Source organism: Pseudoalteromonas piscicida (assembly GCF_000238315.3).
Lineage (GTDB): Bacteria > Pseudomonadota > Gammaproteobacteria > Enterobacterales > Alteromonadaceae > Pseudoalteromonas > Pseudoalteromonas piscicida.
The window spans coordinates 1-57671 of record NZ_CP011924.1 but is presented as its reverse complement, the minus strand read 5'-3'; the positions used below and the strand labels follow the sequence as shown (position 1 = coordinate 57671).

The 57671-nt window shown below is 44.3% G+C and carries 44 protein-coding genes and 43 tRNA genes (1 of these 87 running past the window's edge); 61 read left to right on the top strand and 26 right to left on the bottom strand.

The genetic code is table 11. The annotated features are described in order from the left end of the window. A protein-coding gene (locus PPIS_RS00390; protein ID WP_010370559.1) for an RNA methyltransferase crosses the window boundary here: on the top strand, positions 1 to 58 show its final stretch. The gene continues 446 nt to the left of window position 1, outside the view; 58 of the gene's 504 nt are visible here — the last part of the coding sequence; its start codon lies beyond the left edge, outside the window; it ends in the stop codon at positions 56 to 58. A 27-nt stretch (positions 59 to 85) separates the two neighbouring features. Here PPIS_RS00390 and PPIS_RS00385 read toward each other — a convergent pair whose 3' ends face one another. After that, positions 86 to 1087: a fatty acid desaturase gene (locus PPIS_RS00385; RefSeq protein ID WP_010370557.1), complete on the bottom strand. Its 1002-nt coding sequence runs from the start codon at positions 1085 to 1087 to the stop codon at positions 86 to 88. Positions 1088 to 1493: 406 nt separating this feature from the next. Then, positions 1494 to 1931, bottom strand: a complete 438-nt coding sequence (locus PPIS_RS00380; RefSeq protein ID WP_010370554.1) for an acyl-CoA thioesterase — start codon at positions 1929 to 1931, stop codon at positions 1494 to 1496. A 551-nt stretch (positions 1932 to 2482) separates the two neighbouring features. On the opposite strand from PPIS_RS00380, the gene PPIS_RS00370 reads away from it, so the two are divergent. The 3 genes from PPIS_RS00370 (at position 2483) to PPIS_RS00360 (ending at position 4002) form a co-directional block, all read left to right on the top strand. Next, the gene (locus PPIS_RS00370) at positions 2483 to 2797 is read left to right on the top strand and encodes a hypothetical protein (protein ID WP_010370552.1); all 315 of its coding nucleotides are present in this window, start codon (positions 2483 to 2485) and stop codon (positions 2795 to 2797) included. Positions 2798 to 2971: 174 nt separating this feature from the next. After that, positions 2972 to 3286 (top strand): IS110 family transposase, encoded by a 315-nt coding sequence (locus tag PPIS_RS00365; RefSeq protein ID WP_010370549.1) that lies wholly within the window; start codon positions 2972 to 2974, stop codon positions 3284 to 3286. Then, positions 3283 to 4002 (top strand): IS110 family RNA-guided transposase, encoded by a 720-nt coding sequence (locus PPIS_RS00360; protein WP_010370547.1) that lies wholly within the window; start codon positions 3283 to 3285, stop codon positions 4000 to 4002. Before PPIS_RS00365 ends, PPIS_RS00360 begins: the two co-directional genes overlap by 4 nt. Positions 4003 to 4650: 648 nt before the next feature. Here the strand turns inward: PPIS_RS00360 and gcvP are convergent. The 4 genes from gcvP to PPIS_RS00335 all read right to left on the bottom strand — a co-directional run bounded on the left by gcvP (position 4651) and on the right by PPIS_RS00335 (position 9943). Further along, positions 4651 to 7551 (bottom strand): aminomethyl-transferring glycine dehydrogenase, encoded by a 2901-nt coding sequence (gene gcvP, locus PPIS_RS00350; RefSeq protein WP_010370544.1) that lies wholly within the window; start codon positions 7549 to 7551, stop codon positions 4651 to 4653. 182 nt (positions 7552 to 7733) lie between these two features. Next, complete coding sequence (gcvH, locus tag PPIS_RS00345) at positions 7734 to 8123, bottom strand: glycine cleavage system protein GcvH (protein WP_010370541.1); 390 nt, start codon at positions 8121 to 8123, stop codon at positions 7734 to 7736. 76 nt (positions 8124 to 8199) lie between these two features. Further along, positions 8200 to 9282: a glycine cleavage system aminomethyltransferase GcvT gene (gene gcvT / locus PPIS_RS00340; protein WP_010370538.1), complete on the bottom strand. Its 1083-nt coding sequence runs from the start codon at positions 9280 to 9282 to the stop codon at positions 8200 to 8202. 85 nt (positions 9283 to 9367) lie between these two features. After that, entirely contained in the window at positions 9368 to 9943 is a 576-nt protein-coding gene (locus tag PPIS_RS00335) for a hypothetical protein (RefSeq protein ID WP_010370535.1), read from the bottom strand. 129 nt (positions 9944 to 10072) lie between these two features. Between PPIS_RS00335 and PPIS_RS00330 the strand changes: the two genes are divergently transcribed. Continuing rightward, positions 10073 to 10918: a LysR family transcriptional regulator gene (locus PPIS_RS00330; protein WP_010370532.1), complete on the top strand. Its 846-nt coding sequence runs from the start codon at positions 10073 to 10075 to the stop codon at positions 10916 to 10918. Positions 10919 to 10991: 73 nt separating this feature from the next. Here PPIS_RS00330 and PPIS_RS00325 read toward each other — a convergent pair whose 3' ends face one another. The 6 genes from PPIS_RS00325 to radA all read right to left on the bottom strand — a co-directional run bounded on the left by PPIS_RS00325 (position 10992) and on the right by radA (position 17739). Continuing rightward, positions 10992 to 12161 (bottom strand): FAD-dependent monooxygenase, encoded by a 1170-nt coding sequence (locus PPIS_RS00325; protein WP_010370529.1) that lies wholly within the window; start codon positions 12159 to 12161, stop codon positions 10992 to 10994. Between the two features lie 10 nt (positions 12162 to 12171). Further along, positions 12172 to 13344, bottom strand: a complete 1173-nt coding sequence (gene ubiH / locus PPIS_RS00320; RefSeq protein ID WP_010370526.1) for a 2-octaprenyl-6-methoxyphenyl hydroxylase — start codon at positions 13342 to 13344, stop codon at positions 12172 to 12174. Positions 13345 to 13356: 12 nt separating this feature from the next. After that, positions 13357 to 14667, bottom strand: coding sequence for a Xaa-Pro aminopeptidase (pepP, locus tag PPIS_RS00315; RefSeq protein ID WP_010370523.1), 1311 nt, complete (start codon positions 14665 to 14667; stop codon positions 13357 to 13359). 2 nt (positions 14668 to 14669) lie between these two features. After that, a complete protein-coding gene (locus tag PPIS_RS00310; protein ID WP_010370521.1) occupies positions 14670 to 15233 on the bottom strand; it encodes a UPF0149 family protein in 564 nt (187 codons plus the stop codon). 196 nt (positions 15234 to 15429) lie between these two features. Next, complete coding sequence (locus tag PPIS_RS00305) at positions 15430 to 16353, bottom strand: DUF945 family protein (protein WP_010370519.1); 924 nt, start codon at positions 16351 to 16353, stop codon at positions 15430 to 15432. Positions 16354 to 16368: 15 nt separating this feature from the next. Beyond that, entirely contained in the window at positions 16369 to 17739 is a 1371-nt protein-coding gene (gene radA / locus PPIS_RS00300; RefSeq protein WP_010370516.1) for a DNA repair protein RadA, read from the bottom strand. A 128-nt stretch (positions 17740 to 17867) separates the two neighbouring features. Between radA and PPIS_RS00295 the strand changes: the two genes are divergently transcribed. Further along, positions 17868 to 20369, top strand: a complete 2502-nt coding sequence (locus PPIS_RS00295; protein ID WP_010370515.1) for a PilZ domain-containing protein — start codon at positions 17868 to 17870, stop codon at positions 20367 to 20369. A gap of 72 nt (positions 20370 to 20441) precedes the next feature. Here the strand turns inward: PPIS_RS00295 and ampE are convergent, their stop codons facing one another. Continuing rightward, a complete protein-coding gene (ampE, locus tag PPIS_RS00290; RefSeq protein WP_010370512.1) occupies positions 20442 to 21293 on the bottom strand; it encodes a beta-lactamase regulator AmpE in 852 nt (283 codons plus the stop codon). 6 nt (positions 21294 to 21299) lie between these two features. After that, positions 21300 to 21842, bottom strand: a complete 543-nt coding sequence (gene ampD, locus PPIS_RS00285; RefSeq protein ID WP_010370509.1) for a 1,6-anhydro-N-acetylmuramyl-L-alanine amidase AmpD — start codon at positions 21840 to 21842, stop codon at positions 21300 to 21302. Positions 21843 to 23953: 2111 nt separating this feature from the next. Here ampD and nadC point away from each other — a divergent pair. From nadC to pilB, 6 genes are all read left to right on the top strand, one after another. Beyond that, positions 23954 to 24796 (top strand): carboxylating nicotinate-nucleotide diphosphorylase, encoded by an 843-nt coding sequence (gene nadC, locus PPIS_RS00280; RefSeq protein WP_010370506.1) that lies wholly within the window; start codon positions 23954 to 23956, stop codon positions 24794 to 24796. A gap of 642 nt (positions 24797 to 25438) precedes the next feature. Next, complete coding sequence (locus PPIS_RS00275) at positions 25439 to 25879, top strand: pilin (RefSeq protein ID WP_010370503.1); 441 nt, start codon at positions 25439 to 25441, stop codon at positions 25877 to 25879. Positions 25880 to 25927: 48 nt separating this feature from the next. Then, a complete protein-coding gene (locus PPIS_RS00270; protein ID WP_010370499.1) occupies positions 25928 to 27145 on the top strand; it encodes a type II secretion system F family protein in 1218 nt (405 codons plus the stop codon). Positions 27146 to 27278: 133 nt separating this feature from the next. After that, positions 27279 to 28157 (top strand): prepilin peptidase, encoded by an 879-nt coding sequence (locus PPIS_RS00265; RefSeq protein WP_010370497.1) that lies wholly within the window; start codon positions 27279 to 27281, stop codon positions 28155 to 28157. A 9-nt stretch (positions 28158 to 28166) separates the two neighbouring features. After that, complete coding sequence (coaE, locus tag PPIS_RS00260) at positions 28167 to 28796, top strand: dephospho-CoA kinase (RefSeq protein ID WP_010370494.1); 630 nt, start codon at positions 28167 to 28169, stop codon at positions 28794 to 28796. Positions 28797 to 28905: 109 nt separating this feature from the next. Further along, complete coding sequence (gene pilB / locus PPIS_RS00255; RefSeq protein ID WP_010370491.1) at positions 28906 to 30582, top strand: type IV-A pilus assembly ATPase PilB; 1677 nt, start codon at positions 28906 to 28908, stop codon at positions 30580 to 30582. A 208-nt stretch (positions 30583 to 30790) separates the two neighbouring features. On the opposite strand, the gene rlmM is transcribed toward pilB, so the two are convergent. The 12 genes from rlmM to hemA all read right to left on the bottom strand — a co-directional run bounded on the left by rlmM (position 30791) and on the right by hemA (position 42211). Then, positions 30791 to 31876 carry a 23S rRNA (cytidine(2498)-2'-O)-methyltransferase RlmM gene (rlmM, locus tag PPIS_RS00250; RefSeq protein ID WP_010370488.1) on the bottom strand — a complete coding sequence of 362 codons (1086 nt, stop codon included), beginning with the start codon at positions 31874 to 31876 and terminating at the stop codon, positions 30791 to 30793. A 13-nt stretch (positions 31877 to 31889) separates the two neighbouring features. Then, a complete protein-coding gene (locus PPIS_RS00245; RefSeq protein WP_010370484.1) occupies positions 31890 to 32258 on the bottom strand; it encodes a DUF423 domain-containing protein in 369 nt (122 codons plus the stop codon). Continuing rightward, positions 32251 to 32889, bottom strand: coding sequence for an alpha/beta family hydrolase (locus tag PPIS_RS00240; protein ID WP_010370481.1), 639 nt, complete (start codon positions 32887 to 32889; stop codon positions 32251 to 32253). The genes PPIS_RS00245 and PPIS_RS00240 overlap by 8 nt, the downstream gene beginning before the upstream one ends. Next, entirely contained in the window at positions 32886 to 33791 is a 906-nt protein-coding gene (locus PPIS_RS00235) for a transcriptional regulator GcvA (protein WP_010370478.1), read from the bottom strand. Before PPIS_RS00235 ends, PPIS_RS00240 begins: the two co-directional genes overlap by 4 nt. An 85-nt stretch (positions 33792 to 33876) precedes the next feature. Then, a complete protein-coding gene (gene kdsA, locus PPIS_RS00230) occupies positions 33877 to 34731 on the bottom strand; it encodes a 3-deoxy-8-phosphooctulonate synthase (RefSeq protein ID WP_010370475.1) in 855 nt (284 codons plus the stop codon). A 10-nt stretch (positions 34732 to 34741) separates the two neighbouring features. Then, on the bottom strand, positions 34742 to 35992 hold the full coding sequence (locus PPIS_RS00225) for a DUF819 family protein (RefSeq protein ID WP_010370472.1): 1251 nt from the start codon (positions 35990 to 35992) through the stop codon (positions 34742 to 34744). Positions 35993 to 36028: 36 nt separating this feature from the next. Continuing rightward, a complete protein-coding gene (locus PPIS_RS00220) occupies positions 36029 to 36895 on the bottom strand; it encodes a tetratricopeptide repeat protein (RefSeq protein ID WP_010370469.1) in 867 nt (288 codons plus the stop codon). 149 nt (positions 36896 to 37044) lie between these two features. After that, positions 37045 to 37419 (bottom strand): SirB2 family protein, encoded by a 375-nt coding sequence (locus PPIS_RS00215; RefSeq protein WP_010370466.1) that lies wholly within the window; start codon positions 37417 to 37419, stop codon positions 37045 to 37047. Between the two features lie 8 nt (positions 37420 to 37427). Next, a complete protein-coding gene (locus tag PPIS_RS00210) occupies positions 37428 to 38969 on the bottom strand; it encodes a response regulator (RefSeq protein WP_010370463.1) in 1542 nt (513 codons plus the stop codon). A gap of 47 nt (positions 38970 to 39016) precedes the next feature. Further along, complete coding sequence (prmC, locus tag PPIS_RS00205) at positions 39017 to 39859, bottom strand: peptide chain release factor N(5)-glutamine methyltransferase (RefSeq protein ID WP_010370459.1); 843 nt, start codon at positions 39857 to 39859, stop codon at positions 39017 to 39019. Then, a complete protein-coding gene (gene prfA, locus PPIS_RS00200; protein ID WP_010370456.1) occupies positions 39859 to 40947 on the bottom strand; it encodes a peptide chain release factor 1 in 1089 nt (362 codons plus the stop codon). Before prfA ends, prmC begins: the two co-directional genes overlap by 1 nt. A gap of 7 nt (positions 40948 to 40954) precedes the next feature. Next, the gene (gene hemA / locus PPIS_RS00195) at positions 40955 to 42211 is read right to left on the bottom strand and encodes a glutamyl-tRNA reductase (RefSeq protein ID WP_010370453.1); all 1257 of its coding nucleotides are present in this window, start codon (positions 42209 to 42211) and stop codon (positions 40955 to 40957) included. An 83-nt stretch (positions 42212 to 42294) separates the two neighbouring features. Here hemA and lolB point away from each other — a divergent pair, with 83 nt between their 5' ends. The 49 genes from lolB (at position 42295) to PPIS_RS00005 (ending at position 57631) form a co-directional block, all read left to right on the top strand. Further along, positions 42295 to 42879, top strand: coding sequence for a lipoprotein insertase outer membrane protein LolB (gene lolB / locus PPIS_RS00190; protein WP_157234650.1), 585 nt, complete (start codon positions 42295 to 42297; stop codon positions 42877 to 42879). Then, positions 42876 to 43724, top strand: coding sequence for a 4-(cytidine 5'-diphospho)-2-C-methyl-D-erythritol kinase (gene ispE, locus PPIS_RS00185; protein WP_010370447.1), 849 nt, complete (start codon positions 42876 to 42878; stop codon positions 43722 to 43724). Before lolB ends, ispE begins: the two co-directional genes overlap by 4 nt. A gap of 92 nt (positions 43725 to 43816) precedes the next feature. Beyond that, positions 43817 to 44764 (top strand): ribose-phosphate pyrophosphokinase, encoded by a 948-nt coding sequence (locus PPIS_RS00180; protein ID WP_010370444.1) that lies wholly within the window; start codon positions 43817 to 43819, stop codon positions 44762 to 44764. Positions 44765 to 44925: 161 nt separating this feature from the next. Then, positions 44926 to 45534: a 50S ribosomal protein L25/general stress protein Ctc gene (locus PPIS_RS00175; RefSeq protein WP_010370441.1), complete on the top strand. Its 609-nt coding sequence runs from the start codon at positions 44926 to 44928 to the stop codon at positions 45532 to 45534. Between the two features lie 19 nt (positions 45535 to 45553). Then, complete coding sequence (gene pth, locus PPIS_RS00170; protein ID WP_010370439.1) at positions 45554 to 46138, top strand: aminoacyl-tRNA hydrolase; 585 nt, start codon at positions 45554 to 45556, stop codon at positions 46136 to 46138. A 96-nt stretch (positions 46139 to 46234) separates the two neighbouring features. Continuing rightward, positions 46235 to 47326: a redox-regulated ATPase YchF gene (ychF, locus tag PPIS_RS00165; protein WP_010370435.1), complete on the top strand. Its 1092-nt coding sequence runs from the start codon at positions 46235 to 46237 to the stop codon at positions 47324 to 47326. Between the two features lie 310 nt (positions 47327 to 47636). Next, a tRNA-Met gene (locus PPIS_RS00160) sits at positions 47637 to 47713 on the top strand. A 732-nt stretch (positions 47714 to 48445) separates the two neighbouring features. Beyond that, positions 48446 to 48530, top strand: a tRNA-Leu gene (locus tag PPIS_RS25095). A 150-nt stretch (positions 48531 to 48680) separates the two neighbouring features. After that, positions 48681 to 48755, top strand: a tRNA-Gln gene (locus tag PPIS_RS00150). Positions 48756 to 48909: 154 nt separating this feature from the next. Beyond that, positions 48910 to 48994, top strand: a tRNA-Leu gene (locus tag PPIS_RS24780). Positions 48995 to 49030: 36 nt separating this feature from the next. Beyond that, positions 49031 to 49105: transfer RNA gene (locus PPIS_RS24775), tRNA-Gln, on the top strand. A gap of 154 nt (positions 49106 to 49259) precedes the next feature. Then, positions 49260 to 49344, top strand: a tRNA-Leu gene (locus PPIS_RS24770). A 924-nt stretch (positions 49345 to 50268) separates the two neighbouring features. Beyond that, a tRNA-Gln gene (locus PPIS_RS25090) sits at positions 50269 to 50343 on the top strand. A gap of 155 nt (positions 50344 to 50498) precedes the next feature. Beyond that, a tRNA-Leu gene (locus tag PPIS_RS25085) sits at positions 50499 to 50583 on the top strand. 36 nt (positions 50584 to 50619) lie between these two features. After that, positions 50620 to 50694: transfer RNA gene (locus tag PPIS_RS25080), tRNA-Gln, on the top strand. A gap of 2 nt (positions 50695 to 50696) precedes the next feature. Next, positions 50697 to 50773: transfer RNA gene (locus tag PPIS_RS00130), tRNA-Met, on the top strand. 808 nt (positions 50774 to 51581) lie between these two features. Then, positions 51582 to 51666: transfer RNA gene (locus PPIS_RS00125), tRNA-Leu, on the top strand. Positions 51667 to 51797: 131 nt separating this feature from the next. Further along, positions 51798 to 51872: transfer RNA gene (locus tag PPIS_RS24760), tRNA-Gln, on the top strand. A gap of 2 nt (positions 51873 to 51874) precedes the next feature. Further along, positions 51875 to 51951: transfer RNA gene (locus PPIS_RS00120), tRNA-Met, on the top strand. Between the two features lie 160 nt (positions 51952 to 52111). After that, a tRNA-Leu gene (locus PPIS_RS25075) sits at positions 52112 to 52196 on the top strand. 36 nt (positions 52197 to 52232) lie between these two features. Next, positions 52233 to 52307 (top strand) — tRNA-Gln (locus PPIS_RS25070). Between the two features lie 2 nt (positions 52308 to 52309). Next, positions 52310 to 52386, top strand: a tRNA-Met gene (locus PPIS_RS00105). A 160-nt stretch (positions 52387 to 52546) separates the two neighbouring features. Beyond that, positions 52547 to 52631, top strand: a tRNA-Leu gene (locus PPIS_RS00100). A 36-nt stretch (positions 52632 to 52667) separates the two neighbouring features. Beyond that, positions 52668 to 52742 (top strand) — tRNA-Gln (locus tag PPIS_RS25065). A 154-nt stretch (positions 52743 to 52896) separates the two neighbouring features. Then, positions 52897 to 52981 (top strand) — tRNA-Leu (locus tag PPIS_RS24755). A gap of 36 nt (positions 52982 to 53017) precedes the next feature. Beyond that, positions 53018 to 53092 (top strand) — tRNA-Gln (locus tag PPIS_RS24750). Positions 53093 to 53246: 154 nt separating this feature from the next. Next, a tRNA-Leu gene (locus PPIS_RS00095) sits at positions 53247 to 53331 on the top strand. A gap of 36 nt (positions 53332 to 53367) precedes the next feature. Next, positions 53368 to 53442 (top strand) — tRNA-Gln (locus PPIS_RS00090). 154 nt (positions 53443 to 53596) lie between these two features. Then, positions 53597 to 53681 (top strand) — tRNA-Leu (locus tag PPIS_RS00085). 36 nt (positions 53682 to 53717) lie between these two features. Continuing rightward, positions 53718 to 53792, top strand: a tRNA-Gln gene (locus PPIS_RS25060). A gap of 2 nt (positions 53793 to 53794) precedes the next feature. Next, a tRNA-Met gene (locus tag PPIS_RS00075) sits at positions 53795 to 53871 on the top strand. Between the two features lie 160 nt (positions 53872 to 54031). Next, positions 54032 to 54116: transfer RNA gene (locus PPIS_RS25055), tRNA-Leu, on the top strand. A 36-nt stretch (positions 54117 to 54152) separates the two neighbouring features. Continuing rightward, positions 54153 to 54227, top strand: a tRNA-Gln gene (locus tag PPIS_RS25050). Positions 54228 to 54229: 2 nt separating this feature from the next. Further along, positions 54230 to 54306, top strand: a tRNA-Met gene (locus tag PPIS_RS00060). A 160-nt stretch (positions 54307 to 54466) separates the two neighbouring features. Then, positions 54467 to 54551, top strand: a tRNA-Leu gene (locus PPIS_RS24745). A 36-nt stretch (positions 54552 to 54587) separates the two neighbouring features. After that, positions 54588 to 54662, top strand: a tRNA-Gln gene (locus PPIS_RS24740). A gap of 154 nt (positions 54663 to 54816) precedes the next feature. Continuing rightward, positions 54817 to 54901 (top strand) — tRNA-Leu (locus tag PPIS_RS24735). A 36-nt stretch (positions 54902 to 54937) separates the two neighbouring features. Continuing rightward, positions 54938 to 55012, top strand: a tRNA-Gln gene (locus tag PPIS_RS24730). Positions 55013 to 55166: 154 nt separating this feature from the next. Further along, positions 55167 to 55251, top strand: a tRNA-Leu gene (locus PPIS_RS25045). 36 nt (positions 55252 to 55287) lie between these two features. Beyond that, positions 55288 to 55362 (top strand) — tRNA-Gln (locus PPIS_RS00050). Between the two features lie 2 nt (positions 55363 to 55364). After that, positions 55365 to 55441 (top strand) — tRNA-Met (locus tag PPIS_RS00045). A gap of 160 nt (positions 55442 to 55601) precedes the next feature. Continuing rightward, positions 55602 to 55686: transfer RNA gene (locus PPIS_RS00040), tRNA-Leu, on the top strand. 131 nt (positions 55687 to 55817) lie between these two features. Beyond that, positions 55818 to 55892: transfer RNA gene (locus PPIS_RS25040), tRNA-Gln, on the top strand. Between the two features lie 914 nt (positions 55893 to 56806). Further along, positions 56807 to 56891, top strand: a tRNA-Leu gene (locus tag PPIS_RS25035). A 131-nt stretch (positions 56892 to 57022) separates the two neighbouring features. Continuing rightward, positions 57023 to 57097 (top strand) — tRNA-Gln (locus PPIS_RS00025). A gap of 2 nt (positions 57098 to 57099) precedes the next feature. Beyond that, a tRNA-Met gene (locus PPIS_RS00020) sits at positions 57100 to 57176 on the top strand. Between the two features lie 85 nt (positions 57177 to 57261). After that, a tRNA-Leu gene (locus PPIS_RS00015) sits at positions 57262 to 57346 on the top strand. Positions 57347 to 57477: 131 nt separating this feature from the next. Then, positions 57478 to 57552 (top strand) — tRNA-Gln (locus PPIS_RS00010). 2 nt (positions 57553 to 57554) lie between these two features. Continuing rightward, positions 57555 to 57631 (top strand) — tRNA-Met (locus PPIS_RS00005). Positions 57632 to 57671: the final 40 nt, after the last annotated feature.

Genomic DNA, 57671 nt, shown 5'->3' with positions numbered 1-57671 from the left:
TGATGCCTCTCAAATACTCACCAGTCGCGATATCAATAACCGCCTAACAGTTGGATAAGTTTTTGCTGTGAACATCTTTTTATTTTTAACTAACCCGCTCTTTGACCGGGTAGTGATTTGCATTTTTTAGGCTTTGTAAGTCATCAAAACGTACTCCGTGCTGAGCCATAACTGGGCGTACTTTTTTACTTATCAATTGCCGAATATAAAACGGTTGATTTGGTACAAAGTGATGGATAGTGTGTGTACGGCCAAAATCAAAACAAAATAACTGAAACGGCAAAAACCAGCGGCTGGTGATCACATGAGTCTGCTCTAACACGTTATTCACGCCACCATAATAATGCATTGAAGATGTGACAAGATTTAAAGACGCTGAGCGGATCATATTAGGCACAATCAGCACCACCATAAAGAACTCAGCAAGCGCTAGTAATTCAGCTCCCCATTTGGGTAGTTCAAATGGCTGAACAAATTGCAGCATGTAATAAGCAATCACACCATATAAAGTCACAAAATAAGCCGTGGCAAGCGGAAAGCCAGCATTAAAGACCTGCAAAAACTTAAAACCCTTGATTTCTCGACTAAACCGCTTGGCATTAAATAATAAACCTAGCAATCCATCTGTAACCACCACAGCTCGCAACCAAGGAGATTGGATACCATTACCCACCAAGCGCTCTTCTAAGTCTTGTTCAGTACCAGACACTTTATGATGATGTAAATGAATTTGCCTTCGATACCAAGGATTCACCGTATTTGGCCGCATTAGCCACACCGTCAACATCATAAAATGATATACAAATGGACGGTCACTAAAATACTGCTTGTGGATCAAATCGTGCTCAAGTTCATGAGAAATAGAGGTAATAAAAGCGGCCAACAGAATGCACAGCCACGAGGGAATAACGGCAAAATAATAAAGCGAGGCAACACCAATTAGCGTACTTAACGACAACAGCAAAATCACCATAGCAATGCTGTTTTGCCAGTTTAAAATAGGATAACGCGATCGAAGCGACTGCTCTTCCGCTTTAATCGTCAAAACAATCGCTTTAATGTTTTGTTTCGCCGTTAATGTTGGCATAGAAAACTTAATTCACCTTTTGATATCAAAATCATAGCGCAATCTCGCATTACGGTATTGCCGTAGCAGCGACTTTATGTCGCGACAACTTTAAAACAGCAACGCAACGAAACACCCAAACTCCGAGCTTCTATTGATTATCGTCCATCTCACATTGTCGTAGCAGCGGCTTTACGCCGCGACAACTCTAAAACAGCGACGCAACGAAACACCCAAACTCCGCGCTTCTATTGATTATCGTCCATCTCATATTGTCGTAACAGCGGCTTTATGCCGCGACAACTTTAAAACAGCAACGCGACACCTAAACTCCGAGTTTCTATTGATTATCGTCCATCTCATATTGTCGTAGCAGCGGCTTTACGCCGCGACTACTTTAAAACAGCAACGCCTAAATTCCGAGTTTCTATTGATTTTCGTCCATCTCATATTGCTTCAATATCGCCAGCATGCTCTCTGGAATTGGCGATTTTTTCCCTGTCTTCATATTAAACATCACCACATTCGCATACCCCGTTGTGCATACTGCTTGTTGCGATTCACTAAACGCCTCATAGCGCATGGTAAAACGGTCTTCTTTGATATCGGTGATATATGAACCAATATGCAAGGTATCGGGAAAAGTAACTGGTCGTTTATATTGCGCGTACGTATCACGTAAAATCGGACTATGGGTGGGTTCTGATAATACAGAAAGTAAGCCCGTTTGAGTCAAAAAATCGATTCGCGCGGTTTCAAAATAGCGAAAATACGACACGTTATTCACATGCCCCAACGCATCCATTTCTCCCCATACCACATTCACTTTGGTGGTGATTGCAAACTTTTCTAAAAATTCCTGCATGATGTTGCCTTTAATTTTGTTTATTGAACTCGAGAGTAACAACTCATCGTACCAGCAACAAGGTTAACGAGATAGTTTAAGGCAACTTGTCAAAACAAAGAAAGCAAAGCCAGCATTTCGCAGTGCAACCTTACGCCCCCCGTAGGTCGCCATTTATGGCGAAAAATAATGCCTCAGCTCCCTTTGATTTCAGCACAGCCTAAGTTACAAGAGTTAGTCTTTTTAGCTTTGCTGAGCCGTTTTTTACCCCGTAGGTCGCCATTTATGGCGAAAAATAATGCCTCAGTTCCCTTCGTTTTCAGCGTAGCTTTAGATACAAACACAATTCAAGCGCAATCCCTATCATTCCATCTCACAAAAAATTGACGCCTTTTATGGGATCAACACCTAAGACAAATCACCAATGATTTTTCTCAATATTTTCAATACATAACCAAACAGCAGAGCAATATTTTCAATACATAACCAAACAGCAGAGCAATATTTACAAGCTTGGTTTAAAAAATGCATCTGAAATCAAAATCAGAATTAAACTTAAGCGTGTCACCAATATGAACAAAAGCACAAATACAGTTTATGTACTGAGCGGTTACGCCAAATGTGCCATCTCTCAGCAAGGGAAATACAAACCCGGTAACAAACACTCCATCGGCCTGCTAACCACAGACGAAAACTATGAAGATAACATCAATAAACTTGAGGCCTTTATTAAAGATTTAGGTTGGGAGTCCATTACATTTTGCATGGTCGAAACCGTTAACGACATCAGCCCCCTATCCAACGATGTTTTGGTATCCAGTTTTCTTCGAGCTCAGCAAAATGGCCAATCGTTAGTAGTAAACGACCTGCCTATTACCGTCCATTAAGGCGGTAAATGCACGCAACAAGGCCTGACTGTCAGCAATGGCGGCAAAAGCACTACGCAACTCTATTCCGAGCTTAAGATGATCGGGTGGGAGATGTATGGACTCCTCCCCCTTAACGGGAGAGTACGGTATAAAGATATTGCAAAACACTTTTACCAAATAAGGAGTCCATACATGACACAGTCTAATTTAATCGCTATCGACTTGGCAAAAAACATTTTCCAAGTAGCACAGCTGAAAGGCAATAAACTCAAGTTTAATAAGCCAATGAAACGCGAACCTATGCTTGAGTTGCTAGCAAAAGCCGAGGGTTCAAAGGTCGTGATGGAAGCTTGCGGTAGCGCCCAGCATATTGCTCGCAAAGCGCTGTCGCTGGGGCATGATGTCATGTTGCTTCCCCCTAAATTTGTTAAAGCGTTTAGGCAAGGCCAAAAACTGATGCAAATGATGTCCTCGCTATTGCCAGTGCAAGCCAAGCATACAACGTGAAGCCCTGTAAAATCATGACGGTTGAAGAGCAAACGTTGCAGTCATTGAACCAAGCGAGAACCTTAGTAGATAAACAAAAGACCCAGCTTTCAAATCAAATACGTGGCTTGCTATTAGAGTTTGGTATTGTCATTAATCAAGGCGATGCAGCGTTAACACAAGCGGTTCCAGATATTTTAGAAGATGCTGAAAATGCGCTACCTATCGCATTAAAACAAGCACTCGCGGTGAGTTACGAGCTATATAAAACACAATGTGCCGCTAAAGCACAACTACATAAACAAGTTGAAGCGATAACCAAGCAAAATGACAGTTGCCAGCGTTTAATGGCATTAGAAGGCGTTGGCCCAATTACCGCGATAGAGCTGTTATCATTTTTAGGCAATACTTCACAATTTAGTGATGCCAGAGGAGCGGCGGCATGTGCAGGTGTTACACCGACCCAGCACTCATCAGGCGGAAAAGCCAAGATAGGTCATATCCCCAAAAGACGAGGCAATACATTAAGGAAAAACCTGTTTCTCGGTGCAAGAACGGTAGTCAGCAGGCTAAAACATAAAGAAGCGACCACAGAGAAAGAACGCTGGATAAAAAACCTACTCGCCAAGAAAAGCGTGAAATGTGTTGCCATTGCATTGGCCAACAAAACGGTTAGAACTGCCTATGCCTTACTTAAAAACGGCTCAACATACGAGCCAAAAATCTTAGCGGTGTAGCACTGAGTAACAAAAGAACAAATCAAGATAAACAGAAAAAGAAAGCAGAAAGCATACTGAGATTACCCCAGTATTGAACAAGCCAAGATAGAGCATTAAGCGGTGAGACCCACCCTTGAGAGCCTGTTAAACCGCAGGTGTATACAAATACCGCGTGGGAGAGAAGGCACAAGGGCGCGAATACATCAAAGAGGCCGAGGTAGCACCTCATCAAGAGCCCGGATATAAGCACGCAATCACACTAATAATGCTAAAAGTGGCTTGTACAATTGGAGGAGTCCATATAAGCGGCTTCACGCCGTGATCTTTTGATGGTTGCCATTAAAGGCTACAAACGGTTCGTAGCAGCGACTTTATGTCGCGAATTGTTTTTGAATCCAGCCTTCAACTTTACCTCATGTCGCTTCGCCGGCAAGGCAAACCAAAGAGGTACATCATTTGTCGCCATAAATGGCGACCTACGTAGAGATTTGCAGAGAAGTCGTGGTTTCGTTATAAGAGATCGCGGCGTGAAGCAGCTCCCACAAACCAAGAAAATAGCCAAACACAAGTCTTCACCAAATTCACATCCACAAAAAAGCCGCCCTTTTTGCAAAGTGCGGCTTTTCAATCTTTGCTAAGTCGCGCTAAAGCGCGACCTACAAACCCTTACGCATCGCGGTAAGTATCAACCGCTGGGCAAGAGCAGATTAGGTTACGGTCGCCGTATACGTCGTCGATACGGGTTACCGTTGGCCAGAATTTGTCTTTTGCTACGCTTGGTACAGGGAATGCAGCGTAAAAACGGTCGTATGCGCGGTTCCAGTCGTTGCTTAGTACGTCTGCTTGCGTGTGTGGTGCAAATACTAATGGGTTGTCTTCGATAGACCACTCGCCTGATGCAATCTTGTCGATTTCACCTTTAATAGAAACCATGGCTTCGATAAAGCGGTCGATTTCTACTTTAGACTCCGATTCCGTTGGCTCAACCATAAGTGTGCCCGCAACTGGGAACGACATTGTTGGTGAGTGGAAGCCGTAGTCTTGTAGACGCTTAGCAACGTCCATTTCGGTAATGCCAGTTGCTTCTTTCAGTGGGCGAAGGTCAACAATACATTCGTGAGCAACGCGGTCGTTACGGCCACGGTATAGAATTGGGAAGTGCTCGCTCAACTTAGCCGTTAGGTAGTTAGCGTTTACGATTGCCATTTCAGTGGCTTGTTTTAGGCCTTCGCTGCCCATCATCGCGATGTATGCCCACGAGATAGGTAGAATAGCAGCAGAGCCGTAAGGTGCCGCAGAAACCGCGCCGTTACCTACGTTTGTGCCTTCTACGTTGATCACGCTGTGGTTAGGCATAAATGGCGCTAGGTGCGATTTAACACCGATAGGACCAACACCTGGACCACCGCCACCGTGTGGAATACAGAATGTTTTGTGTAGGTTTAAGTGTGATACGTCAGAACCGATTGAACCTGGGCTAGTTACCCCAACCTGCGCGTTCATGTTTGCGCCGTCCATGTATACTTGGCCGCCGTGCTGGTGCACGATGTCGCATACTTCACGGATAGATTCTTCGTACACACCGTGTGTAGACGGGTAAGTGACCATGATGCACGATAGGTTTTCAGCTACGTCTGCGGCTTTCGCGCGTAGGTCTTCCATATCGATGTTACCGTTTTTATCACAGTCAACCACAACCACTTTCATGCTTGCCATTTGTGCAGACGCTGGGTTTGTGCCGTGCGCTGAACTTGGGATCAAACAGATGTTACGGTGACCTTCACCGCGAGACTCATGGTACTTACGGATCGCGATAAGACCTGCGTATTCACCTTGTGCACCTGAGTTTGGCTGTAGTGATACTGCGTCGTAACCTGTGATGTTCACAAGCCAGTCGTGCAGCTCAGTCATCATGATCTTGTAACCTTGTGCTTGGTCGATTGGGCAGAACGGGTGTAGCTCTGCAAACTCAGGCCAAGTCACTGGGATCATTTCAGCAGTTGCGTTTAGCTTCATGGTACATGAACCCAATGAGATCATTGAGTGGTTTAGTGCTAAATCTTTGTTTTCAAGACGCTTGATATAACGCAGCATCTCAGTTTCGCTGTGATAGCTGTTAAAGTTCGCGTGCGTTAAAATTTCGTCGTCGCGTACTAGGCTTGCAGGAATACCTGTGATGTTCTCGCCTGATACTTGTGCGTCTAGCGCCTCTACATTTAGGCCGTGGTCATCACCTAAAATGATGTCGAATAGCTCAGCTACGTCTGCACGCGTAGTGGTTTCGTTTACTGCAATTGAGTATTCGCCGTTGTGGTTAAGGGCAAAGTTTACACCTTTTGCTACCGCACGCGCCACAACCGCTTGCTTGTCAGCGTCGTCCGCTTTAACGGTAATGGTATCAAACCACGTATCGTGCTTAAGTGATACGCCTTTTGCTTTAAGACCCGTGGCAAGAATGCTTGCAAGGCGATTAATGCGCTCAGCGATGATCTTAAGACCTTGAGGACCATGGTAAACCGCGTAAAACGCAGCCATGTTCGCAAGTAGCACCTGTGCAGTACAAATGTTTGAGTTGGCTTTTTCACGGCGGATGTGCTGTTCACGAGTTTGCATCGCCATACGTAGCGCGTCGTTACCTAAACGGTCTTTAGACACACCAATAATACGGCCAGGTAGTGAACGCTTGTAAGCATCACGCGTAGCAAAGAACGCAGCGTGTGGACCGCCGTAACCCATAGGTACACCAAAACGCTGTGCTGAACCAAGGACGACGTCTGCACCTAGTTTTCCTGGTGCTTTAAGTAGCATTAAGCTCATGATGTCTGCGGCAACACAGGCAATCGCTTTTTTGTCTTGTACTTGTGTGATTAGGTCAGTAACGTCAACCACTTCACCTGATGTTGTTGGATACTGGAATAGCGCACCAAAAATCTCGTGGTTAGCAGCGTCGCTAGCAGGGCCTACTACTACTTCAAAACCAAACTGTTCAGCACGTGTAGATACCACGTCGATAGTTTGTACGTGTACGTCGTCTGCAATAAAGAAGATGTTTGCTTTTTTCGCTTTAGATACACGTTTTGCAAGCGCCATTACTTCTGCCGCTGCGGTGGATTCGTCAAGTAGTGATGCACTGGCTAAGTCTAGGCCGGTAATGTCCATAGTCAGCGTTTGGAAGTTAAGTAGTGATTCCAAGCGACCTTGCGCAATCTCTGGCTGATAAGGGGTGTAAGCCGTGTACCAACCCGGATTCTCAAGTACGTTACGTAGGATAACGTGAGGTACGTGCGTTGGGTGGTAGCCTTGACCGATATAAGATTTGAAAACCTTGTTTTTGCTTGCTACTGATTTCAGGTAACTTAGGGTTTCCACTTCTGTGCGGCTTTCACCGATCTGTAAGCCCTCTTCTAAACGAATTGAAGCAGGTACAGTTTGACCGATCAGCTCTTCAACACTAGATACTCCAAGAGCGCTTAGCATCTCGCTCACCTGTGCTGGGCTTGGCCCGATATGGCGGCGGATAAAATCTTGCTTTTGCTCTAACTGTTCAAGAGATTTGGCGTTTGACATTAGTCCAGGTTCCTATGATCCAAATGAAAAAGGTGAATACTGTTTTTATCTAAATGAGATACCTTGGTAACGGCAGTATTCTAAAAACATTGGCATGATCTCGTCATACCTTGAGCAAGCACCCTTGCCCAAAAAGCAACAATAAAAGCCCCTAAAAAGGGGCTTTTATTACTATCAACAAATTAGTCTTCGTCGATTGAATTTGCGTAGCCTTCAGCGTCTAGTAGGTTATCTAGCTCAGACTCATCAGACGCTTTAATTTTGAACAACCAACCGTCACCGTAAGCATCGTTGTTTACAGTTTCAGGCGCATCTTCTAGCTCTTCGTTGATTGCAACGATAGTGCCGCCGATTGGTGCATAGATATCTGACGCTGCTTTTACAGACTCAGCTACCGCGCAGTCTTCACCCGCGTCAACTTCATCATCTACATCTGGTAATTCAACGAATACCATGTCGCCTAGAAGCTCTTGTGCGTGCTCAGTGATACCAACAGTGTATATGCCGTCACCTTCAGCGCGAACCCACTCGTGTGAAGTAGCGTACTTTAACTCGCTAGGAATGTTGCTCATTTTTTTGTTCCTTTGGTCGGTTGCGATGTCACCCCGTGAGCGACATCAATGTTATTCTATTTATTATCTATAAAAACTAGATAATTGACTTGCCGTTACGAACGAAGCTTGGCTTAACTACTTTAACATCAACTAGCTTCTTACGCATTTCAACTTGTGCAGTCTCGCCAATTGAACGAGGTACACGCGCAAGCGCTACACTGAAGCCTAAAGTTGGTGAGAATGTACCAGAAGTGATAACACCTTCGCCACCTTCTACGATAACTTTAGAACCACCACGTAATACGCCTTTGCTTTCTAGGACTAAACCTACCAGCTTATCGGTGCTTTGCTCTGCACGCTGTTTAGTGATAGCTGCACGACCGATAAAGTCACGCTCCTCTGGCTCCCATGCAATTGTCCATGCCATGTTCGCTGCAAGTGGAGACACCGTCTCGTCCATGTCTGAGCCGTAAAGGTTCATGCCCGCTTCTAAACGTAGCGTATCACGTGCACCTAGGCCAGCTGGACGCACACCTGCGTCTAATAATTTTTGCCATAAGTCCGCCGCACCATCGTTGTGCACTACGATCTCATAACCCTCTTCACCAGTGTAGCCAGTTGTTGCGATAAATAGGTCGCCAGCTTGCACACCAAAGAATGGCTTCATGCCTTCAACAGCCGCTTGTTGTTGTTCGTCTAGGATAGTTGCTGTTTTTGCTTTTGCGTTTGGACCTTGTACCGCAATCATCGCGTACTCAGGACGCTCAGTGACTGTCACTTCAAAATCTGCCGCTACCGCACCGATATGTGCGAGATCTTTTTCGCGTGTTGCAGAGTTAACTACTAGGCGATATTGTGTTTCAGTGAAGAAGTAAATGATAAGGTCGTCAATTACACCGCCCTGCTCGTTTAGCATACCTGTGTATAGCGCCTTACCAGCCACAGTAAGCTTAGCTACATCGTTTGCAACTAGCTTTTGTAAAAATGCCTTTGCGTCTACACCTTCGATATCAACAATCGTCATGTGTGAAACGTCAAACATGCCCGCATCTTGACGCACCGCGTGGTGCTCTTCAATTTGTGAGCCATAATTGATTGGCATTTCCCAACCGTGGAAGTCTACCATTTTCGCGCCAGCTTCTAGGTGCTTCGCGTGTAGTACTGTTTTAGAAGTCATACTTATCCTTCACTTTTTTACTCAGCCGCCATCAGTTGGCGCTGAGGGGGTTATTGTTATCGCGCTTGCGATAACTGCACGGAATTTATGAAACGAGTTTAAAACCAGCGTCAGTGAGCGTCGTTTGCCACTTATCTAATACTGCAGCTTGCGCAATCAACTGATACTGTTGCTGTTCGTCCACCAGCAAGGTCGTAATAAATACTTCACCACTTTGCTTGCCATAGCAGGCATTTTTATCTGAGATCCTAAGGCCTGGCGTTAACGTAAAGTCACTGACTAAACGCTCAAACGCAAGCTCACCGCTTATGGTGGCAGCAACTAAATCATGACGGCGTACCAGTTCAATATCAAACTCGTCGGCATGGCTATCAATCAGTGTTGCCAGCTCAGCGGCTGCGCTTTCACTTACAACAAAACGGTAAGCTGTTTCACTAAAATAGTACACGGCGAAATTTTCGCCACTGTCTAGTTTGCCTTGAAAACCCAAGCCTGGTGCCATTAACTTATTCAAGTTAAGTGCAAGAATTTGGCTTAAGAAAGGCGTGGTCTCAAAGCCGCTGAAATCGAGTACAACAACAGCATCAGTTGGCATGTAATGGTTTTGCGCCGGAACACTGCCCTGACGGTGCTTTGCAAAGATAATTGGCGTGACGCTCATGGCACTACCTTAGTGAAATTTCGATGAGCAAAAGTATAAGGATGCGCAAACTCAACAACAAATTGTATTTACTTATCAATTGATAAATAATATTAATGTACTTGGGTTTTATAAATTGCATTTCCTTATATGAAAAACTTATCAATTGATGGATTAAGAACGCTAGTCACTGTGGTTGATGTCGGTGGATTTGCCAAGGCAGGTGAGTTGCTTGGCTTATCTCAGCCTGCTGTTAGCTTGCAAATCAAACGCTTAGAAGACATGCTAGGTTGCAAGCTGTTTAAAAAGCAGGGGCAAAGGCAGGTGTTGAATCAATATGGTGAGCTACTTTTGCCCCTAGCCAAACAAATGCTGCAGCAAAACGATGCAATTATTCAGCAATTTACCTCTGAAAGTGTTACGGGCCGAGTACGTTTAGGTATTCCCAGCGAATTTGCAGCACGGATCTTACCTTCTATTATTGGTGATTTCGTTTCTTTATATCCTGACGTTGCATTAGAAGTTAAATCAAGGCTGAGTAAACACTTACTTTCTGTTGTGAGACAAGATCAGTTTGATTTGGTGCTAGCGCTTAATGAAGAGCTGAGTTCGTCCAAGTACCCGGTGTTTATGCAAGACCAGCTGGTCTGGGTTGGCGATTTATCGCTTGCGCAGCATTCGGTGGTCACTTTAGTCACCGCGCCAGAGGGCTGTATTTATCGCCGCCGCGCTATCGAAGCGCTACAGCAAGCTGGATTACAATATCGGATTGTATACAGCAACGCCGACTTAACCGGCCTTACCGCCGCTTTAAAAGAGGGACTCGGGATCACTGTGCTGGCCAAAAGCACCGTGCCAGCAGAGCTGCCTTATCAGACCCAAACTCAAATATTACCCGAACTCGGCCAAATCGGTATCAGCCTAGTCAAAAACACCCAAGAATCCGCCCACGCTGTTGATAAACTCGCTGAGTTTATTGCATTGAGGTTAGGTTAAAATATCGCGGGGTAAACCCGCCCCCACCAACAACATAAAACCTTTGTGGGAGCCGCTTTACGCGGCGATCTTTTTATTTGCCGCCTATCGCTTCTTTAGCGAACAGGTGTTTGATTGGGCCGAGGTTGTCGACCAAGCTCAGGCCCACACCGCGTACTAGCTTTTTCAACGGGTGATTGCCTTCAAAAAGTTCTTTCAGCCCTTGCATCATGGCAATATGCTTTTGAGCATCTGCTTTTCTGCTGCGCTCATATTGGCGCAGTATCCGTGTGCTGGCAAATTGCTCTTGCGGTGCTGATAATAGCGTGATCAGATACGCAGCGTCTTTTAGCCCTAAATTCATGCCAAGACCTGCAAGCGGGTGAATAGTATGTGCCGCATCGCCCATTAAAACGATGCGCCCTTGCACCCATTGTTTTGCATAACGCATGGTCAATGGAAAAACATGTCTTTCGCTAATCAATTCACACACTCCACACTGCATATCAATTGCAGCACTTAATGCTTTATTAAACGCCTCGACTGGCATAGCTTGTAGCTGCTTTGCTTTATCCGGTGCGGTAGACCATACAATTGAATGAGTATATGGGTCATCAAGCGGCAAAAAGGCCAGCGGTCCATCAGGGAGGAACACTTGCCTTGCCGTTGCATCATGTGGCGCTGCTGTTTTTATCGTTGCAACCAGCGCATGGTGATCATAATCCCAATACGTGATTGGCATATTAAACTGCTGGCGAATAGCCGAACGTGCACCGTCAGCCGCCACCACCAACTTGGCCATCACAGGTTCACCAGTAGCTAAGGTTAACAGCACATCAGTATCTGTTTGATGCAAGCTTTGGTATTTTGTATTCCACATCAGCTTGGCCGATTGCTGTGCTTCGAGTGCTGTTAACAACGCATAGCGAATGGCGTCGTTTTCAATGATGTGACCAAGCTCAGGTAAGTCTAACGAGACATTATCAAAGGCAATTTTACCAAAGCTGTCTTTATCGCGTACATCCATATATGTGTATGCTGCGGCCCGCTGCACTTTAATATCTGGCCACACGCCTAAGCGCTCAAATAAAGCCTGACTTGCAGCGCTTATTGCGCTCACGCGTGCACTGTATTCTTGTGCCAATGGTGTTGGCTTTTCACCACTGTCTAGCACTAATACCGAGATATTTTGCTGCGCAAGCCCCAGCGCCAGCGTTAAACCAACACATCCACCACCAACAATACAAACTTGAACTTGTTGCATGCCAACTCCTTTATCCTTTATATCCCATCAATTGCTTGGCCAGCGGCGCTCTCGCTGTTTTGGACAGCGCCATAGTGAGTAGACCTAAACTACGGCCTAAGGCTAAGGTTCTTGATGAGTTTGAAAATAGTCGAACGAGCGCATCGGTTAATGTCATCACCGTATTAATATCATGCGCTCGCGCCAGTTGATAAGCACGCGTAAATTGAAAACTGCCCCACTCTTCGGACGCAATCGCCTGACATTGTGAGGTTAGTACTTGAATATCTCGTAGACCTAAATTAAAGCCCTGCCCTGCAATGGGATGAATGGCATGCGCCGCATTGCCAATCACCACCACGCGATGATGAGTGAGTTGCTCTACTCGCCCAAGCACCAGCGGATAGCTTGCTCTCATGCCCACTTGCACAAAGCGCCCGGCGCGATAACCAAAGGCTTGCTGCAATGCAGCTAAAAACTCGTGTGCTGTCATCGCTTCAAACTCGCTGAGTTGCTCATTTGGCATACACCACACCAGTGAATAGCGATTATCACTCATTGGCAACAGTGCCATCGGGCCATGTTCAGTAAAACGCTCGAACGCCTGACCACGATGTGCCGTGTCGATTTGCACATTGGCAATCAATGCACCTTGCTCGTAGCCTATGCTATCAAAGCCGATATTGAGCTTAGCCCGCGTGGGAGATTGCGCGCCATCCGCAACAACCAGTAATCGACTTTGTAATTGCTCACCATTATCGAGCGTCAGTTCAACCTGCTCTGGTTGTTGATGTAAATGCGCCACTTGGTTTGGGCAAAGCAGTGCAATATCAAGATTGCTCAACTGCTCGTGTAAAAAGCTGCCATAGGGATTGACTTCAACCACATAGCCTAACGCTTTTTGATTGTAATCTTCAGGATTGATCCACGCTTTACCAAAGTGACCTCTGTCTGAAACATTCACTTGTGTGATTGGCTCAACGTACTGCCACTCGGGATTAAATAGATTTAGCTCGCCCAAAAATGCGACCGACTGCGCAGCAAGCGCAATACTACGGTCGTCAAAACTTGGATGCTGCTTACCTTTGGGCGCGAAGGCTTCAATAACCGCAATCTTTGCCTGCGGAGAGACTTTTTTTATGGCGATGGCGGCGCTGGCTCCTGCCATACCCCCACCAACCACGACGACATCAAACTGTTGCACGCAAAGTGTCCACTAGTTATTCATTAATGCTTCTATTTCTGCGATGGTTTTTGGCACCAGTGCGGTTAAGTTTTCATAACCCGACTCGGTGACCAACAGATCATCTTCGATACGAATGCCAATTCCTTTATACTCATCAGGAACTTGCGCATCTTCGTCAAAATACAGACCCGGCTCAATGGTAAGTACCATGCCAGGTTCAAATGGACGATCCGCTTCATCTAACTTGTATTCACCGACATCGTGAACATCAAGACCTAGCCAATGACCTAAACCATGCATGTAAAATGCTTTGCATGCCTGCGCTTCTACGAGCTCATTCACGTCGCCCGCAAGAATGCCTAAATCTACTAGCCCTTGAGTCAATACGGTCATCGCCACTTGATTGGCTTTGACTAATGTACCACCCGGTTTTACTTCACCAAAGGCCGCATTTTGCGCCGCCAATACCAACTCATAAATCTTACGCTGCGCATCAGTAAACTGGCCGTTTACTGGGAAAGTACGAGTTATATCAGCTGCATAGCCTTCAAGCTCACAACCCGAATCAATCAGTACTAAGTCGCCGTCCTGTAGCGCATCACAATTGTCGGTGTAGTGTAAAATCGTCGCATTGATGCCGCTGCCAACAATAGTGCCATAGGCTGGGTGGCGCGCACCGTTCATTGCGTAATGATGATGAATTTCGGCTTCAAGCTGGTATTCCGTTGCGCCCGGCTTCGCAAACTGCATCGCACGTTTGTGCGCCTCAGCACTAATTCTGCCCGCTTCGCGCATGATGGCGATTTCAGCATCCGACTTAAATAAGCGCATTTCATGGACGAGTGGACGAATATCTTTGATGATCTCAGGGGCGCGATAGCCCTTTTTCGGTGCGCCACGCAATGTACTCAGTAACTGCCAAACCTTATCATCAAAGGCGCTATATGTGCCTTGCCCGTAGAATAATACCTTGCGACCATTCACGAGATTTAATAGCTCGTCGTCTAAGTCACTCAGCGCAAAGGTTTGGTCAAGTTCAAGTTGCGACTTAGCTTGCTCATAACCCATCCGGCGACCATGCCAAATCTCAGCAACCTTATCTTTATTACGACAAAACAGCGTAGACTTCGCGCTGCCGTCTCTGTCTTTCGTGAGCACCAAAACCGCACCCGGCTCTTTAAATCCCGTCAGGTAAAAAAAGTCGCTATCTTGGCGAAACGGAAATTCAGTATCGCGGCTACGGGTTAACTCTACGGCCGCAGGAATAATCGCTACGGCATTGTTATCTAATGCCGCAATAAGACGCGCACGGCGTGCTACAAACTCGCTGTTTTTTATCATAATTAATGTATCGTCTTTGATGTGCTAACGGACTGGGGATCTTTACCCATTTCAGCAAAGCATAACAGTGTAGAAACACGCACATATTCTACCACTTCGAGCAGTGCTTCTTTATCGTCGTTGCTGTCTTCAAAACCAGTATCAAGCTTAGTTATTTCGCTAAAGTCGTTAATCACTTCTTTAACATCTGCAGATAACTTACCGTAATCTTTTTGCTTTAAACCAAAGCCTAGTAAAAAGCCTGATACCCAAGCAATCAGTGCGTTAGCTTGGTCATGTAATGATTCATCTTCTGGCGGTAAATACAGTTCAAACTGGAACTCACCGTCGTTAAAGTGCTCGGCAACTTGCTTATATAAGTCGATGCAAAATTCTCTAATTGGCGCCGAAAACTTTTGACCGTCGTTAAATACGTCGCTCAATAGCCCTAAATACTCTGAATCTTCGATATTCAGACCACAGGCCAATAGCCCAGAAATGGTGCCGTGAACTTCAGCAGGGGCAATAAATAATTCGTGTTTTTCTAATAGCAATTGAGCTTGCTGGTAGTCTTTGAATTCGCTCATAAATACATTCCCAAGCAATTGATACTCCAATGCTACCACCGCAGCCTTTGCAACTCCAACGAATTGTATGATCAGCCTCAAGGCTGCTTTAGATTTCATCAATTTGGTGAAAAAGATATGGCGAATGAATGGGTTTATGAGAGATGAAGGGATTGAGGAGCAAGTCCACAATCCCGCTAAACGAGCTGGATTAGCTTTATTTACCGCTCGCTTTGATCTCGATAAGTTCCGACAGCGTTTCTGGATTTTGCGCCATAGTCATAGATAACTGCTGCCCCAGAGCCATCATACTTTGACTTTGTGGTACCGAAACAGATATAGCAAGTGATTCCATACCATTGGCAAAGTCATTCACAGCCGTTTGAATTTCAGCAGGTAACATCATCATTTGTAGTTGCTGGGCAACAATCGCCTGAAAGTCAGCCTTGCTCATGCCCTGCTGAGCAATTTCAGACTCAACTAACTGAGGTAAGCCGCCTGCATTATCAATATTAATGCTAAGGGACTTTAACTCAAGGGACTGCATCGCCGCCATCATTTGCGACTGCATTTGAAGCTCTTGTTCAAGGTTTGGTGTATCACCTTGAATTTTTGATGCCGCTAATGAAGCATCCATAAAGGCCTTACTATTTCCAAACTCAACATTCAAAGAGGTATTTACAACACCTTCTGTCGACGATAGAAATTTAAACTCGCTCGCACCAGACGCATCGTCATATGCCAGACTTGTCGTAAAATGGTAGGTAGCATTGACCAGCTCTTGTGAAATACCTTGGGTATATTCCGCTGCTTCTTTTGCTATTTTTAAACCAGCTAAGTCAAGCTCAGTATAGGGGCTGATTTTGTCTTGTTCATAACCGACAACGTTGAGTTTCTCAATGGTGAACATGGGAATATTTTCATCAGCTTGTGAAATCGTTAGGTCGGTAATTTCTACACCTCGAGTAAACAAATCAACTGAGCTGTTTGCAAAACTCACCGTAAGGCCACTGTCTTGTTCGAAGTTTTCTATTTGCTTGGTGATTTCTTGCTTCACTTGCTCATTTACATAATAGTTGGCGCCAATATACCCTGCGCCCGCTAGTACCACAACGGCAACTGCTAATGTGGACTTATTCATATTTTACTCCATTATTTAAAAAAGTGCCTCAAGCGCTTCACTGAGACTAGAGACGGCAACAATTTCCATCCCCTCAATATTTTCTTTTGGTTTATTTGCTTTTGGTACAATTGCTCTTGTAAATCCATGTTTGGACGCTTCACGCAATCGCTCTTGCCCACTTGGCACAGGGCGGATCTCACCACCAAGACCCACCTCACCAAATACCACCAGCTGCCTGTCTAAGGTTTGGTTTTTAAAGCTTGAAACCAGTGCAGCTATCAAGGCTAAATCAGCACTGGTTTCGGTTACTTTGACGCCACCTACGACGTTTACAAACACATCTTGATCCGACACCTGCAAACCGCCGTGGCGATGCAAAACCGCAAGTAGCATGGCCAAACGATTTTGCTCCAAACCAACGGTGACGCGACGCGGGTTGGCGAGCTGTGAGTAATCGACTAGCGCTTGGACTTCCACAAGTAATGGTCGCGTGCCTTCCCAAATAACCATGACTAATGAGCCTGGTGTTTGCGCTTCACCACGATTTAAGAAAATAGCCGAAGGGTTGTTTACTTCCTTTAAGCCTTGGCTTGTCATAGCAAACACACCTAACTCGTTTACGGCACCAAAACGGTTTTTATTGCCACGCAAGGTTCTAAAGCGGCTATCGGCACTACCTTCGAGTAAAATAGAGCAGTCAATACAATGCTCCAGCACCTTAGGGCCGGCAAGTGTGCCATCTTTAGTGACGTGTCCCACCATGATAATCGCGACCTGATTGGTTTTGGCAAAACGCGTCAAATAAGCAGCGCTTTCACGCACTTGAGAAACCGACCCCGGTGCAGACTGGATGTCACTCATATGCATTACTTGAATCGAGTCAATAACCATAATGCTTGGTTTTTCTCGAAGCGCGAGCTGGCAAATCGTCTCAACGTTGGTTTCTGCGAGTGTTTTTAACTTATTTGTCGGTAGCCCCAGTCGTGTCGCACGCATGGCAACTTGTTGCAGGGACTCTTCACCGGTGACATACAAAGTGTTCATGGTTTCGGCAAGGCGACACATGGTTTGCAGCAGCACCGTACTCTTACCAGCGCCGGGGCTACCACCGATTAATATTGCACTTCCCGGTACAACTCCACCACCAAGGACACGGTCAAACTCTTTAAAGCCAGTTGAAAATCGCGGTAACTGCTCTAGATTAACTTCATCTAAGGTTTGTACTTTAGCTTCAACAAGGCCGGCATAGCCTGACGTTGAACCGCCTTGAGGGACCGATTTTGCTGACGGAACGCGAAACTCCGTTACGGTATTCCATGCCTTACACTCCGAGCATTGGCCTTGCCAACGCGCGAATTCGGCACCACAATCGCTACATACAAATGCTGTTTTCTTTTTTGCCATAAATTACAGGTATATATCTTGCTTAAACACAATAATAGGTTAAGAATAAACTAATAAAGCGCCAATGTTGACATAATATTGGCGGTGACCCAACTGGTCACATAAAATGAGCGCGTGTAAAACTGTTTATGCCTGAAGATAGATTACAAAAATATCAAAGCTTAATTGAGGATTTAAAACTAGATCTTGGCGATCCGGCTTTTGATCGCATATTTAAGCAACGTACTGCGGACCTATCCAAGCCGGACCAATTTCTATTAAAAATGGAAATGTCGCGGCTCTCTCAGCCCGTGGCACGATTTATTGACCTCAGAGGACAAGTCGCAGGTCAAGTTAAGCCTTATGAATATGAAGGCAAACAGCACTTTATGGATGACTTAGCAATCGAAGTGTTCGAGCGGGAAGTCGCTAAACATGGGGGTTATACCCTTGCAGTTTACGAATCCGTAATGAGTACCGACAATAATTATAAGGTCATGCAAAAGCAGGCCAAAGCACGGGAAGAAGAGGTAGAAAAGGACGCAGTCAATCATAACTACACTAAACTAGTCCGTTTCGCGTCGTACGAAAGCCGCTCCGAAGAGCGCATGAATTACTCCATTAAGATCACAGTGGAACTGGCAAAAAATCGCCCTAAGGTTTCCGCTACTACCTCCGATATTTCCCTCAGTGGCGCTAAAATAAAATTACCGACCAATCAACAGGTAGATCCCGGACAAATTATTTCGATCCGCTTAGTGGGTCTCGAGCAAGACTTTGAACTTGGCTTGAAAGAAGGTATTCAGTATGAAGTCGTCGCCGTAGAACCCGGCACGATTGAATACAACCAAGTTCGCTTAAAACGCACATTTATCGAGAAAAACCAAGGATTTGATGACTTTTTAAATAGTTTTATACACGGTAACAAACGCCGCTATAAGATAAATCTCGACAACACTTTGGATGCTGTCGTTTGTAAAGGCTACGAACAGTATTATTTTCCACGCGTATGCTCTTTGTTTGTTTTCATCAGTGAGAAACAAAAACAGCTTTATCCAAGCATGGTGCTTACCAACGAAAATAACGCCCATATCAATTACTACTTTGAAGACGAAAGAAAACAATCAGGCCTTTATTCCGTCTTCAACCAAAAACGAATGCAGCGACTACTTGCGCTTTCTGGCGCGGTAAAAGAAGCGGTATGCCATGTATTTACTCACTCAAGTCAAGGCAAAATGTACTTTTACTCAGCCTTTGACTTTGAGCTGGAAGAAATGCAGCAACTAAACGATCTGTTCTTTGCCTTTGGCAGCCAAAAAGACAGCTGGCGCACGTTTAAAGTACAACTCATGCCAAGCCATCATGAAGATGCGTTTATCCCGCTTTCGCTTCCTGCAAGTGCAGGCAAAAATGTCGAAAAGCTAAATAAACGCCCCACCCCGAGAGTGCAAGGCTTTATCCAAGACGTAAAATATCTCATGTTACTGACAGATATTGGAAACCCGTCTATCACTGAGCGATTCCAACGCCTGAGTTACGAACAAAGTTTAGTTAATCAGTTAAAGAAGTTCGGTCACGGCAAGTCAGCCACTCCTCCTCCACTTGAGGTGGTTGCGTTAGAATACGTTAACTTGCGTGCACACAGGCGCTACCTGTATAAAACCAATGTCGTCGTTCATATTGATGGCCAAGGCACGTTCAACTGTGTTACCCGTGACTTTTCTGTCATGGGTTTACAAATAGAATGCGGCCAAGAAATGCCGCTGAATAAAGGTGACTCGATACACTTAGACTTAGTCGATTTGCAAAAACTGACAAAACAGCACAACTTAACGAATTTGCGCTATGAAGTAATGATGGTCAATAAAACTAAAACTATCATTAACTTGAAAGTCCAGAAAATAGGTCAACTCGACCATTCTGCCATGGGGTTCTTTAAAGCCCTTATTGAGAGCAATAAAGACAAGCTAGTTGCTTGTGATGAAGCACCAAAGGTGCCGGGGCTATCACTTGCACTGCGTAACATGGTGACTAAATCCGTTTGTCAGTTTCCACTTTATTTACACAAAGAGACCTCACATAATGCGGTGGGAGCAATTGGACAGGGGCTTTACCCGACATCCCTTCACCACTTATTGCATTCGTTTAGTGATAATGACAATAACACTTTGGACGCCAAGGCGATTTTCCCCGAGCGTTTCGTCGAAGAAAAGCTAACAGAAATTCTAAAGGCGAAATCGCGACAAGATAAACCGCTTAAATACTTGGTGTTTATTAAGTTCAATCCAAGCCAAACCAATCAACATGAGGCGGTTGGTGCGCAAGTTATCGCTCATGATGAGTCTATTGACAGTTTGTACTTGTATGCTAAAAAAGCACTGCGCAACGACTTACTCTTCGTCTATCAGCTCTATGTATCAAAAACCGGCCGCCCAGATATGGATTACCTTGCTAATGAGCTGCGCTATGTAAGCCACTATGCAATCCACAAAGCAAAAGACCTGGAAGAAGCGCTTTGGTCAGTAACTGGGGTGTGTGATTTGATAGACGTTACGGATTATGTGATTCGAAATATGGGCTTTGATGCGCCGCTTGTTACCAAAATGGAAGAGCAGAAAAAACGCTGGTTAGAGACCAACTTTAAACACTGATTTCAAATGCTCCCTATACGCTTACGGTATATGGAGCATTGTTATAAAGGTAGGTGTGATTTGCAGCTAGGGCTACTCCACCCAACCAAATAAGGTTAATACAGCAATAATCACGAGATAAAACAAAATATTGCGCTTCACGAGGCGCATCATACAGCTTGCTTCAAAGGTACAACCTAAAAACTGCTGTTCAATTTGCTCAGCCGCAAGTGCAGTGCTTGTGACGATTTGACGATTTGTGGTTTTAAAATCTAGTACATACTTCAACCAACTTGATGTACCTTTACTAAAGTTACCAATGATCAAAAAACCAAAGCTTGCGATCCGTGCCGGAAGCCAATTTAGCCAATAAAATAACCGGCAAAACTGCTCAAACACATGCTGTAGCGGCGGGTTTTCTTGCTCATGATGCCAATGCACAATTTGCCTTACCATCGCATATAGCACAGCACCCGGTGCGCCCAACGCCACAAACCAAAAAATAACTCCGCAGTAATGTTGAAAGTTGATCCACGAAAGCGTCTGACCAAACGTCTCGCCGCCCGGCTCATCTTCTAATTTGTCTTGCCCCATTTGTAACGCATAAAGCGTAGCCGCTTCGTTATCACCTCTGGTCAGCGCATTTAAATAGCCTTTATAAAGCTTGCGATATTTTGCACAGCCAAAACAGACTAAGAGCACACAGATATTGATTGCAAACTGCCAAAATACAAAGTCACTTAGACTGTAAATAAAAGCAACGACCAATGCAGGAATAACTAACCAAAGCATCACACCGAAATGCGAGCCCAACATGGCATTTGGCTGAGTCCAAGATTTGGTTTTCGCGTAGTAACTTTGCAAGTAATGGTCGACTTGCCAGTAGTTCGCCCGCGCGCCAAGACGTTCAATAATAAGCGCGATGATGATAGAAATTAAGATCATGCTTGCCTAGCTCTCTTGGTTATTTAACAAGGTAAAATAATACTGCCAATCAAATGCAGCCCCTGGATCTGTCTTTCTTCCTGGAGCAATATCATTGTGCCCTACAATACGATCATTCGTAAGCTTTGGATAGTGCTGCTGCAGCCAACGCGTTGTTTTTACTAAACTCGCATATTGTGCTTCGGTATATGGCATGGTGTCTGTGCCCTCCATTTCAATACCAATTGCAAAGTCATTACAGCGCGTTCGACCTTGCCACTCAGACAATCCTGCATGCCAAGCCCGATCAATGAAGGGAACGTATTGGGTGATGCTACCGTCACGACGTATGACGCAGTGCGCCGACACCTTTACTCCCTCTAAATCAGAAAAAGTTGGATGTGCGTCGCAGTCCAGCGTGCCCATAAATAACTCTTCCACGTATGGCGTGCCAAAGCACCCTGCAGGCAGCGAGATATTATGGATCACCAGTAAATCTATCTCGCACGCTTGCGGTCTTTCATCGTAATGCGGGGATTGCTTGTGTTTAGCAAAAGGTAGCCAATTCAAAGTATTAGTTCCAAGCCTTGGTTTGCATTCGATTATAAAGACAAAATAAGACAAAAGGTAGGGATGGATTTATGTGTAATGTAACGATAGTACCGGGACATAAAAGACATAATAGTTCGATATCCAATTGCAGCTGGCAAACAATAACCGTAACAGCGGGTTTACCCCGCGACCTCCGTTTTAGCCGTCAACTCATTCTTTACAAACACGGCTTTGTATTTCAAATACTCTGTCGCGACATAAAGTCGCTGCTACGAAAATACATATTGGTTTCGACGTAAAGTCACAGCAAACAACGCATACACGTAGCAGCGGGTTTACCCCGCGACCTCTGTAGTAGCCATCACCCCAATCTCCACAAACAAGGCTTTGCATTTAAAATACTCTTTCGCGACATAAAGTCGCTGCTACGAAAACACATAACCGTTCGACATCACAGCAAGCAACACATAGCCGTAGCAGCGGGTTTACCCCACGACCACCGTTTTAGCCATCAACTCATTCTCTACAAGCAAGGCCTTGCACTTCAAACACACAGTCGCGACATAAAGTCGCTGCTACAAAACACACAAGGGTTCAACATCAAATCACAGCAAGCAACACATACACGTAGCAGCGGGTTTACACCGCGACCTCAGTTTTAGCCATCAACTCATTCTCTACAAACAAGCCTTTGCACTTTAAATCAAACATACTGTCGCGACATAAAGTCGCTGCTACGAAAATACATATTGGTTTCGACGTAAATTCACAGCAAACAACACATACACGTAGCAGCGGGTTTATCCCGCGACCTCCGTTTTGGCCGTCAACTCATTCTCCACAAACAAGCCTTTGCACTTCAAACACACAGTCGCGACATAAAATCGCTGCTACGAAAACACATAACCGTTCGACATCACAGCAAGCAACACATAACCGTAGCAGCGGGTTTACCCCGCGACCTCCGTTTAACCGCCAATGCACTCTCTACAAACAGAGCTTTGTATTTCAAATACTCTATCGCGACATAAAGTCGCTGCTACAAAACACACAAGGGTTCAACATCAAATCACAGCAAGCAACACATACACGTAGCAGCGGGTTTATCCCGCGACCTCCGTTTTGGCCGTCAACTCATTCTCCACAAACAAGCCTTTGCACTTCAAACACACAGTCGCGACATAAAATCGCTGCTACGAAAACACATAACCGTTCGACATCACAGCAAGCAACACATAACCGTAGCAGCGGGTTTACCCCGCGACCTCCGTTTAACCGCCAATGCACTCTCTACAAACAGAGCTTTGTATTTCAAATACTCTATCGCGACATAAAGTCGCTGCTACAAAACACACAAGGGTTCAACATCAAATCACAGCAAGCAACACATACACGTAGCAGCGGGTTTATCCCGCGACCTCCGTTTTGGCCGTCAACTCATTCTCCACAAACAAGCCTTTGCACTTCAAACACACAGTCGCGACATAAAATCGCTGCTACGAAAACACATAACCGTTCGACATCACAGCAAGCAACACATAACCGTAGCAGCGGGTTTACCCCGCGACCTCCGTTTAACCGCCAATGCACTCTCTACAAACAGAGCTTTGTATTTCAAATACTCTATCGCGACATAAAGTCGCTGCTACAAAACACACAAGGGTTCAACATCAAATCACAGCAAGCAACACATACACGTAGCAGCGGGTTTATCCCGCGACCTCCGTTTTGGCCGTCAACTCATTCTCCACAAACAAGCCTTTGCACTTCAAACACACAGTCGCGACATAAAATCGCTGCTACGAAAACACATAACCGTTCGACATCACAGCAAGCAACACATAACCGTAGCAGCGGGTTTACCCCGCGACCTCCGTTTAACCGCCAATGCACTCTCTACAAACAGAGCTTTGTATTTCAAATACTCTATCGCGACATAAAGTCGCTGCTACAAAACACGCAAGGGTTCGATATCAAGTCACAGCAAACAACACCTAACCGTAGCAGCGGGTTTACCCCGCGAAATAAAAGCCACCTCGCCAAATTTCGTGAATTCTTCTCCATCAATTGTACTCCTAGGCAAACGCGCGTAAAATTCGGCCATTGCAGAAAAAATGAAAAGACAACCTATGATTGACCAAAACCTTATCAGCCAATTGGTAAAGCAGGCGCTAGACGAAGACCTTAATTATCAAACACCAAACGAAGGTGATATTACCGCAGCCCTTATCCCAGAAACGCAGCAAGCAAATGCCTATGTGATCACAAGGGAAGATTGTGTGTTCGTTGGCAAGGCGTTAATCGAGGAGGTTTTTCAACAAGTTGACCCAAGTGTTAGCGTCAACGTACTTGTGAACGACGGCGATTTTGTTGCCGCCAACACTCGCTTGTTTACCGCAAGCGGCTCAGCAAGAGCGATTCTAACCGCTGAACGCACGGCGCTTAACTTTGTACAAACGCTATCGGGCACGGCAACCACCACAGCAAAATATGTTGAGATTTTAAGTGGTACGCAAACTAAACTGCTAGATACACGTAAAACCATCCCAGGATTAAGAGCGCTACAAAAATACGCCGTTAAATGTGGCGGTGGTAAAAATCATAGAATCGGTCTATTTGATGCGTATCTTATTAAAGAAAACCACATTGCCGCCTGTGGCAGTATCGCCAAAGCCGTTGCCACTGCGCGTAATAACCACCCAGACAAACCTGTGGAAGTTGAAGTAGAAAACCTAAGCGAATTACAACAAGCCTTAGATGCTGGCAGCGATATTATTATGCTGGACAACTTCAGCGTAAGTGAAATTCAACAAGCGGTTGAAATCACGCAAGGCAAAGCCAAGCTGGAAGTCTCTGGTAATATGACCATTGAAATTTTGACGACTTACGCACAAGCTGGTGTTGATTTTATTTCAAGCGGCGCACTGACCAAGCATGTACAAAGCATCGACCTGTCGATGCGCTTTGAATAATGTAAAGTTTTAGACAACTACCTCTCTTTTATACATACAAAAAGGGCCTTGATTGAGCCCTTTTGTTTTTCTGTCTTACTTAATGTGGCATTCAAGCTACCAATGCGACACTGCCAGTAATGGTTCAACTTTCTGTAGCCTTATTCAATAACAAAATCGCTACCATAAACTGAGTATTCTGCGCCTTCCCGTAATCTTCCGTAATAGAGAAAGTTTTCTATTTCGTTGACAAACCTACTTAAAACCCGTTAAATACGACAAAAGAACTAGAGTGTAACAAGATCTTAATGTTCGGTAACGATTGGTTCCGTTCGTTTTTTGAACCGATATTAGGAAAGCTTGAGCTACCGCAAGAGAATCAATAATTTATTATTAAAATTTGATTGTAGGCATCAGTGTTTACTATTAAAGTAAATGTTAATTGTGATCGCTGAAACTAAATCGGTGCTACACTCTTAGTTGATTAGGGACCGGTCACAAATTTAACGGGCCTAGTACTGGTTTCATCCTTTGGTCACCGTTAAGTAAATTTGAGCACACCAGTTTGTTGATTCGATGGATTGGTAATTATTGCAAAGGTTTTAATAAACGCTTAACTTAAACCTATTATGGTTAAGTCACTTAAAATTTAGGAGACACATCATGACTCAAAAACAACAGGGTGGTTTTACCCTAATCGAACTAATGATTGTAGTTGCAATCATCGGTATTCTAGCTGCGGTAGCTTTGCCTCAGTATCAGGATTATGTTGCACGAAGCCAAGTGTCAGAAGCTTCAGCTTTATCAGGAAGTGCAAAGACCGCAATAGCAGAACTTCGTCAACAAACAGGAAACTTTCCAGGAGCCGCTACTACTCCAGCTAATACTGACTTAGCAGCAACAGGCACCTACGGTGCGTTAGCAGTTGGGGTTGACAATGGTGTTATTACTTTCACTTTTAACAATACTACTGCTACTGAATTACGCGGTAATACAATTGTATTTACTCCAAATATCGCTAACAACTCATTTAGATGGACATGCACAGCATCAATCCCTATTGATTTAGCTCCGCAGGGCTGTACTGCAATTGCAGCTCCATAATAACACTCTTCCTAGGGTGCTTTCGCACCCTTCTTATGTATAAAGACTATGAGTGATAACAAATTTGATACGTTTGTATGGACCGGTTTTAATAATCGGGGAAAGAAGCTTGAAGGCGAAATGACTGGGCAAAGCATAGCACTAGTAAAAGCTCAATTGCGTAAACAAGGTATCACCCCTTCTAAAGTAAAAAGAAAACCAAAGCCATTATTTGGCTTTTCTGGTACACAAAAAATCACATCGTCAGATATCGCCACAACAACTCGTCAAATAGCGACTATGCTTATGGCTGGTGTTTCTCTGGTACAAACGTTAGAAATGCTGACTCGCGGGATAAAGAATAAGAGCTTATCAAAGTTAGTCGGCCATATTTGTGATGAAGTAAAAGCAGGCCAACCTCTTGCTAAATCTTTAAGAGCTTACCCTCGATATTTTGATGAGCTTTATTGTGACCTTGTCCATTCAGGGGAACAGTCTGGTGCACTTGATACCATATTTGACCGTATAGCGCTCTATAAAGAAAAAACAGAAGCACTAAAGTCCAAAATCAAAAAGGCGCTTTTCTATCCTATTGCGGTGATTGTCGTCGCACTAATAGTCACCACTATCCTTTTGATATTTGTTGTACCACAATTCCAAGATATTTTTGCCGGTTTTGGCGCTGAGCTTCCAGCATTTACTCAAATGGTTATCCACATCTCTGAGTTCATGCAGGAATACTGGTGGGTATTTGTGCTTGGTATTGGCCTTTTTGGTTATACCTATAAAGAAATGCTGATCCGTAGCCCTGCGGTAAAGCATTTTAACGACCGTATGATGTTGCGTATTCCAGTGATTGGCGAGATCCTCAAAAAGGCAGCCGTGGCGCGTTATGCACGTACGCTTTCTACCACCTTTGCAGCAGGTGTTCCCCTTGGTGATGCGCTCGATTCTGCCGCAGGAGCGTCGGGCAATATTATCTACAAAAACGCAATTAAAGAAATTAAAGCAGAGGTTAACTCAGGTAACCAAATGCACTGGGCAATGCATAACACCAAAGTCTTCCCAGATATGGTAGTGCAAATGGTGTCTATTGGTGAAGAATCGGGCTCTTTAGATGGTATGCTGGCAAAGGTCGCTAACATTTATGAGCAAGAAGTCGATGATGCGGTGGATGGCCTTTCTAGCCTATTAGAACCACTCATTATGGTGGTACTCGGGGTACTGATCGGTGGCCTTATTATTGCCATGTACTTACCGATATTCCAACTAGGTTCCGTTATTTAATTTTGTTCACAAAATTACACTATTTAGAGGTACAGTGCTGTGCCTCTCAATAGTGCTGTGTGGTAAACTGCAAAAATCCATACCGAGCATGCCTCGGTAATTTAAACAAAAAATATAAGCAAGCGCCCAACTTATGCAAGATATTATCAACTTGATGCAAACCCAGTTATGGTATTGGTTACTCACCGTGGGACTCGTTAGTCTTTGCATCGGTAGCTTTCTCAATGTGTTTATTCTTCGCTTACCTAAAATGATGAAGCAGAGCTGGCAATCAGAATGTCGCGTGTTGCTCGCTGATGAGCTACCCAAACAAACCACTGAAGCACCTATTTTTAATTTAGTAAAACCAAATTCTCATTGCCCCAGCTGCAAAACACCAATTAAAGCGTGGCAAAACATTCCACTGATCAGCTGGCTATTATTAAAAGGCAAATGCAACCACTGCGACGCGTCAATCTCTGTACGCTATCCTTTGGTAGAGCTAACAACCGCCCTACTCTCCACATGGGTTGCTTGGCATTTTGGTGCCACTTTAGAAGCTACTCTATATATTTTGATTACTTGGGTATTAATCGCACTTACGGTTATCGATATCGACGAAATGTTGCTGCCCGATCAGTTAACACTACCAACCTTATGGTTAGTACTGGTTGCCAGTTGTTTTGGTGTTGGCATCGAGCCCAATGATGCCATTATCGGTGCGGCCATAGGTTATTTGAGTTTATGGAGCGTGTATTGGCTCTTTAAATTACTCACAGGAAAAGAAGGTATGGGCTATGGCGACTTTAAACTGCTAGCCATCTTTGGTGCATTGATGGGTTGGCAAGCAATCTTAACTATAGTGCTACTTTCAAGCCTAGTCGGCGCAATCATTGGTAGTATCCAATTAAGTGTTCAAGGCCGAGATAAAGCCACACCTATTCCGTTTGGCCCTTACTTAGCCATCGCAGGCTGGATCACCCTAATGTACGGCGAGCAGCTGCAGCTGTGGTACGTAAACTTAATAATGTAAAGTAACACAATGCTAAAAACAAATAATTGGATTTTAGGGGTGACGGGCGGTATTGGTGCGGGTAAAACGGCCATCACTAACCACTTACAGCAAAAAGGGATAGTGGTTGTTGACGCCGATATCGTTGCACGAGAAGTAGTCGCGCTAGGCAGCACAGGGCTACAAGCCATTACTGATGAGTTTGGCAGTGCTATTTTACAGCCTGACGGCAACTTAGATAGAGCTAAGTTAAGAGCCATTATTTTTGCTGATGCCGAAAAAAAACAGTGGCTTAATGAGCTACTTCACCCGCTTATCCGTAATGAAATACTCACGCAGTTAAACGCAGCGCAAAGCGATTACGTGGTTTTAGCGGCGCCTCTGCTGTTCGAAAATGGTTTAGAGCGCTATTGCGACGCCACTTTACTTGTTGATGTTGCTGTTGATACGCAAATAGCAAGAACAACCAGCCGAGATTTGGTAGATGCAGCGCAAGTAAAACGTATTATCGAGTCGCAGTTACCGCGCGCAGATAAACAAGCAAAGGCGGACTACATACTAGACAACGACCGACCGCTACTTGAAAGCCTGCAAGAGACAGATAGATTACACAATGCGTTTCTTACACTGGCGCAAGAGAAAGTAAGACTAAATAATTAGGCTAGACTTGGCTGTAAAACTTAATCTACACTCACAGTGATAACTTGGCATTTTTCCAACTTAATGATAAATATTGAATATGCATTCAATGTGAAGGCAAAGAGGTACTATGGAACATCATTCCCCGCTACTGCGTAAATTTATTACCTTAGGGCGAGTCACTGCTGAGCAAATAAAGTCTCGTCAGTCTGAAGCAAACACCACCGCCGAGTTAATTTGCCTAAGTTCAGGAATGAGTTCCAGAGAGCTAGCAGAAGAATGCCTAGACTTATTCAAAGTGCCCTTTTTTAATCTTGATCACTTTAACGTTAGTGAAATTCCACCAGCGCTAGTCAAAGAAAAACTGATCCGTAAGCACCATATTTTACCGCTGGTACAAAAAGGTAGAAAACTCTACGTTGCGGCATCTGATCCTACTGATTTTAGCGCATTTGAAAACTTTGAGTTTAGTACTGGATTACAGTGTGAAGTGCTAGTTGCCAACTATAAAAAACTCGAAGCAAAGATTGACCAGCTGTTTGATGCAACGGGCGGCCTTTCGATTTCTGAAGAAGAATTTAAAGAATTTGCCGACTTAGAAGTCGATGACGAGCCTAAACAGCAAAACACCAACGAAGACAAAGACGATGCGCCAATCATCGTTTATATCAATAAAATTTTAATGGATGCGATAAAAAAAGGCGCGTCGGATCTACACTTTGAACCCTACGAGAAAAAATACCGCGTGCGTTTTCGTATCGATGGCCTGCTGCATGAGATGGCAAGTCCACCAAACACACTAGCGACTCGCCTCGCCGCCCGTATCAAAGTGATGGCACACTTAGACATAGCAGAAAAACGCAAACCGCAAGATGGCCGCATTAAATTAAAGATCTCCGAGCGCAAAAGTATCGATTTTCGTGTGAGTACACTACCTACCATGTGGGGCGAGAAAATCGTAATGCGTATTCTAGACTCGTCCAGCGCTATGCTCGGCATCGATGTGCTAGGTTATGAACCAGAGCAGAAAAAACTTTACCTCGACGCACTAGAGCAGCCTCAGGGCATGATTTTGGTAACCGGTCCAACGGGTTCTGGTAAAACCGTGTCACTTTACACTGGCCTGAATATTCTTAATCAGCCAGAGCGCAATATCAGCACGGCGGAAGACCCTGTCGAAATAAACCTTGAGGGTATTAACCAAGTACAAATCAATACCAAAGCGGATATGACTTTCGCCAATGCCCTGAGAGCATTCTTGCGTCAGGATCCGGATGTGGTGATGGTTGGTGAGATCCGTGACCTTGAAACCGCTGAGATCTCTATAAAAGCCGCCCAAACCGGTCACTTAGTATTGAGTACGCTGCACACCAACTCTGCTCCTGAAACGCTCACTCGCCTATTAAACATGGGCGTGCCGGCGTACAACGTAGCAAGCTCGGTGAGTTTGATTATTGCCCAGCGTCTCGCAAGACGTCTTTGTCCTAAGTGTAAAACACCTGAAACGTTGCCGGAAGAAGCCTTGTTAGGGCAAGGCTTTACTGCCGAGCAAATTAAAGAGATTACCCTTTTTGCACCTAAAGGCTGTGAAAGCTGCACCGATGGTTACAAAGGCCGTGTGGGCATTTATGAAGTGGTAAAAATCACGCCAGAGCTTTCGCACCTGATCATGGAAGGGGGCAATTCTCTTGAAATTGCCGAAAAAGCAGAGCAGTTAGGTTTTGATAACTTACGTAAGTCTGGCCTGAAAAAAGCCGCCGCTGGGGTGACATCACTTACAGAAATCAACCGCGTAACAAGTTATTAAGACTGATTGATTAAGACAAAAATATCGCGATGTAAAATCGCTCCTACAAATAAGCTAACACCCGTGTAGGAGCCGCTTTACGCGGCGAGCCCTATGAAAAATATCGCGATGTGAAATCGCTCCCACAAATAAGCTAACCTCGGTGTAGGAGCCGCTTTACGCGGCGAGCTTGATGAAAAATATCGCGATGTGAAATCGCGCCTACAAATCAGCTATACAAATTTTGTGGTACTTTAAGCACATTAATATGTACTGTGACTTCCTCACGGTCATGATATAGGTGCTTTGCTTGGATCTCATAATCCACATTGTACTTTTGCAGCTCTTCATGGATAAGCGTAAGACATTCATACACACTGTCGAAGCGTTTTTTCATCGGTAGCTTTAAGTTAAAGATCAGCTCTCGAGCAAACGCATTCACCACCCAGTCCACCATCAGATCAGCAACACGCGTTGGCTTTTCGACCATATCACACACTAACCAATCTATATTGCGCTTTTCAGGGCGATATTTGAATCCATCTTCACGATAGTGCTTCACTTGTCCCGTTTCCATCAGGTCATCATTCATCGGGCCATTATCAATTGAGGCTACGAACATGCCACGGCGCACGAGTTGGTATGTCCAACCGCCTGGGCAAGCACCTAAATCAACGGCTCGCATCCCCGCACGCACACGTGTTTCTTGCTGATCTTTAGGCACAAAGACATGGAATGCCTCGTCTAATTTTAGCGTCGAGCGGCTTGGTGCGTCCGACGACATTCTCAGACGTGGGATCCCCATAAAGAATGGCGAATTGTTATCACTAAACGAATAACCGACATAAGCGGCGTTATTGGCAAGGAACAATACATGTAATACAGGCTTGGTAGGTTTTACCTCACGAGTCAGCTTGTTTTGTTTCTCGAGCGCCTTAGACAATGGGGTTGAAAACTTTTTGCAGAATTTAGAAAGTTCCTTTCCTTCGTTAGTATCTGGCGTTTCAACGCGCAGCTCACCACACAAAGGGAAGCCTTCCACTGCCGCTTTGATCACGCTCACTCTGTCTTCAATCGGCATATGAGTATGTAAAGTGCCAACAAACCACTGCCTTGCAAACACCAGTTTCTTAAAGTCGATTTTCTTCGCTAAGGTCTCAGCATCATTTGGCGAAAAACACTCAAATGTTACAAAAGCAGTATTCGGCTTAGCTTTTACGTAGCCTGCAATTCCATGCTTTGCAGCATAATGATTAATTTCGGCTGCGGCGTCACTTTCAAAACCACCGCGACAATAGATAACGATACTCGACATTAGATTCTCTAGATTAAAAGGAAGATTTAGCAGCTTGAACTATCAATAAAATCCAAGCAATTAAAAAACAGGTACCACCGATTGGGGTGATTGGCCCTAGCCATTTCATACCTGTTAAAGCAAGTAAGTACAAACTACCACTAAATAGCAATACACCAGCAATAAAGAAACCACCAGCAACTTGCACCTTAAGGCCCCATTTGATTAAAAACGCGGTGGCAATAATGGCGAGGCCGTGAGTCATTTGGTATTGCGCCGCCGTATTAAAAATACCAATGGCATAGTCGCTCAAACGTCCTTTGAGACCGTGAGCGGCAAACGCGCCCAGAGCCACAGACAATAAACAAAACACGCTGCCAACAATCAAGTAGAGCTTAGCCATGACAGCGCTCCTTGATAAAATTCGCCGCTATCACGGCAGCATTCGCGCGGCTCTCTGATTCGCTTACACCACTCACTTTACGAGGCTTGAGTGAATGGTCGCCATCTTTGAGCCATTTCACCATGACTTGCTCTGGAAAGCACATAGCATCAACCTCTGTGCGGTTGCCAAAGGTATCACGTTCGCCTTGTAAAATGAGCAGCGGGCATTCCAACTCAGGAAAATGGTCCACTCTGAGCTTTTCCGGCTTACCAGGCGGGTGGAATGGGTAGCCAAACGCAAGCACCCCTTCCACTTTTACGGTGGTTTCACAGGCCAGCATAGATGCCATACGCCCGCCCATTGACTTACCACCAATAAAGAGCGGTAGACTTGGCTCTACTGCTGTCAGTACTTGCTGAAAATACGCGAGTAGCTTAGGGGCACGCTCTGGTGGGCGTTTTTTCCCTTCTTGTTTGGCTTGCTGCATATATTCAAAATCAAAGAGCCCAACTTGAACGCCCTTGGAAGCAAGCAATTTAGCCATTTCTTGCATAAAATCGCTATCGCTTCCTGCACCTGCACCATGGGCAAAAATAAACTGTGCAACTGGGTTTTCAGCATAGTGCCATTCAATATTTACTGCGCTCATAAACTATTTAACTCTTGTTCGTGTTCTACCATACCGAGCATCCATTCTTTGAATGAAACTATTTTACCCAGCTCTGACTGCGATTCTCTAAATACCAAATAATAGGCATTTTTACTTTCGAGGTGGTGACTAAACGGAATAACCAGTCGCCCTGCATCTATATCCGGTCTTGCCAGTACGCTATTGCCCAGCGCCACGCCTTGGCCGTGAATTGCTGCCTGTAAAACCATGGAAGAGTGACTGAAGATAGGCCCGGTATTTACCGCCACATTTCTGACCCCAGCGGTTTTCATCCATGCTTTCCAAGCGCGACGCGTGGTGTCATGGAGTAAAGTATGCTGGGCCAAATCGCTTGGCTGATTTAGCGGTTTGGGGCCAGTTAACAAAAATGGACTACATAATGGCACAAAGTACTCGGTATGTAGCTTATGGGTTTGCACCCCATTCCAGTTACCACGACCGTAGTAAATCGCGACATCAACATCATCCGTTAACGAATTATCGTCGTGATCTTGGGCTTTGATCCGTACGTCGATTTCAGGGTGCAACTCATTAAAGTTACTCAGCCTTGGTACCAACCATTGAATTGCAAAGCTCGGCGTCAAACTCACCGTTAGCGACCCTTTTGCGCCTCGTGCTAGGAGCTTTTCAGTCGCATCGATTAATTGTGAAAAAATATCTTTGATATCGAGGTAATAACCCTGCCCTTCCTCAGTTAACAGTAAGGAGCGATTTTTTCGCAAAAACAGTTTTAAACCTAGATGTTCTTCTAAGATTTTAATTTGATGACTAACCGCAGCTTGAGTGACGTACAACTCCTCTGCTGCTTTGGTAAAGCTCAGGTGTCGTGCCGCCGCCTCAAAGGCTTTTAATGCATTTAATGGTGGAACTCGTCGTGACATTCATTCATGCCTATAAAAAACCCGCTAACCGCGGGCAAGTAAAATCCCCAAACAACATCTAATTATGAGGTCGCTTGGGTATAGATTATAAATCAGCTGCGCTGGTGTCCAGTGGCGCAAAACTCTTAACTAGCTCATCTACCGCTTTCATCTGTTGTAGGTAGCCTTCAAGTTTAGCCAATGGCAATGCACAAGGACCATCACACTTAGCTTCATTTGGATTCGGATGCGCTTCAATAAAGAGTCCAGCTAACCCAAGCGCCATACCGCTACGAGCAAGCTCAGCAGCCTGAGCACGGCGGCCATCGGCAGAGTCGCTACGACCACCTGGACGCTGTAGCGCATGTGTCGCATCAAAAATCACTGGAGCCATACGCTTCATGTCATCCATGCCGAGCATATCCACGATCAGGTTGTTATAACCAAAGCTACTACCGCGTTCACAGAGGATAACTTTGTCATTGCCCGCTTCATTGATCTTCTTAATGATATGACGCATTTCGTGTGGCGCTAAAAACTGTGGTTTTTTCACGTTGATCACCGCGCCAGTTTCTGCCATAGCGACAACTAAGTCAGTTTGACGGGCAAGAAATGCAGGTAATTGGATCACATCAGCAACTTCTGCTACGGGTTTTGCTTGGAATGGCTCATGTACATCGGTGATCACCGGTACATTAAAGGTCTTTTTGATTTCTTCAAAAATCTTTAAGCCTTCTTCCATGCCAGGGCCACGGTAAGAGTTAATTGACGAGCGATTGGCTTTATCAAATGACGCTTTAAATACGTATGGGATCCCAAGCTTACTCGTCACTTCAACGTAATGCTCTGCGATTTGCATTGCTAAATCACGAGACTCAAGCACATTCATTCCACCGAACAGTACAAACGGCTTATCGTTTGCGACTTCTCGTCCCGCAACGTTAATAATATCTGTATTCATTTTTTATCCTTTAGCTGCCTATTACACGAAGCAATTGTCCGCATAACCAAGCCATATAAGTACCAAGGGCATAACCAAGCACCGCCAGTAATACACCTACCGGAGCAAGCGCTGGATGGAACGCCGAGGCTACCACCGGCGCAGATGCCGCACCACCAATGTTTGCTTTACTGCCAACGGCAACATAAAACACAGGTGCTTTAATTAATTTAGCAACGATAAATAACAAACCAACATGCACGGCCATCCAAATAACACCAATAACGACGTATTTAGGCGCCTCAACAATTTTAGTGATATCCATGTGTAGACCAATGGTTGCTACTAAAATATATAAAAAGCTCGAGCCAATTTTTGACGCACCAACCGCTTCATATTGGCGTGCTTTGGTAAACGAAAGTGCCAGACCTATGGTCGTAACGAGGACAATAATCCAAAACAGTTTGCTGTGAAGAGAGAACTTCTTCAGCTCTGGGTAGTTACTACTAAAAAATGGCACCAGTAAGTCTGCAGCAAAATGCGCAAGCCCCGTTGCACCAAAAGCAAAACCAACCAAGATCATCAAATCTTTGAGCTCGGGTTTTCTTGCGTGCTCTGCTTCAAATGCTTGTACTTTGTCAATTAGGCGATTGATTGAAGAAGTATCCACCCCTGTTCGCGCATCAATTTCTTTATTGCGCGCCGCCATATAGAGCAAGCACGCCATCCACAAGTTTGCGACAACAATATCAACCGTTACCATGATGGTGAAGATTTCTCCGCCTGCGCCGTAAATCTCTTTCATCGCCACCATATTGGCACCGCCACCAATCCAGTTTCCAGCAAGTGCGGCCATGCCACGCCATACGGCTTCTGGACCAGTTACGCCAAGTAGCTCAGGCATAAAGGTAGCAGTAAGTAAAAGCGCAATTGGGCCACCAATCACCACACCCACCGTTCCCGTCAGGAACATGATAATCGCCTTTTTACCCAAAGCCGCTATCGATTTTAGGTCAATACTCAGTGTCAATAACACTAAACAAGCGGGTAACAGATAATACTTTGCTACCGTGTAAACATCGTTATTGTTGCCATCTACGATACCAAAGGTATTTAACAGCGATGGTAAGAAATAACACATCAACAGCGCTGGCACGTACTTGTAAAACTTTGCCCAAACTCCGCTTTTTTGACTCGATGTGTAAAAAACAAATCCCAGAATAACGGCCAATAGGCCCATAATTACCGCGTTATTGGTAACGAGCGCAGCGCTTTGCTCCATAAATCCTCGCTGTTATTATTTTTTATATAACTATTTTTAATGCAAAATATTATTATGATCGGCCAACTCTTTGATCTGATGCTGGATCACTTCAATGGTTGGGTCGTCCGGGCATTCATCGACAAAAAATTGTAAGTCGTCTTTTGCCATCTTCGGACAATTTAATTGGTTGAGTAGATAACCCCTATCACGACGTTCATAAGGATCATCGCCTAAGATATCCATTAATTGCTCGACGCAACTTAACGCGTGACCAAACTTTTCTGCCGCAATAAACGCCCACTTTTGCTGAGACAAATAAAGCTTTAACGACTCTTCGTTAAAAATAAGCTCCATCGGCTCTTGATCTTTTTCTTGCTCTTTGTCTTGATGGTTTTCGTTTTCTGGAATTATGTACCAGCTTTGGTGGCCTGAACTTGGCTCAATGACATAACCTTCTTCTTCGCTAAAAGCGACGTGTACAACAATCTCCCCTTGGCTTAGGGCAAGACTGGCCTCTAATTTCGCTCGTTCAAGCAGATGCACTAAGACAAGACCCAGTGCGGTATTGGTACCACTGCGCATAGAAAGTGCGTAACAAACGCTATTGAGCTTATATTCAGGCACCTTTTGGCTGCTACCACTGAATAGCCACAAGGTATAAAAAGCGTCTAAGATTTCATCCAAACATTTATGATTGTTTGTATGCTTATGGCGAATTTCATCCACGGCAAATTCGAGCTCTGCTAACTGACACAAAGTTTCATTGGTGTCAGCTTGTGCATCCCAACTTTGCTCAGCCTTGATACAACGGATCAATGGCGGATAGGAAAATGCATCTGAATTGTCATCGAGAGATAAGTTATTCTCATCTAACCAGATATCATTCTTCATAGAATTCGGTTTCTCTTGAATTGCTTTCATTTAGAACGACTAGTTTACCACTTTTTGCCATATTCCCAAGGGGGGAAATTTAGTAATACCAATCTATCGTTCGCTGAAATAGTAAAAATGTTTACTAATTATGGAGATATAGAAGCGCTCGGTGATAAGCCAAGCGCCAATTGAAATGGTTAAGCAAAGAAGCCTTGTTTGCTCACGGCGAGGTGCGCGATGGCCATTAGTACAAATGTTGCAGCGCCTAGCGCCAAATATTTGGTCTTTTTAACACTTGCTTTTGCAATTACAAAACCCAGCGCAATATAACCAAACACCAATACGATTTTTTGTAGTAGCCAAGGTTGTTGTGCAGGATTGAGCCCCGCCGTTACCGCTAAAATAACCGCTGTAACTAACAACAAAGTGTCTACGCTGTGGCTGGTAATAAACACGCCTTTGTTTGTTGCTAATTTACCAGAGCCCAAACGCGAAAACGCGCGAGTGTAAAAAAGCACTATGCTCAATACCACAAATAGTAAGTGCGTATGTTTTAACGCCATGTAATCCATATTATTCTCTAATCAGGGAAACGTTGTAGGATCAATTCTAACTCATTAATACAACGGTTGAATACATCTACGAGTTTGGGGTCAAAGTGTTTTCCCTTTTGCGCTGTAATCTCTTTTTGCGCTTCTTCTTGGCTCCATGCCTCTTTGTAGCAACGTTTATGGCGTAATGCATCATACACATCAGCTAGCGCTACGATGCGACCATAAAGGTGTATTTCATCGCCTTTTTTACCTTTCGGATAACCGCTGCCATCCCATTTTTCATGGTGGTCTCGAGCGATTAGTGCGCCCGCACTGACAATCTCACGGCGAGAATCTTTTAACAAGTCAAAGCCTTTGTCTGTATGGGTTTGCATGACTTTCCACTCTTCGTCATCCAGCTTGCTAGGCTTATTTAAAATCGCGTCAGGAATTCCAACTTTACCCACATCGTGCAGTGGTGACGCCATTTTCACCAGCTCTGCTTCTTTATCAGAAAGACCCATTTCTTTGGCAAGCGTATGACAAAGATATGCCACCCGCTTCACATGATTGCCGGTATTGGTGGAATGAAGCTCAAGCGCTTCACTTAAACGGATCACCAGTTCTTGCTGGGTATCTTCAATCTCGGCTTGTAGCTGTACATTTTCGTACGCCAATTGCATATTTTGAGCAAAAATATCAATTAAATGACGCTGAGTTTCGGTTAAGAATTCAGGAATACCAGACACAAATAGCATTGAGGCGTGGTTATAGTCACTGGAGCAATAGGCGAATAGGTAATTGTCTTTATATACAATGTCTTTATCTTGTAGTGCTTTTAAGCAAGCATCCATTTGGTCGCTGCTAAGCACTTCAGAAATCGGCTTACCTTCGCTACTTTCAAACTCTCCACGCCCTGCAAATACAACCAGTTGATCGTTCGTTTGACCAGCTTCTTTACCCGCCGCAAGTGACGTTGCATACATGGCTTGGTCGACCGTGCCTATCAGCGAAGTAAGTTGCTGTAACACGCCCTCAATAAAACTCTCAATTGAGTGAGTAGCAAAAATATCGCGAGAGGCTTTAATGATTTTCTCAAACCCTTGTCTTGATTGATCGATGGCGAGAATGTCACGATATGAACGTAAACTCGACATGACCACAGTAAAGAGCTTTTGCGCGGTGAGTTCTGTTTTTGACTTATAGTCGTTGATATCGTAGTTCACGATAACTTGGCGCTCAGGCGCTTGACCCGGCTGACCAGTTCTTAAAATGATACGGATATGATTGTTTTTGGCGGTTTCACGAATGTATTTTGCGACCTGCAAACCAGCATCGTCAGTTTCCATGACAACATCCAACAATACCACTGCAGCATCGGGATTGGCATCGACGATTTTCTTTGCTTCTTCACCCGAATAAGCGCTAATAAATTCCAGACGCTTTTTTTGAAACTCAAAGTCACTCAGTGCTAATTTTGTCACTGCATGCACTTCGGGCTCATCATCGACAATAATTACCTTCCAAGTGCCTACTTTTTCGGGTTCAACTACGTCAGCGGGTTCGTCTGAAAACAAAAAATCATCCATATTGCGGATCCTATTGAAGCGCCTAACTTTCGTGTGAGTTCATGACTTTACGGCAACATTGCCAACGTCACTCTATCACACCCTGCCATATCTTTTATTGTAAGTATATTAATATACGCCATTTCTGCAAAAAACTGTTGGATCTTATCTGCTTGCTCAAAACCATGTTCAAGTAGCAAATATCCCCCCGAGTTCAGATGTAGCTTAGCCGTCCTGATGATATGAAAAATATCCGCATAGCCATGGTCATCCGCGACCAGCGCGCTGAGCGGTTCAAATCTCACATCCCCTTGCGATAAGTGGTGATCGGCTTCATCAATATAAGGCGGATTACTCACAATCAAATCAAACTGTTGTTCTGCAACCGCGCTAAACCAATCACTTTGCAAAATCGACACGTTTCTAAAGCCCAACTGAGATTGATTAGACTTTGCAAGCGCCACGGCATCTGCTGAAGCATCTACTGCGGTGATTTGCCAAGCTGGATATTCACTCGCCAACGCCAGTGCTATCGCGCCAGTACCTGTGCCTAAGTCTAGCACCTGAGCGTCATTTGGCATGCTAAGAGTTAAAACATGCTCAATCAAAGTCTCAGTATCAGGCCTTGGAATAAGCGTGCTGTTGTTGACTTTTAAAGGCAAGCTCCAGAATTCTCTTTGACCTGTGATGTGTGCGACAGGCTCTCCTGTAACACGGCGTGCGATACATTCTTCGAATCGCTGCTGCTCTAATGTAGAAAGCTCAGCTTCGGGCCAAGTAAAGAGATAAGTGCGGTTTTTATCGATAACATGGAGTAATAACACTTCGCTATCGAGCTTTGCTGACTCGGAGTGTGGTAGCAGCTCAGAAGTTGCCCAAGCAACGGCTTGGGCAATGTTAAGTGTTGGCATTAATCGCTTTCGCTCATTGCAGCTAGTAGATCAGCCTGGTATTCAATAACCAGTGGATCGATAACAGCACCCAGCTCACCGGAGATCACTTCATTAAGGCGATAAAGTGTCAGGTTGATACGGTGATCGGTAATACGGCCCTGCGGGAAGTTGTAAGTACGAATACGCTCAGAGCGGTCACCGCTACCTACTAGATTACGACGTTCAGAAGCTTCTGCTGCCGCACGTTTTTCATCTTCAGCTTGCTGTAAACGCGCACTGAGTACAGACAACGCTTTCGCTCTGTTTTTATGTTGTGAACGTTCGTCCTGACATTCAACCACAACGCCTGTCGGCAAGTGAGTGATACGAATAGCGGAATCAGTTTTGTTTACGTGCTGACCACCGGCACCTGATGCACGGAAAGTATCCACTTTTAGATCAGATGGATTAATTTCGATTGCTTCTGCCTCTGGGATCTCTGCCATCACTGCAACCGTACACGCAGAGGTGTGAACACGGCCTTGAGATTCGGTTTCAGGCACACGCTGTACACGGTGAGCGCCAGATTCAAACTTAAGTTTGCCATAAACACCGTCGCCACTAATGTTAGCGATAACTTCTTTATAGCCACCGTGCTCGCCTTCATTCGCGCTCACGATTTCAACACGCCACTTTTGCGTTTCTGCATAGCGGCTATACATATGAAATAAATCGCCAGCGAAAATCGCGGCTTCATCACCACCGGTTCCTGCACGCACTTCCAGGAATACGTTGTTATTGTCTTTTGGATCTTTTGGTAACATCAATACTTGAAGGTCATCTTCAAGCGCAGCAATGGCAGCTTTTGCTTCTTTATACTCTTCCTGTGCCATTTCACGCATGTCTGGATCTGAGTCTTTTAGCATTTCTTCAGCAGTTGCGACGTCTTCCTGAGCCTGCTGGTAGGCTGTAAACGCTTTAACTACGTCTTCCAATTCTGAAAACTCTTTTGACAAGGCGCGAAAGCGGTTCTGATCGCTAATCACCTCAGGCGAGCTTAGCATCGCTTGAACTTCTTCATAGCGCTCTACTAAGGTTTCTAACTTACGATATACAGACTCTTTCATTTACACGTTATTCCTGCTCAATACCTAATGTTTGCTTGAGTTGCGCTAACTTATCTATATCGCCTTCTTTCGCAGCCTCTTGAATGGCGCGTGTTGGTGCGTGTGTTAGTCGATTACTCAGCTTATTTGCTAATTCAATAATAATTTTATCTGCTTCTTTGCCCGATTGTAGCTGATTTAGTGCTTTGTCCACGAGCTCATTTTTAATTTCTTGTGCGCTTTGGCGATACTGCCTAATCACATCCACTGAATGCAGCGAACGTTGCCACTCGGAAAACTCTTGCGTGCGTACATCGATGATCTGCTGCGCTTCAATGGCCGCTTGTTCACGACTGGCCAAGTTTTCATTGACTATCGCCTGCAGGTCATCAACTGAATAAAGATAAGCAGCATCCAACTCTGACACTTGGCTTTCGATATCGCGAGGCACCGCGATATCGATAAATAACATTGGTTTATGGCGACGTTTTTTAAGCGCTTGCTCGACCACTCCCTTACCGATAATTGGTAAGGTGCTCGCAGTTGAACTAATAACAATGTCTGCACTTGGTAGCGCATCTGGCAACTGTGCCAGTGAAATAACACTGCCGCCAACTTCTTTTGCTAGGTTTTGTGCGCGCTCAATTGTGCGGTTCGCGACTGTGATTGACTTTGGGTTATGCTGCGATAAGTGTTTAGCAACTAACTCAATTGTTTCACCGGCACCAATTAACAAGACCTGAGTTTTATCCAATTGACCGTAAATATGCTTTGCCAAATTAACAGCAGCATATGCCACTGAAACAGCACTTGCACCAATATCGGTCTCAGTGCGTACTTGCTTCGCCACCGAAAAAGTCTTTTGGAATAAGCGCTCAAATGTTGGCTGAATTGCATGGTGCTGTTTGGCTGTACTAAAAGCTTGTTTAATTTGCCCAAGAATTTGTGGCTCACCTAAAACCAATGAGTCAAGACCGCAGGCAACTCGCATTAAATGGTTCACCGCATCCTGATTCATATGCACATAGACATTTTCTGTTAAGTCTCGTTGCTCTATGTTATGAAAATCTGACAACCAACCGAGTAGTGCTTGGGGATCAGCAGACTCAAGGCTACAATAGATCTCGGTTCGATTGCAGGTCGACACAATCACAGATTCTTTAAACTGCGAAGAATGTTGGAGTTGGTGCAATGCTTCTGTAAGCTGTTCTGGAGAAAACGCCACTTTTTCACGTAATTCTACAGACGCGGTTTTGTGATTGATACCAAGTGCGATGATGGTCATAGATGCCAGTATTGCTCGAGCCCTGCTTTAAAGCCGGCAATTTTACCAAAAATCAATCGAATATGGAAAGTAAGGAAAGGCCTTTGAGACAACTTCATTTGATTTTACTCATATTTTTATTAATTTTAACGGGTTGTGCGCAACAATTACCTCAGCAAAACGTAGCACAAGACTGGCAATCTAGGCTAAAACAACAAAAAAATTGGCAAGCGAGAGGTAAACTTGCATTTATTGCCCCTGACAATCGTCAATCAGCTAACTTTAATTGGTATTTAAAAGAAGATAAACAAAATCTGATCTTAACCAGCTTTGTTGGCACCCGCATATTCGAGCTAGAAGAATTAGACACACATTCGGAGCTGACCTTTGAAGACAATGTCCATAAAGGCATGGATAGTAGCGATCTGGTTAAGCGTTTAAGTGGTCTTTCTCTTCCAGTCAATCAAGCCCCTCAGTGGCTAACGGGCTTAGTTGAAGCACCAGCCAGCGAACTTGATGACCTTGGCAGAATAAGCAATGCACAGTGGCAAAGCCCATCTGGTCGAGTGTGGCAAATCACCTATCAACAATATAAAATGCAAGACGGAATGTGGCTGCCTAGCCGCATGAAACTCTCATCGACCAATATTGAGGTCAAAGTATTAATCACTTCATGGCAGTTTAAATGAAGACATTGACGCTAAGCGCACCGGCAAAATTAAATCTTTTTTTGCATATCAATGGCCGTCGAGAAGACGGCTACCATGAATTAGAAACTTTATTTACTTTCTTAGATTTTGGTGATGAATTAGCATTTACGCTAACCAGTAACCAGCAAGAAATCGTCATTTGTGGTGACACCGCAGGTATTCCACTCGAAGATAACCTCATTTATAAAGCCGCCAAAATTCTTGAGCCCTATAAAAAAATTGCGGCTGGTGTCGACATTCACTTAAATAAACAGCTTCCCATGGGTGGAGGTGTTGGTGGTGGTTCATCCGATGCTGCCACGACTTTATTGGCACTCAATGCGCTGTGGCAATGTCAGCTTACTATCCCAGAACTTGCAAAACTTGGCCTCCAGCTAGGCGCCGATGTGCCTGTTTTTGTTGAAGGTAAAACAGCTGTAGCCCACGGCGTTGGCGAGCAACTTGAGCCAATTGACATCGCCCAAAAATGGTATTTGGTGGTTGCCCCACCCGTTCATGTCAGTACCGCGTTAGTCTTTACTCACCCAGATTTACCACGCAATACGCCTAAGCTAAAAAGTGGTTGGAAACTCTCGGATACGGGCAACGACTGTCAAACTCTTGTCAAAAAGCTTTACCCCGAGGTTGAAAAGACCCTCGCGTGGTTGCTAAAATATGCACCAACCAAAATGACTGGTACTGGAGCTTGTTGTTTCGCGGAGTTTGAAAATCGTGAGGCAGCGCTGCGTGTGCTCGAAACTCTACCTTCATCTTGGCAGGGCTTTATTGCCCAAAATACAAGTGAGTCAATTTGTCATCGACAATTGCGCGCTTGGCAAAACTAGAAGTAAATTGTTTAAGTTAGCTTGTTTTGACTTTTTTATTTCATGGTCATTGCATGTTAGTCCAAAAAATTCAGTGCCTGAGGAACCCTACCGTGCCCGACATGAAGCTCTTCGCTGGTAACGCAACACCTGAGCTAGCTCAAAAAGTTGCAAAACGTTTGTTTATTGAGTTAGGTGATGCCGTTGTTGGCCGTTTTAGCGACGGTGAAATTAGCGTTCAAATCAACGAAAACGTTCGTGGTTCAGATGTATTCATCATCCAATCAACATGTGCTCCTACAAATGATAATTTAATGGAGTTAATCGTCATGGTTGATGCGCTACGTCGTGCATCTGCTGGTCGTATCACAGCCGTTATTCCTTATTTCGGTTACGCACGTCAAGACCGCCGTGTGCGCTCTGCTCGTGTTCCAATTACTGCTAAAGTTGTTGCAGACTTCCTTTCAAGCGTAGGTGTTGACCGTGTTCTTACCGTTGACCTACACGCAGAACAAATCCAAGGCTTCTTCGACGTACCTGTTGACAATGTATTCGGTAGCCCAGTGCTAATCGAAGACATGAAAGAGCGTAAGTTCGAAGATGTAGTAGTAGTTTCACCTGATATCGGTGGTGTGGTTCGTGCTCGTGCGATTGCAAAACTGTTAGATGATAAAGACCTAGCGATCATTGATAAGCGTCGTCCACAGGCTAACGTTTCTCAAGTTATGCACATCATTGGTGATGTTGCTGGTCGTGACTGTATCATTGTCGATGACATGATAGATACAGGCGGTACTTTATGTAAAGCAGCAGCGGCACTTAAAGAGCACGGTGCAAAACGCGTATTCGCTTACGCAACCCACCCAGTACTTTCGGGCAATGCTGCGGAAAATCTACGCAACTCAGTTATCGATGAAGTTATCGTGACTGATTCAATTCCACTTTCTGATGAATTGAAAGCGCTTGATAACATCAAAGTACTAACACTTGCGGATATGATGGCCGAAACTATCCGCCGTATCAGCAACGAAGAGTCAATCTCTGCGATGTTTCAACACTAATCGGCACCAAAACTGATTAGCCAAAAAGCACCTCTGGTGCTTTTTTTGTTTTATAGGTTTCATTGCCGGTGCGTTAGTGGTATATTGGCGCGCCTTTTTTAGGCAGGGAGCTTGGTCGCGAGCTCTCTGACACATTAACTTAAATTATTTTGGAGACATCCATGTCTGTATACAAATTAGACGCTGAAGTACGTTCTGACCTAGGTACTGGTGCGAGCCGCCGCCTACGTCGCGCTGACAAAGTTCCTGCAATCCTATACGGTGCTGGTAAAGATGCAGTTTCACTAACTTTTGATCACAACAAAGTATTGAAAGCGCAAGAAGACGAAGGTTTCTACACTCACATCCTAACGCTAAACATTGGCGGTGAGTCTGTTGAAGCAATTCTTAAAGATATGCAACGTCACCCGTACAAGCCTAAGATCACTCACTTAGACTTCCAACGCGTTGATGCTTCTCAAAAGCTTCACACTAAAGTTCCTGTTCACTTCATCAACGAAGAGAAAGCAACTAAAGGTGGCAACACTATCGTTCACCAACTAACTGAAATTGAAATCACTTGTCTTCCAGCAAGACTTCCTGAGTTCATCGAAGTTGACGTAGCGACTCTAGCTGTTGGCGCAACTCTACACCTATCTGATATCAAGCTTCCAGCTGGCGTTGTTTCAGTTGAACTTGCTAAAGGTGCAGATCACGACCAAGCGGTTGTTTCAGTAAACGCTCCTAAAGCAGCTCCTGCTGAAGAGTCTGCTGAAGACGCAGCTGAGTAATTGTTCAGGTGTTAACACCTTGAATAATATTCAAATGCTTGTGGGCCTGGCTAATCCAGGCCCCGAATACGCAAACACCCGTCATAACGCTGGCGCTTGGTTTATCGAAGAACTAGCCAGAAGATACAATTGCCTCCTAAAACCAGACGCTAAACATCACGGCCTCACCGGCAAAGTGCTCATCAATAATCAAGAGTTTAAATTGCTGATCCCTACAACTTATATGAACTTAAGTGGTAAAGCGGTCGCGAGTCTTGCCAATTTTTATAAGATCCCCGTCGAGAGTATTCTTGTTGCTCACGATGAAATGGATTTAGAACCCGGTATCGCTAAACTCAAAAAAGGTGGCGGTCACGGCGGTCACAATGGCTTAAAAGACATAATCGCTAAAATGGCAAATAACAAAGAATTTATGCGATTGCGCGTTGGTATTGGTCACCCAGGACACAGAGACAAAGTCACGGGATGGGTTTTAGGCAAAGCACCACAAGCTGATCAAGAGAAAATTGATGCCGCTGTGGATGAAGCAGTCCGATGTATAGAAATACTCGCAAAAGACGGTGTGTTAAAAGCGCAAAATCGACTACATTCATTTAAACCGTAACAGTTCACTGCTGCGATTGATTGAGTAATACCTAAGCTTCTCGTTCGCCATGATGCGTGCTTGAGATAATACGGTAGAAATTTAGGAATAAACACTATGGGTTTTAAATGTGGCATTGTTGGTTTACCTAACGTAGGTAAATCTACTTTATTTAATGCGTTGACTAAAGCGGGCATTGAGGCCGCAAACTTTCCTTTCTGTACTATCGAACCGAATACCGGTGTAGTACCAGTACCAGATGCTCGTCTTGACCAGCTAGCTGAAATTGTAAACCCTCAGCGTACTATCCCAACTTCAATGGAGTTTGTGGATATTGCCGGTTTGGTAAAAGGCGCATCGAAAGGTGAAGGTTTAGGTAACCAATTTTTGGCAAACATCCGTGAAACGGATGCTATCGGTCACGTAGTTCGCTGTTTTGAAAATGAAAATATCGTTCACGTTGCTGGTCAAATCGATCCTGCTGAAGACATTGATGTTATCAACACTGAACTAGTACTTGCAGACATGGATACTGCTGATCGCGCAGTTTTACGTAACGCGAAGAAAGCGAAAGGCGGCGATAAAGACGCGAAATTTGAACTCGTTGTACTTGAAAAAGTGAAAGCGCACTTGGACGAAGGCTTAACGCTTCGCTCACTTGAGCTAAATAAAGAAGAAGCGGCAGCAATAAGCTACCTAAACTTCTTAACGATTAAGCCAACCATGTACATCGCTAACGTTAATGAAGATGGCTTTGAAAACAACCCATTCCTAGACAAAGTACGTGAAATTGCAGCTGCAGAAGACGCGGTTGTGATCCCTGTATGTGCAGCAATTGAGGCTGAACTTTCTGAACTTGAAGAAGAAGATAAGAAAGAGTTTATGGATGACTTAGGCTTAGAAGAACCGGGCCTGAACCGCGTGATCCGTGGTGGTTATGAGTTGTTGAAACTGCAAACTTACTTTACAGCTGGCGTAAAAGAAGTACGTGCATGGACTATCCCTGTTGGCGCAACAGCACCACAAGCTGCAGGTAAAATCCACACAGATTTTGAGCGTGGTTTTATTCGTGCACAGACTATCGGCTTTGATGATTATATCGAGTTCCGTGGTGAATCTGGTGCAAAAGACGCAGGTAAAATGCGTCAAGAAGGTAAAGAATACATCGTAAAAGACGGCGATGTGATGAACTTCTTATTTAATGTGTAACCATAGTTACTACACGCTATTTAAATAAAAGGAGCTTCGGCTCCTTTTTAGTTTTATCAACTCTGCTTTTTAATCAAATAAGTACCTTGTTCTTAAGAGTAAGTTATAGACTCCAAAGGAATAAAAGTTCACAGGTTTTGTTAAAAATTTGCAATTGCCCCGCATGATTTGATATAAAAACAGGCCGTTTCGCTTAATTTATCTGCAAACAAACTGTGTTAGCAGATTTTTTGCAAAAAAGGTGTTGACGGCTTGGGGGCATATACGCATAATACGCCCCGCATCAGCGATGATGAGAAGTTAAAGAGATGGCTATGTAGCTCAGCTGGTTAGAGCACATCACTCATAATGATGGGGTCCCCTGTTCAAATCAGGGCATAGCCACCATGCTTTAACTACTACCAAAACTCATCGATTAGTTGTTGCAAAAAATATGCGGAAGTGACGGAATTGGCAGTTGTCTTAATATAGACGCTGGATTTAGGTTCCAATAACTAATGCAAAAAGATGTGCGGAAGTAGTGGAATTGGCAGTTGTCTTAATATAGACGCTGGATTTAGGTTCCAATAACTAATGCAAAAAGATGTGCGGAAGTAGTGGAATTGGCAGTTGTCTTAATATAGACGCTGGATTTAGGTTCCAATAACTAATGCAAAAAGATGTGCGGAAGTAGTGGAATTGGCAGTTGTCTTAATATAGACGCTGGATTTAGGTTCCAATAACTAATGCAAAAAGATGTGCGGAAGTAGTGGAATTGGCAGTTGTCTTAATATAGACGCTGGATTTAGGTTCCAATAACTAATGCAAAAAGATGTGCGGAAGTAGTGGAATTGGCAGTTGTCTTAATATAGACGCTGGATTTAGGTTCCAATAACTAATGCAAAAAGATGTGCGGAAGTAGTGGAATTGGCAGTTGTCTTAATATAGACGCTGGATTTAGGTTCCAATAACTAATGCAAAAAGATGTGCGGAAGTAGTGGAATTGGCAGTTGTCTTAATATAGACGCTGGATTTAGGTTCCAATAACTAATGCAAAAAGATGTGCGGAAGTAGTGGAATTGGCAGTTGTCTTAATATAGACGCTGGATTTAGGTTCCAATAACTAATGCAAAAAGATGTGCGGAAGTGGCGGAATTGGTAGACGCGCTGGATTTAGGTTCCAGTATCTTCGGATGTGAGAGTTCAAGTCTCTCTTTCCGCACCATGTTCTTTTAAATCAGAACTCAAAAAGATTTTACTTCGTTGGAGTATCGCCAAGCGGTAAGGCAGAGAAGAGAGAGGTTTTGATCCCTCACTCATCCACCCCCAGATTCAAATCCTGGGTTCAACAGTTTAAGTTAGATTTGAGTTTCGTTGGAGTATCGCCAAGCGGTAAGGCAGCGGGTTTTGATCCCGCCATTCCCAGGTTCAAATCCTGGTACTCCAGCCAACTTTCTGAAGTTGAAGAATTAGCAGATGTCTTGAAATAGACGCTGAATTCAGATTCCAAATACTCCAGATAATATATGCGGAAGTGACGGAATTGGCTGTTGTCTTGATATAGACGCTGGATTTAGGTTCCAATAACTAATGCTAAAAGATGTGCGGAAGTGGCGGAATTGGTAGACGCGCTGGATTTAGGTTCCAGTATCTTCGGATGTGAGAGTTCAAGTCTCTCTTTCCGCACCATGTTCTCGATTGGAACTAAAACAATCAAATTTTCGTTGGAGTATCGCCAAGCGGTAAGGCAGCGGGTTTTGATCCCGCCATTCCCAGGTTCAAATCCTGGTACTCCAGCCAACTTTCTGAAGTTGAAGAATTAGCAGATGTCTTGAAATAGACGCTGAATTCAGATTCCAAATACTCCAGATAATATATGCGGAAGTGACGGAATTGGCTGTTGTCTTGATATAGACGCTGGATTTAGGTTCCAATAACTAATGCTAAAAGATGTGCGGAAGTGGCGGAATTGGTAGACGCGCTGGATTTAGGTTCCAGTATCTTCGGATGTGAGAGTTCAAGTCTCTCTTTCCGCACCATGTTCTCGATTGGAACTAAAACAATCAAATTTTCGTTGGAGTATCGCCAAGCGGTAAGGCAGAGAAGAGAGAGGTTTTGATCCCTCACTCATCCACCCCCAGATTCAAATCCTGGGTTCAACAGTTTAAGTTAGATTTGAGTTTCGTTGGAGTATCGCCAAGCGGTAAGGCAGAGAAGAGAGAGGTTTTGATCCCTCACTCATCCACCCCCAGATTCAAATCCTGGGTTCAACAGTTTAAGTTAGATTTGAGTTTCGTTGGAGTATCGCCAAGCGGTAAGGCAGAGAAGAGAGAGGTTTTGATCCCTCACTCATCCACCCCCAGATTCAAATCCTGGGTTCAACAGTTTAAGTTAGATTTGAGTTTCGTTGGAGTATCGCCAAGCGGTAAGGCAGAGAAGAGAGAGGTTTTGATCCCTCACTCATCCACCCCCAGATTCAAATCCTGGGTTCAACAGTTTAAGTTAGATTTGAGTTTCGTTGGAGTATCGCCAAGCGGTAAGGCAGAGAAGAGAGAGGTTTTGATCCCTCACTCATCCACCCCCAGATTCAAATCCTGGGTTCAACAGTTTAAGTTAGATTTGAGTTTCGTTGGAGTATCGCCAAGCGGTAAGGCAGAGAAGAGAGAGGTTTTGATCCCTCACTCATCCACCCCCAGATTCAAATCCTGGGTTCAACAGTTTAAGTTAGATTTGAGTTTCGTTGGAGTATCGCCAAGCGGTAAGGCAGAGAAGAGAGAGGTTTTGATCCCTCACTCATCCACCCCCAGATTCAAATCCTGGGTTCAACAGTTTAAGTTAGATTTGAGTTTCGTTGGAGTATCGCCAAGCGGTAAGGCAGAGAAGAGAGAGGTTTTGATCCCTCACTCATCCACCCCCAGATTCAAATCCTGGGTTCAACAGTTTAAGTTAGATTTGAGTTTCGTTGGAGTATCGCCAAGCGGTAAGGCAGCGGGTTTTGATCCCGCCATTCCCAGGTTCAAATCCTGGTACTCCAGCCAAATTTCTAAAGTTTTGGAATTGGCAGATGTCTTGAAATATATGCTTGATTTAGGTTCCAATATATTATAGATAATAAATGCGGAAGTGGCGGAATTGGCAGTTGTCTTGATATAGACGCTGGATTTAGGTTCCTATAACTAATGCAAAATGATGTGCGGAAGTGGCGGAATTGGTAGACGCGCTGGATTTAGGTTCCAGTATCTTCGGATGTGAGAGTTCAAGTCTCTCTTTCCGCACCATGTTCTCGATTGGAACTAAAACAATCAAATTTTCGTTGGAGTATCGCCAAGCGGTAAGGCAGCGGGTTTTGATCCCGCCATTCCCAGGTTCAAATCCTGGTACTCCAGCCAATGGCTATGTAGCTCAGCTGGTTAGAGCACATCACTCATAATGATGGGGTCCCCTGTTCAAATCAGGGCATAGCCACCATGCTTTAACTACTACCAAAACTCATCGATTAGTTGTTGCAAAAAATATGCGGAAGTGACGGAATTGGCAGTTGTCTTAATATAGACGCTGGATTTAGGTTCCAATAACTAATGCAAAAAGATGTGCGGAAGTAGTGGAATTGGCAGTTGTCTTAATATAGACGCTGGATTTAGGTTCCAATAACTAATGCAAAAAGATGTGCGGAAGTAGTGGAATTGGCAGTTGTCTTAATATAGACGCTGGATTTAGGTTCCAATAACTAATGCAAAAAGATGTGCGGAAGTAGTGGAATTGGCAGTTGTCTTAATATAGACGCTGGATTTAGGTTCCAATAACTAATGCAAAAAGATGTGCGGAAGTAGTGGAATTGGCAGTTGTCTTAATATAGACGCTGGATTTAGGTTCCAATAACTAATGCAAAAAGATGTGCGGAAGTAGTGGAATTGGCAGTTGTCTTAATATAGACGCTGGATTTAGGTTCCAATAACTAATGCAAAAAGATGTGCGGAAGTAGTGGAATTGGCAGTTGTCTTAATATAGACGCTGGATTTAGGTTCCAATAACTAATGCAAAAAGATGTGCGGAAGTAGTGGAATTGGCAGTTGTCTTAATATAGACGCTGGATTTAGGTTCCAATAACTAATGCAAAAAGATGTGCGGAAGTAGTGGAATTGGCAGTTGTCTTAATATAGACGCTGGATTTAGGTTCCAATAACTAATGCAAAAAGATGTGCGGAAGTAGTGGAATTGGCAGTTGTCTTAATATAGACGCTGGATTTAGGTTCCAATAACTAATGCAAAAAGATGTGCGGAAGTGGCGGAATTGGTAGACGCGCTGGATTTAGGTTCCAGTATCTTCGGATGTGAGAGTTCAAGTCTCTCTTTCCGCACCATGTTCTTTCAAGCAGAACTAAAACTCTTGAACTTACCTCTATTGCTGGGTATCGTCTCGACACGAAGTGGAAGCGGTAAGGTAGCCTAACTCAAATCTAGGCTAAATAAGGTTTGAACTTACCTCTATTGCTGGAGTATCGCCAAGCGGTAAGGCAGCGGGTTTTGATCCCGCCATTCCCAGGTTCAAATCCTGGTACTCCAGCCAATGGCTATGTAGCTCAGCTGGTTAGAGCACATCACTCATAATGATGGGGTCCCCTGTTCAAATCAGGGCATAGCCACCATTTATAAATGCGGAAGTTTTGGAATTGGCAGATGTCTTGAAATATATGCTTGATTTAGGTTCCAATATATTATAGATAATAAATGCGGAAGTGGCGGAATTGGCAGTTGTCTTGATATAGACGCTGGATTTAGGTTCCAATAACTAATGCTAAAAGATGTGCGGAAGTGGCGGAATTGGTAGACGCGCTGGATTTAGGTTCCAGTATCTTCGGATGTGAGAGTTCAAGTCTCTCTTTCCGCACCATGTTCTCGATTGGAACTAAAACAATCAAATTTTCGTTGGAGTATCGCCAAGCGGTAAGGCAGCGGGTTTTGATCCCGCCATTCCCAGGTTCAAATCCTGGTACTCCAGCCAATGGCTATGTAGCTCAGCTGGTTAGAGCACATCACTCATAATGATGGGGTCCCCTGTTCAAATCAGGGCATAGCCACCATTTATAAATGCGGAAGTTTTGGAATTGGCAGATGTCTTGAAATATATGCTTGATTTAGGTTCCAATATATTATAGATAATAAATGCGGAAGTGGCGGAATTGGCAGTTGTCTTGATATAGACGCTGGATTTAGGTTCCAATAACTAATGCTAAAAGATGTGCGGAAGTGGCGGAATTGGTAGACGCGCTGGATTTAGGTTCCAGTATCTTCGGATGTGAGAGTTCAAGTCTCTCTTTCCGCACCATGTTCTCGATTGGAACTAAAACAATCAAATTTTCGTTGGAGTATCGCCAAGCGGTAAGGCAGCGGGTTTTGATCCCGCCATTCCCAGGTTCAAATCCTGGTACTCCAGCCAACTTTCTGAAGTTGAAGAATTAGCAGATGTCTTGAAATAGACGCTGAATTCAGATTCCAAATACTCCAGATAATATATGCGGAAGTGACGGAATTGGCTGTTGTCTTGATATAGACGCTGGATTTAGGTTCCAATAACTAATGCTAAAAGATGTGCGGAAGTGGCGGAATTGGTAGACGCGCTGGATTTAGGTTCCAGTATCTTCGGATGTGAGAGTTCAAGTCTCTCTTTCCGCACCATGTTCTCGATTGGAACTAAAACAATCAAATTTTCGTTGGAGTATCGCCAAGCGGTAAGGCAGCGGGTTTTGATCCCGCCATTCCCAGGTTCAAATCCTGGTACTCCAGCCAACTTTCTGAAGTTGAAGAATTAGCAGATGTCTTGAAATAGACGCTGAATTCAGATTCCAAATACTCCAGATAATATATGCGGAAGTGACGGAATTGGCTGTTGTCTTGATATAGACGCTGGATTTAGGTTCCAATAACTAATGCTAAAAGATGTGCGGAAGTGGCGGAATTGGTAGACGCGCTGGATTTAGGTTCCAGTATCTTCGGATGTGAGAGTTCAAGTCTCTCTTTCCGCACCATGTTCTCGATTGGAACTAAAACAATCAAATTTTCGTTGGAGTATCGCCAAGCGGTAAGGCAGCGGGTTTTGATCCCGCCATTCCCAGGTTCAAATCCTGGTACTCCAGCCAACTTTCTGAAGTTGAAGAATTAGCAGATGTCTTGAAATAGACGCTGAATTCAGATTCCAAATACTCCAGATAATATATGCGGAAGTGACGGAATTGGCTGTTGTCTTGATATAGACGCTGGATTTAGGTTCCTATAACTAATGCAAAATGATGTGCGGAAGTGGCGGAATTGGTAGACGCGCTGGATTTAGGTTCCAGTATCTTCGGATGTGAGAGTTCAAGTCTCTCTTTCCGCACCATGTTCTCGATTGGAACTAAAACAATCAAATTTTCGTTGGAGTATCGCCAAGCGGTAAGGCAGCGGGTTTTGATCCCGCCATTCCCAGGTTCAAATCCTGGTACTCCAGCCAATGGCTATGTAGCTCAGCTGGTTAGAGCACATCACTCATAATGATGGGGTCCCCTGTTCAAATCAGGGCATAGCCACCATTTATAAATGCGGAAGTTTTGGAATTGGCAGATGTCTTGAAATATATGCTTGATTTAGGTTCCAATATATTATAGATAATAAATGCGGAAGTGGCGGAATTGGCAGTTGTCTTGATATAGACGCTGGATTTAGGTTCCAATAACTAATGCTAAAAGATGTGCGGAAGTGGCGGAATTGGTAGACGCGCTGGATTTAGGTTCCAGTATCTTCGGATGTGAGAGTTCAAGTCTCTCTTTCCGCACCATGTTCTCGATTGGAACTAAAACAATCAAATTTTCGTTGGAGTATCGCCAAGCGGTAAGGCAGCGGGTTTTGATCCCGCCATTCCCAGGTTCAAATCCTGGTACTCCAGCCAATGGCTATGTAGCTCAGCTGGTTAGAGCACATCACTCATAATGATGGGGTCCCCTGTTCAAATCAGGGCATAGCCACCATTTATAAATGCGGAAGTTTTGGAATTGGCAGATGTCTTGAAATATATGCTTGATTTAGGTTCCAATATATTATAGATAATAAATGCGGAAGTGGCGGAATTGGCAGTTGTCTTGATATAGACGCTGGATTTAGGTTCCAATAACTAATGCTAAAAGATGTGCGGAAGTGGCGGAATTGGTAGACGCGCTGGATTTAGGTTCCAGTATCTTCGGATGTGAGAGTTCAAGTCTCTCTTTCCGCACCATGTTCTCGATTGGAACTAAAACAATCAAATTTTCGTTGGAGTATCGCCAAGCGGTAAGGCAGCGGGTTTTGATCCCGCCATTCCCAGGTTCAAATCCTGGTACTCCAGCCAACTTTCTGAAGTTGAAGAATTAGCAGATGTCTTGAAATAGACGCTGAATTCAGATTCCAAATACTCCAGATAATATATGCGGAAGTGACGGAATTGGCTGTTGTCTTGATATAGACGCTGGATTTAGGTTCCAATAACTAATGCTAAAAGATGTGCGGAAGTGGCGGAATTGGTAGACGCGCTGGATTTAGGTTCCAGTATCTTCGGATGTGAGAGTTCAAGTCTCTCTTTCCGCACCATGTTCTCGATTGGAACTAAAACAATCAAATTTTCGTTGGAGTATCGCCAAGCGGTAAGGCAGCGGGTTTTGATCCCGCCATTCCCAGGTTCAAATCCTGGTACTCCAGCCAACTTTCTGAAGTTGAAGAATTAGCAGATGTCTTGAAATAGACGCTGAATTCAGATTCCAAATACTCCAGATAATATATGCGGAAGTGACGGAATTGGCTGTTGTCTTGATATAGACGCTGGATTTAGGTTCCAATAACTAATGCTAAAAGATGTGCGGAAGTGGCGGAATTGGTAGACGCGCTGGATTTAGGTTCCAGTATCTTCGGATGTGAGAGTTCAAGTCTCTCTTTCCGCACCATGTTCTCGATTGGAACTAAAACAATCAAATTTTCGTTGGAGTATCGCCAAGCGGTAAGGCAGCGGGTTTTGATCCCGCCATTCCCAGGTTCAAATCCTGGTACTCCAGCCAATGGCTATGTAGCTCAGCTGGTTAGAGCACATCACTCATAATGATGGGGTCCCCTGTTCAAATCAGGGCATAGCCACCATTTATAATTTCTAAAGTTTTGGAATTGGCAGATGTCTTGAAATATATGCTTGATTTAGGTTCCAATATATTATAGATAATAAATGCGGAAGTGGCGGAATTGGCAGTTGTCTTGATATAGACGCTGGATTTAGGTTCCTATAACTAATGCAAAATGATGTGCGGAAGTGGCGGAATTGGTAGACGCGCTGGATTTAGGTTCCAGTATCTTCGGATGTGAGAGTTCAAGTCTCTCTTTCCGCACCATGTTCTTTCAAGCAGAACTAAAACTCTTGAACTTACCTCTATTGCTGGGTATCGTCTCGACACGAAGTGGAAGCGGTAAGGTAGCCTAACTCAAATCTAGGCTAAATAAGGTTTGAACTTACCTCTATTGCTGGAGTATCGCCAAGCGGTAAGGCAGCGGGTTTTGATCCCGCCATTCCCAGGTTCAAATCCTGGTACTCCAGCCAACTTTCTGAAGTTGAAGAATTAGCAGATGTCTTGAAATAGACGCTGAATTCAGATTCCAAATACTCCAGATAATATATGCGGAAGTGACGGAATTGGCTGTTGTCTTGATATAGACGCTGGATTTAGGTTCCAATAACTAATGCAAAAAGATGTGCGGAAGTAGTGGAATTGGCAGTTGTCTTAATATAGACGCTGGATTTAGGTTCCAATAACTAATGCAAAAAGATGTGCGGAAGTAGTGGAATTGGCAGTTGTCTTAATATAGACGCTGGATTTAGGTTCCAATAACTAATGCAAAAAGATGTGCGGAAGTAGTGGAATTGGCAGTTGTCTTAATATAGACGCTGGATTTAGGTTCCAATAACTAATGCAAAAAGATGTGCGGAAGTAGTGGAATTGGCAGTTGTCTTAATATAGACGCTGGATTTAGGTTCCAATAACTAATGCAAAAAGATGTGCGGAAGTAGTGGAATTGGCAGTTGTCTTAATATAGACGCTGGATTTAGGTTCCAATAACTAATGCAAAAAGATGTGCGGAAGTAGTGGAATTGGCAGTTGTCTTAATATAGACGCTGGATTTAGGTTCCAATAACTAATGCAAAAAGATGTGCGGAAGTAGTGGAATTGGCAGTTGTCTTAATATAGACGCTGGATTTAGGTTCCAATAACTAATGCAAAAAGATGTGCGGAAGTAGTGGAATTGGCAGTTGTCTTAATATAGACGCTGGATTTAGGTTCCAATAACTAATGCAAAAAGATGTGCGGAAGTAGTGGAATTGGCAGTTGTCTTAATATAGACGCTGGATTTAGGTTCCAATAACTAATGCAAAAAGATGTGCGGAAGTAGTGGAATTGGCAGTTGTCTTAATATAGACGCTGGATTTAGGTTCCAATAACTAATGCAAAAAGATGTGCGGAAGTGGCGGAATTGGTAGACGCGCTGGATTTAGGTTCCAGTATCTTCGGATGTGAGAGTTCAAGTCTCTCTTTCCGCACCATGTTCTTTCAAGCAGAACTAAAACTCTTGAACTTACCTCTATTGCTGGGTATCGTCTCGACACGAAGTGGAAGCGGTAAGGTAGCCTAACTCAAATCTAGGCTAAATAAGGTTTGAACTTACCTCTATTGCTGGAGTATCGCCAAGCGGTAAGGCAGCGGGTTTTGATCCCGCCATTCCCAGGTTCAAATCCTGGTACTCCAGCCAATGGCTATGTAGCTCAGCTGGTTAGAGCACATCACTCATAATGATGGGGTCCCCTGTTCAAATCAGGGCATAGCCACCATTTATAAATGCGGAAGTTTTGGAATTGGCAGATGTCTTGATATAGACGCTGGATTTAGGTTCCAATAACTAATGCAAAATGATATGCGGAAGTGGCGGAATTGGTAGACGCGCTGGATTTAGGTTCCAGTATCTTCGGATGTGAGAGTTCAAGTCTCTCTTTCCGCACCATGTTCTTTCAAGCAGAACTAAAACTCTTGAACTTACCTCTATTGCTGGGTATCGTCTCGACACGAAGTGGAAGCGGTAAGGTAGCCTAACTCAAATCTAGGCTAAATAAGGTTTGAACTTACCTCTATTGCTGGAGTATCGCCAAGCGGTAAGGCAGCGGGTTTTGATCCCGCCATTCCCAGGTTCAAATCCTGGTACTCCAGCCAATGGCTATGTAGCTCAGCTGGTTAGAGCACATCACTCATAATGATGGGGTCCCCTGTTCAAATCAGGGCATAGCCACCATTTATAAATGCGGAAGTTTTGGAATTGGCAGATGTCTTGA

Bases quoted from the DNA above. Each gene is read 5' to 3' on its own strand.
- PPIS_RS00385 (WP_010370557.1), bottom strand. From the start codon at position 1,087: ATGCCAACATTAACGGCGAAACAAAACATTAAAGCGATTGTTTTGACG.
- PPIS_RS00380 (WP_010370554.1), bottom strand. From the start codon at position 1,931: ATGCAGGAATTTTTAGAAAAGTTTGCAATCACCACCAAAGTGAATGTG.
- PPIS_RS00370 (WP_010370552.1), top strand. From the start codon at position 2,483: ATGAACAAAAGCACAAATACAGTTTATGTACTGAGCGGTTACGCCAAA.
- PPIS_RS00365 (WP_010370549.1), top strand. From the start codon at position 2,972: ATGACACAGTCTAATTTAATCGCTATCGACTTGGCAAAAAACATTTTC.
- gcvP (WP_010370544.1), bottom strand. From the start codon at position 7,551: ATGTCAAACGCCAAATCTCTTGAACAGTTAGAGCAAAAGCAAGATTTT.
- gcvH (WP_010370541.1), bottom strand. From the start codon at position 8,123: ATGAGCAACATTCCTAGCGAGTTAAAGTACGCTACTTCACACGAGTGG.
- gcvT (WP_010370538.1), bottom strand. From the start codon at position 9,282: ATGACTTCTAAAACAGTACTACACGCGAAGCACCTAGAAGCTGGCGCG.
- PPIS_RS00335 (WP_010370535.1), bottom strand. From the start codon at position 9,943: ATGAGCGTCACGCCAATTATCTTTGCAAAGCACCGTCAGGGCAGTGTT.
- PPIS_RS00330 (WP_010370532.1), top strand. From the start codon at position 10,073: ATGAAAAACTTATCAATTGATGGATTAAGAACGCTAGTCACTGTGGTT.
- PPIS_RS00325 (WP_010370529.1), bottom strand. From the start codon at position 12,161: ATGCAACAAGTTCAAGTTTGTATTGTTGGTGGTGGATGTGTTGGTTTA.
- pepP (WP_010370523.1), bottom strand. From the start codon at position 14,667: ATGATAAAAAACAGCGAGTTTGTAGCACGCCGTGCGCGTCTTATTGCG.
- PPIS_RS00310 (WP_010370521.1), bottom strand. From the start codon at position 15,233: ATGAGCGAATTCAAAGACTACCAGCAAGCTCAATTGCTATTAGAAAAA.
- PPIS_RS00305 (WP_010370519.1), bottom strand. From the start codon at position 16,353: ATGAATAAGTCCACATTAGCAGTTGCCGTTGTGGTACTAGCGGGCGCA.
- radA (WP_010370516.1), bottom strand. From the start codon at position 17,739: ATGGCAAAAAAGAAAACAGCATTTGTATGTAGCGATTGTGGTGCCGAA.
- PPIS_RS00295 (WP_010370515.1), top strand. From the start codon at position 17,868: ATGCCTGAAGATAGATTACAAAAATATCAAAGCTTAATTGAGGATTTA.
- ampE (WP_010370512.1), bottom strand. From the start codon at position 21,293: ATGATCTTAATTTCTATCATCATCGCGCTTATTATTGAACGTCTTGGC.
- nadC (WP_010370506.1), top strand. From the start codon at position 23,954: ATGATTGACCAAAACCTTATCAGCCAATTGGTAAAGCAGGCGCTAGAC.
- PPIS_RS00275 (WP_010370503.1), top strand. From the start codon at position 25,439: ATGACTCAAAAACAACAGGGTGGTTTTACCCTAATCGAACTAATGATT.
- PPIS_RS00270 (WP_010370499.1), top strand. From the start codon at position 25,928: ATGAGTGATAACAAATTTGATACGTTTGTATGGACCGGTTTTAATAAT.
- PPIS_RS00265 (WP_010370497.1), top strand. From the start codon at position 27,279: ATGCAAGATATTATCAACTTGATGCAAACCCAGTTATGGTATTGGTTA.
- coaE (WP_010370494.1), top strand. From the start codon at position 28,167: ATGCTAAAAACAAATAATTGGATTTTAGGGGTGACGGGCGGTATTGGT.
- pilB (WP_010370491.1), top strand. From the start codon at position 28,906: ATGGAACATCATTCCCCGCTACTGCGTAAATTTATTACCTTAGGGCGA.
- rlmM (WP_010370488.1), bottom strand. From the start codon at position 31,876: ATGTCGAGTATCGTTATCTATTGTCGCGGTGGTTTTGAAAGTGACGCC.
- PPIS_RS00245 (WP_010370484.1), bottom strand. From the start codon at position 32,258: ATGGCTAAGCTCTACTTGATTGTTGGCAGCGTGTTTTGTTTATTGTCT.
- PPIS_RS00240 (WP_010370481.1), bottom strand. From the start codon at position 32,889: ATGAGCGCAGTAAATATTGAATGGCACTATGCTGAAAACCCAGTTGCA.
- PPIS_RS00235 (WP_010370478.1), bottom strand. From the start codon at position 33,791: ATGTCACGACGAGTTCCACCATTAAATGCATTAAAAGCCTTTGAGGCG.
- kdsA (WP_010370475.1), bottom strand. From the start codon at position 34,731: ATGAATACAGATATTATTAACGTTGCGGGACGAGAAGTCGCAAACGAT.
- PPIS_RS00225 (WP_010370472.1), bottom strand. From the start codon at position 35,992: ATGGAGCAAAGCGCTGCGCTCGTTACCAATAACGCGGTAATTATGGGC.
- PPIS_RS00220 (WP_010370469.1), bottom strand. From the start codon at position 36,895: ATGAAAGCAATTCAAGAGAAACCGAATTCTATGAAGAATGATATCTGG.
- PPIS_RS00215 (WP_010370466.1), bottom strand. From the start codon at position 37,419: ATGGATTACATGGCGTTAAAACATACGCACTTACTATTTGTGGTATTG.
- PPIS_RS00210 (WP_010370463.1), bottom strand. From the start codon at position 38,969: ATGGATGATTTTTTGTTTTCAGACGAACCCGCTGACGTAGTTGAACCC.
- prmC (WP_010370459.1), bottom strand. From the start codon at position 39,859: ATGCCAACACTTAACATTGCCCAAGCCGTTGCTTGGGCAACTTCTGAG.
- prfA (WP_010370456.1), bottom strand. From the start codon at position 40,947: ATGAAAGAGTCTGTATATCGTAAGTTAGAAACCTTAGTAGAGCGCTAT.
- hemA (WP_010370453.1), bottom strand. From the start codon at position 42,211: ATGACCATCATCGCACTTGGTATCAATCACAAAACCGCGTCTGTAGAA.
- ispE (WP_010370447.1), top strand. From the start codon at position 42,876: ATGAAGACATTGACGCTAAGCGCACCGGCAAAATTAAATCTTTTTTTG.
- PPIS_RS00175 (WP_010370441.1), top strand. From the start codon at position 44,926: ATGTCTGTATACAAATTAGACGCTGAAGTACGTTCTGACCTAGGTACT.
- ychF (WP_010370435.1), top strand. From the start codon at position 46,235: ATGGGTTTTAAATGTGGCATTGTTGGTTTACCTAACGTAGGTAAATCT.